The sequence below is a fragment of the Streptomyces sp. NPDC048612 genome (genome assembly GCF_043199295.1).
Taxonomy (GTDB): domain Bacteria; phylum Actinomycetota; class Actinomycetes; order Streptomycetales; family Streptomycetaceae; genus Streptomyces.
The window spans coordinates 1-55781 of record NZ_JBICVV010000011.1; the positions used below are offsets into that span (position 1 = coordinate 1).

A 55781-nucleotide genomic window follows, 5' to 3' on the forward strand; every position below is an offset into this window, starting at 1 on the left:
TCCACAAGCAGCAACAGACACACGACCTCACCATCACAGGCACCCACACGTACCATGCCCTCGCCAGACACACACCAGTACTCGTCCACAACAGCGGCGACTGTATCCTGCCCACGCCACGCGTCTCCGATTCAAAACTTCAGAACTTGGTTAACGATCTCTATAAGGGGACGACTAACCCGGCTCGGACTGGAGACGGTACGACAATGTCGGCGATTCGCGATGAGCTCAGCTCCGGTCAACTCGTGCACGGCCGTAATCACGTAGCCAAGGGGAATCAGTACGCTAGGGCGCTCAATAAGTGGATATCGAAGAATCACAGAGACGGGGGTCCGCGGGATTTGATCGTGGCGAGAAGCCTACTTGCCGACCTTAAGTCGGCCCTCGGGGGGAATTGATGGAGATGAACGAAGAGCAGTTCTTTCATGGGCTCCTACAGAGCCTTCCACAGCTTGAGAGCTTGCATGCCGAGCATGTGGAATTCTACGAAGAGTTCCTCTCCCACGTTTTCCTCGCAGACGTCGCCCGATGGGCGGTAAGCTTGTTCAGCGACGTTGGGCAGGGCATGGCCGAGGAAGCCATCGGGATTCGATTGATTAACTTCATCGAGGGCGCATACGTGCATGGCGATTGCACAGTCAGGGAATTGATCAGGGTTTCGTTTGTTGAAAACCTGCCTTACTCTGGTCAAGAGGGTTTCGATATCCATAGACACCTGACGGGAAATCTCCGCAGGATCTTCATGGAGCGTTGATCCCTGCGGGCGCTGAGTCGCAAGGCGCGGCTGCGTAGAGCGATTTCATCGCAGCCGATCCAGACAGCTTCAGCAAAGATGAAGCGCCGCCAACGCAACACCGTCGAGCGAGCCATCAACCGCCTCAAGGGCTTCCGGGCCGTCGCCACACGCTACGAGAAACGCGCCTACGTCTACCTCGGAACCGTCACGGTCGCGACCCTCATGATCTGGCTCCGAACATGATCCGAGAACAGTGCCTAGGTGGTTTGACGGTGCGGCGGAAGAACTCACGGAGGCAGCGCGTTGCCCGTCGGTGCCCTGGAGGGGCTGGGGCGGCGGTCTGGGGCTGATGGCGGGAACGGGGCGCGTCGGTTCGGGTGGGGTCTGGAGGAACTCGGCGAGGCGTCGGTGACCTTCACCGCGTGCTCGGCACCCGAGCGCACGGCGCCGCGGGCAGTGCCGCGCATCTCCGCACCGGCCTATCCAGCACCGCGGCCGCGGCCTCCAGCCCCGCGCCGGTCAGGTTCCACAGCTTCTCGGGGACCAGGTTGCCGTTGTCGTTGGTGCGGCCGACCGAGCCGAGCAACTCCACCAGGGCGTCGCGGCCGAGGCTGAGGCAGCCATTGCGGACGGTCTGCGCGCCGACCTTGCCCGGGCACATCAGCTGCCGGATCGCCTCGGCGGTTGCCACCTTCACCACACCCATCGCAACGAAGGCCATCCGCCGCGTCCAGGCCGTCGCCCCGTACGGCCGGCGCTTCGCCCCACCCACTGCCCATCCTCTCCCCCGCACCGGGCACGACCGATGCGTCCTCGGCCACGCGGCCACGGGCCCCTGGCCCGGAACCCGACACCCCGCCCTCAACTCACTGACACCCACCGCTGGCAAGAGAGGGGAAGGAGGGGTGTCGAAGTGGCGGGCAGCCCTTGACCATGGTTACTGAAATGGCTTCAGCCTCTTCCGCCGGAGAGGACCGCGTAGGGGGTTGGCAGGCGGAATGTAGGACGCACAGCAGGAAGCACGCCCGGGCAGGCAGCCCCTGGCGCTCTTCAAGACCAGGGGATTGCCACCGGCCGGAATGAGGGCGCGTGCTCAGAGCGGCACGCGGCGGCCACTCCCGTGTCCCCATGCCCGGGGCTGCACTCCGGGAATCGCCGTCCTGCCGGCGCTGTTGCATCCACCGAGGGACCGGCGTCGCACGGGTGGGGGGACAAAGGCCATCCGCCCGACAGTCAGGCCCTCGGGATCGTGGTACGCCCGCCACGCATCAGACCAGGATGTATTTCCGCAGGAGGACTTGTTCATGACCGACCGGCCCTTGACGTTCATGGCAGTGCACGCCCATCCCGATGACGAGGCCACCGGAACGGGAGGTGTCCTCGCGCGGTACGCGGCGGAAGGCATCCGCACGGTTCTCGTGACGTGTACCGACGGCGGTTGCGGAGACGGACCCGGGGGTGCCAAGCCGGGCGACCCCGAACACGATCCGGCGGCCGTCGCCCTGATGCGCCGTCAAGAACTGGAGGCCAGCTGTGAGGCCCTGAAGATCAGCGATCTGGAAACGCTGGACTATGCCGACTCCGGGATGATGGGCTGGCCGAGCAACGACGCCCCTGGCTCCTTCTGGCAGACCCCCGTGGCGGAAGGCGCCGCCCGACTCGCACAACTCATGCGGCACTACCGGCCCGATGTGGTCGTCACCTATGACGAGAACGGCTTCTACGGCCACCCCGACCACATCCAGGCCCACCGCATCACGATGGCGGCGCTGGAGATGACCGCGCTGACACCGAAGGTGTACTGGACGACGATGCCCCGCTCGATGATGCAGCGGTTCGGGGAGATCGTGCGCGAGTTCCATGAGGACATGCCGGAGCCTGATCCCGCCGAGGCCGCCGCGATGGCCGAAATCGGCCTCCCCGACGATGAGATCACCACGTGGGTGGACACCACCGCATTCAGCGGCCAGAAGTTCGACGCACTGGCCGCACACGCCAGTCAGGGCGAGAACATCTTCTTCCTCAAGATGGGCAAGGAGAGGTTCGGCGAGTTGATGGGCATGGAGACCTTCGTACGTGTCCAGGACACCACCGGCGCGACCGTACCCGAGAACGACCTCTTCGCCGGACTGCGCTGATCCAACCATCCGACCGGCCCTGGGAAAGTCATTAGCCGCACAGCACGACCGAACGCGTCACACCCCCGGAGGCAGGCCGCGCGGGTTCGCTCCGGCAGCCCGCGACCACCTGACACCGCGCGTGGCCCCGCCCAGGCCGACCTGCATCGGCGATCGGCGACCTGTATCGGCGATCGGCGCGATCCTGACGCTGAGCAGCTGCACGAGGTCGCGCTTTGCACGGATTTGGCCCTCACCGATCAGGCCAGTTCCCTCCGTCACCCGGACCTGGGGCCGGGGTGCTGCACCGCGACCGGGCGGACAGCCAAAGGAGTGAAGGTCGGGCAACCCGCCATCGGGCAGGCACCCGCCTGCCCGCAGGGACCTTCGCCTTCAGACTCACGCATAGAATCCTTCTTGCCGGGGGTTTCACACGTGACGCAACTCGGTGGGCAACTGAAGGTGCAGTTGCCCACCGAGGGACGTGGAGTGCCTCTGAGCCTGTTTCAGGAGCGATGTCTACCTCGTCGTTACCTTCCACTGCGTCCGTGGACACGCGGAAGCGGGCGGCCCCTCGCTACAGAGGAGGGGCCGCCGACTTGTTGTCGCGGTGAGGACCACCTCGGCAACGGGTCAGCGAAGGCGGTGAGCCTGCACTCGCATTCCAGCACGAGTTCCGGACGCTCATAGGCTCGTTTACCGCAGAGGTCAGGGCCCGTCACTTTGGTGCGCTTGCTGTCATCGCACACGGCCGCTCCAGTACGCGCTTTCACCAGGCCCTGTCCACAAACTCCTTCTGTCTGCTGCCAGGGCCACACTCGCCTCTACCGACATCCTCTTCGACGCGCTCGGAGGAAGGGCGAACCCCTGCGTCATTTCCTTCTCCATCCCTGGTAGCAGCAGCGTTTCACCCACCCCGCTGGAATGGTCCTCGCCTTCGAAGATGGGATCGACTGCCCGCCCGTGAGCATCCTTGGCGCCGAGGCTGAGGAACTCATGCAGATTGACGATGTTGGTCGATCCGTTGCGGATCGTGACTTGCACGGCTACGGGTCGATTACCTTGCGTATACCCGCCGTCTCTCACCTCGCGAGGCGTGTATGGCTCCGGCGCCGAGACTGTCGCCTGCACGCCGTTCCTGAAGCACCAGGTGGTGCGGAACTTCACCGCTGGGCTCCCGGACTTGGCCTGCGAAGACGGCTTCGTAGTCGACTGCTCAGCCTGGCATGGGACTTGCTGGAACGGGTCAGTGGCGGCCACGGCACCGTTGACGCACCACACAGTGGCCAGCCCGCCAAGGACCGCGCCAGTCAAGCACCTGCCCCGCTTGTCGGCGTAACCCCGCTTGAACCGTCGAGCCCCGAGAATCCCCAGCGCCAGAGCTGTGATCTCAATGATGGCCGCCACCCAGAAGAGGAGCCGCGCAGGGCCGGCCGCCGTGCCGACGACGCCGAGGAACGCAAGGATCACGAAGCCGATGACGGCGAGGATGACGGTTGCAGTGCCAAGGCCCTTACGCTGCGGCTCGGGCCGGGGAACAGCTCCCTCCGGGGAGTCCGGCACGGCCGGGCCCCCACCAGAACCGGCCGCGGTATGAGATGACGGGGAGATCCCATCGCGGAGCGGTTCCCTCTGCGGCTTCTGAGAGTCGACCATCGCTACTCCGTTCTTGGAACGTCGGGCTTTCCTCCCCAGACGGGCACAGCCACCCGGCGGTTGCGACCTTTCAGCGTATGAAGGACCGACCCAGACTGCGGCTATCCACATCACCAGCTATGGCGATACTGAGGCGCAGACAGACGTCCGATAGCTACTGAATTCGCTCCCCGTAGCACTAGCCTTACTCTGAGCCAGATATGAACGCGCAGGGAAGCCACCCCACAAGGCCCGTACGGCAATACAGGGGGTTTCCCGAAGTTGCCGGAGAGTCCGAGGAAACCGTATCGAGCGACAGCTCCATGCCTTGGCCGCCGCGCTGGACCAGCGCGGGGACAAGCTGGCCCCGTGCTGGTCCAACGGCCCGCCGCGCCCTGGCGCGACGCGGCGCAACAGTGGCCCTCCGAACCAGCCTGCCGCACAGCACCGTCCCGGGCGTCGGGCGTCGCTCTCCACCAGTGGGCTCGCCGCCGTCGTGTGAGATCTGGCGCTGCACGAACCTTCACGCCTGGGTTGCCGGTGTTCTGGTCTGGGCGGTACCGCGGGAAAGAGGTCCAGTCGATGTCGGCCGCGGTGTCGACCTGCGCACCGTGGAAGGTGACCGGGCCGCCGGTGTGCTCTGCGCTGTTGAGGGTGACGGTGCCGCTGGCGAACTCCGCGTGGTCGAACTCGACCTTGCCACCGGTGAACTTCGTTTCTCGGAAGGAGAGTGTGCCGCCGGTGAACGCGTTCGGCGGAGGCAGACCTGGCCGGTGGTGAACAGCGGCTTATCGAGGAAGGTCGGCACTCTGCTGAACCGGGTCCGGATGAAGAGGACCGCGCCGCCGGTGACGTGCGCGTTCGAGAAGGAGAGGTGACGGGTGAAGTGCGCGCTGTGGAAATCTGCACCGTCGAAGGTGGTCCCGATGAAGGTGGCCCCGGTGAAGTCCAGATCACGCCCGCACCACGTCGCCGGTGTCTTTGGATTCGGCGGCGGTCACGGATGATCTGAGCGATGAACCGTCGGACTTCCCACTCGCCTGTCTTGAAGCCGGTTGCAGCGGTGACGGTCTCACAGGGCATGCGCAGGTATGCGCACAGCACATCGATAGACACCTGGCGCTGCTCGGGCCAGTCGTCGGCTGCCAGCTGGTGCCGGTACGTGAACGAGGATGCGAAGCAGGCCTTTGGGCCGGTCAAGTCAGGCATGCAGCGCGGACGCACCCACTCAGTGTCGAAGGAAGCGCTTCTCAGTCAAGGAAGCGCTTCTCAGTCGTCAGGCAGGAAGCCCAGCACCTTCTGGAGGTCAGCAGGTTCGTGGTAATGCACGCCGGTCATTCCGAGCGTGGTGGCGGCCTCGACGTTCTCCAGCTGGTCGTCCACGAACAGGCACTGGTGGGCAGCGACCCCTGCCCGATCGGCTGCGATCTCGTAGATCGCCGGATCGGGCTTGGCCACCCCCACCCGAGCGCTGCTCACGATGTGGGTCGCGAGATCCGACAGCCCCATCGACTCAAGGTCACGCTCCAGTTCCAGGGTCGCGTTGGTGACCAGGACCAGGGGCATGTGGCCCCGAACCCGGCGCAGCAGGGTCACCACCCTGCCGTCGGCCCGGAACGGAGCTTCGGCAAGCGCCGACCCCAGCTCACGGGCGTGCGTCTGCGGTACCCGGTCGGAGAGCGCCGACGCGATGGAGTCCACCCACTCTCTCTTGGTGATCTCGCCGAGGAGGTAAGGCAGGTCTATTCCGGGGTCGTAGGCCACCGTTGCGGTGGTGCCCTCGGCTACCCCCGCAGCACGTTCCAGCTCCGCCAGTGGAGCCATGTCGTAGAAGCGGATTACGTTGTCGAGGTCGCACAGCACGGCGTCAAAGGGCCTGCTCATTAACTCGGAGGGCGTCATCTCCCTTGCATAGCACGGGGTTTGACCCCAGCAAGATCACAACCAGGAACTAGCCCTAGATGTCATCTCACGTCGCGTGTTCGGCGGCCTGGCGGAGTGGAAATCGTTGAGCGGCCGGCGTGCCGACCGATGTCGCTACGAACACGATCGCAGCGAGGACTTCGTGTTCACCGGGCCCACGCCGTCCACCACCTTGCGGACAGCTCGGCGCCTCCGGAACACCCGCTTAAACAGCTGCCGGGCCAAACGCCGGAACAGGGTGGACGCCGGCGTGACCACCGCGAGGTGATCGATGCGATCGCCTTCAAGTTCCAGACCGGGACGCATTGAGTCCGCCCACGGTTCGTAGTCAACTCGCCGGGTCCGCCTCCGCACCCGGCTCCGGCGACGCCCCTGCGGAGTCCGTGTGACGCATCGCGGTCTTCTCATCCGGTCCTGAACCGGTCATGGAGCTCACTGCCGTTCTTGCCGCGGCCACGAAAGCGGCGATCGCCGGATGGGTACCGCCGCTCGCGCGGAAGGCGACCTTTGATCGGCGGAACAACGGCAACTTGGTCAACACCACGCCTGCCGGGCTGTGCGCAGTGGCCATCTCCGGTACGAATCCGGCCCCTTGTCCGGTGGCGGCCAGGGCCAGCACTGTGCGGAAATCGTTGACCTGGTGGCGGATTCTCGGCTGGAACCCGGCCGCCTGGCAGGCGCGTGCGGCCATTGCGTGACCGGTCGTGCCGTCCCGGGCGGTGATCCACGGAGCCTCTGCATAGGGACCGAGCAGCTCGGCCAGGGTGTCGCTGCGGCTGGTGTTCTTGGTCGCGGCGTTGGTGACGAGGTACATGGGCTCTTCCAGCAGGGGCACCTCGTCCATGGTGGTGTCCGGCGACGCGGGTACGAAGTCGTAGTCGTGGACAAGGGCGACGTCGAGTTCGCCGGCTCGCAGGCCGTCGGAGACGCGGGCGGAGTCGATTTCCTGCACCATCGGTTCCAGCGCGGGATGCCGTTGGGCCAGCTCGGCCAGCGTGGCGGGCACGATGGTGTGACCGCCGGAGGGGAAGGTCCCGATACGCAGTGGCCCTCCGATGCCGTCCCGGGCACTGGCCAGCTCTGCGACCGCCAGTTCAAGGCGTTGCAGCACGGCGTCGGCGTGTGCGACGAGGGACCGGCCTGCGGGCGTGAGGACCACGCGCCTGCCGCTGCGTTCCAGCAAGGCCACGCCGGCCTCGCGTTCCAGCACACCCAGCTGCTGGGAGACGGCGGATGCGGTGAAGGTCAGCGCCTCGGCCACGGCGGCGATCGTGCCCCGCCGGTCCAGTTCGCGGAGCAGGTACAGACGACGAACATCAAGCATAAGTTCAGCTTAGGCATGGAGGTAGAAATCAGAAATGGATCTACCGGGTTGGTGTGAGCCAGGCTGGGACCATGAACCTCGATCCGATCTTCAACGGGCTGTACGTCCCCTTGGTGACTCCGTTCACCACCGACCTGCGCTTGGCTCCCGATGCGCTGGCCCGCCTCGCCGAAGAGGCACTGTCGAGCGGCGCCTCCGGGCTGGTCGCCCTCGGCACCACCGCGGAATCGGCCACGTTGACCGCGGAGGAGAAGCAGACGGTGGTGCGCATCTGCTCGGCCGCCTGCCGAGCACACAGCGCCCAGCTGATCGTCGGGGTCGGCACCAACGACACCGCCACCGCCATCACGTCGCTGCGCGAGCTGGAGGCCGCCGGGGACGTGGCTGCGGCGCTGGTTCCCGCGCCGCCCTATATCCGGCCCGGTGAAGCGGGGACACTGGCGCATTTCACCGCGCTGGCCGAACACGGCGGCATGCCGCTGATCGTGTACGACATCCCCTACCGCACGGGGCAGACTCTCAGCGCCGGCACGATCGCAGGGCTCAGCCGCCTGCCGGGCGTCGTCGGGATCAAGCACGCGACCGGCGTGATCGACGCGACCACGGTGGAGTTGCTCGGCGCCCCTCAGCCCGGCTTCGCCGTGCTCGGCGGCGACGACGTCGTCATCTCGCCACTCGTCGCGGCGGGCGCCCACGGCGGAATCGTCGCCTCGGCCAATGTGCGCACCGCCGACTACGCCGAGCTGATCTCGCTGTGGCACCGCGGCTTTGCTGCACCCGCCCGCAGACTCGGCGCCGAGTTGGCCCGGCTGTCCACCGCCCTCTTCGCCGAACCGAACCCGACCGTGATCAAGGGAGTACTGCACGCTCAAGAACGCATTCCCAGCCCGGCCGTCCGGCTGCCGTTGCTCGCCGCCTCCACCAGTACAGTCCACCGAGCAGCGCTCCTGGCCGGCAGCCGTGCACGCCACGCGTCCCCGGTCTGATCTCTCCCGAACCACAGCCGATGCCTCGCATGTGCAGGCCAAGCAGCGACGAAGCCGCCCAGAAGCAGGCCCGAGTCAGGCTGGCCGCGCACGGCCGGAAAGCGCGTGCCCCGGCCACCTTGCAACGCCACAGCAGGATCAACGTCCTGGGGCACGACTGGGCAGCCCGACGACCCGCCGCCCGGGTAGCCACTGGCAGCGACAACCACTGACAACGATGACGTCGACGGCTGGGAGTCCTGGCAGCTGACCCTCGCCCGCACTGAGCAATCACTCACCTACCGGCATCAGCCACTACCCGGTACAGAACGCCGAGGCGGCCTGGAGGTGCATCTGGCCGCAGCAAAGTGATCCCACACCCCTGCTCACTTAATCAAGAGCGGCTTGCTGCTCCAGCAGTTGGCGGGTGCCCGCTCCCGTAGGCGATCACTGGCCTCCCGTCGCTCGCGAGCCGCCACCACCCTCTTTCCTCATGGGAAAGAACCAGGTACTTTCCTTTCAGGAAACCACCTGGATGGCCGGATGATCGGGGACGCTCATGACCTCTTACGATGCCCAGACCGCGCTCGACGCCATACACCAGCGCCAAGGACAGACCCGCGACGAGTACGTGCGCCACATCTCCTCCGGCGCCCAAGGGCTCATCGCGGCACTGGCCGTGTTCGCCATGGGAGCGTCCATCGACCTACCGACCCCCTGGAGCCTCGCCGCCAAGTTGATCGCGGGCGGCCTGATCGCGGGCGGGCTGCTTGTGCAGTACCGCCAGGCCCGCGTACGCAGGAAGCAATCCCGCGCCGAGGTGCTGTTCACCGTGTGGCTGGCGGCAGTCGTTGTCGCGGTCTTCATCGCAGCGTTAATCGTCGCCCGCCTGATCGGTCTGCCAACTCCGTCCGTACCCGCCGCGGCCGTCGCGGCCCTGGCGACACTCGTGGCCACGTATGCGACCCGTCCGATCGTCAAAAGGATCACCAAGAAGGACGACCAGGGCTGATGGACCCGGACTTCGATGAATTCCTGCACGTTCAGGCGCGACTGTCGGTCGTCGCACTGCTGGCTCCAGCCGACTGGGTGGAGTTCGGCTTCGTGCGCGACACCGTGGGCACCAGTGACTCTGCACTGTCCAAACAGGTCGCCGCCCTAACGGACGCCGGCTACGTAGAGGTACGCAAAACACGGAACCGCACGGGCCGACACACCCACCTCAGGCTCACCGCACACGGGCGGCAGAGGTTTCAGCGTCACGCCTCGGCTCTGGAAAGGATCGTGGCGGCAGCACGCGGGCCACACGGCACATAACCGTCGCCAGCAAGGACGACGCGACGTCCGATACCGCGCTCCTCCCAGGCGCCGAAAGGCACCTGCGTGCACGGACGGGCCCGCACTCGTCCAGGTACTCAACCAACTCGCCCTGAAGAAGGAGGCACTGCGTCAGCAGTCACACTTCCGACGCAGAACCCCACCCCTCCCGACCTGCCCCTGAGGACACCCGCCGCCGGACAGCCCTACCGAACGCCGCAGACCCCACCGTGTTCGCCGACCCGGATACCGCAGCGCTCGTCTTTCCGGACGGCACGGTCGGATCGACGGCGCGGTGCGTGGTGGGCGGGCGCTGTCGGTGGGGGGCAGGCCACGGTCGCCGCGCCCTCGGCGCCGGTGGATGTCGCGTTCACGTCGACGGTAAGTGGGTGACAGAACGGTGGCCGCGGTCGATCTCGGTGCGGGCCGCAGCCTGGTCCTGGTCGACGGGGAACCGGAAGGGACGGCGCTGCCCGCCGGGGCGGGGGCGCTGACGGAGGGTTGGGCGCTGCGGTTGAGCAGGCGCATGCCCGCTCCGCCGACCGGCCCGGAACGCCTGGACGGTCTGGGCCACGCCCTACCGACGGTGCGGAGCCGTGCGCCAGGAGCGCCGTGGCGTCGGCACATCCGGCTGCAGGGTCACCGGTCCGGCCGCGACAGGCGTCGAAGCGACCGCGTACGCCGTTGCAGAGCCTCCGTAGGCGACCGCGTAGGCAGTCTCACCCGGTCCGTGGACGGCGGGCCGCCCACGGGCAGCTGGAGGGTGGGCGGTGCGAACTGCCCCGGTACGGGTGCGGGAGCCGGTGCGGGCGCCTGATGGCCTGTCGGGGTCGTTGTCATCGTCGGGTCTCTCTCCGTCGGGGTGCGCTGGGCACGTGGTGTCGCGCCCCTTTGGCGCGATCGGGTGCCACCGTCGAGCGTCGGCTCCCCCCGGTTCCAGTCTTTGCGAATCCGCCAAACCCGCACGTCAGGGCGTGGGTTAGGGAGAATTCGCGAGCAGTGGGCCGCAGGGCGCAGCGGTGCTACGTGCGGTGGCGAGCAGCACCATGCAGGGGCCGCGGGTTAGCGGCACAAGTGCGGTGGTGGTGCCGGGAGAGCCAGCGACAGACAGATGTCGCCTCGTCGCCGACGCCAGATGCGGTGCCGACGGTGCCTATCGGCGCCCGACCGCAAGAGCACCAGGCCGCGTACTTCCCGCGAGACGCCGGCGGGGCCCGTAATGGGGCGATGGATGGAGATGAACGTCGGCGCCGACCCGCGATTGGTGGCTGTTCACCACGGCCAGTGCACCGTCGGGCAGCCCGCATCCGACCGGTCATCCGACGTGCAGCCGCAAGGCGTTGACCGCCGGTGTGGTGGCGTGCGCGTGGGCCGTCCAGGCCGCGAGCCGCAGCGGCGAGAGCGCTCAGGTTTCGCTGTGGGAATTCACCTTGTCGGCGGGGCCAGGGTGCGGTGGCGGGTGACCGCCCACAGGGCGAGTCCGAGGCAGCTGAAGGCGGCGCCCAGGGCGCATATGGTGCCCCAGCCAGCCACCATGTAGAGGGTGGTCGCGGCGAGGGCGCCGGTGGCGCTGCCGATCGAGGATTCCGACGACCACGCCGCTGGTGACCAGGCCTACGACCCGTCCGCGCCCGGTGGGAGAAGCCAGTGAGGCCGCGAAGGCCACCAGTGTCTGCGTGACGACCGCGAGAAGCCCCGTCGCGGCCATGCCCGCGAGCACGATCGCCGCCGTGTGGGCGGTGGCTACCACGGTCAGTGCCGCCACCAGGAGCAGTAACTGGGCCACGATGAGCCGTCGGCGGTCGGTCACGTCGCCCAGGGGCACGAGGAAGAAGAGTCCCAGTCCGTATCCGACGTGCGTGAGGGTGACGACGCTGCCGACGAGGGCGGGGCTCATGGCGAGGTCGTGGCCCATGGTCACCAGGAGTGGCTGGGCGAAGTAGACGTTGGCCACCGCGGCTCCGCAGGCGACGGCGAACACCGTGAGGACGCCACGGGACAGGATGAACGCAGAGCCTTCCCCGCTTCGGGTTTCGGTCCGTCGTGTTACAGCCTCGCCATTGCCGTTCATCAGGACTCCTTCGCGCATCTGGTTTCATCTTGCCACCAGTGGCGACGGTACGTTCACTGGTAGCATGTTGCAACCAGCGTGCGAGTGAAGGGATGCAGACGCCATGGTGACCAGGACGCGCTTCGACGACAGCGAATGCCCCGTCGCCCGGTCGGTGGACGCGATCGGCGACTGGTGGTCCCTGCTGATCGTGCGGGACGCCTTCGACGGAAGCCGGCGCTTCGGGGAGTTCCAGCGCAGCCTCGGCGTCGCGAAGAACATCCTCACCGCGCGTCTGCGCACCCTGGTCGCCGGCGGCGTCCTCGAATCCGTCCCGGCCTCGGACGGCAGCGCCTACCGCGAGTACGCACTGACGCCGAAGGGCAAGGCACTCTTCCCCGTCATCGTGGCACTGCGGCAGTGGGGCGAACAGAACTTCTTCGCCCCCGGCGAAGAACACTCACAACTGGTCGACCGCCAACAGGGACAGCGCCTCCGCGCACTGGACGTGCTGTCAGCGGACGGGCGACGGCTGAACCCTGACGACACCACCGTTCACAAGGTCTCCGCCCAGTGAACCGAGCTGCGGCCCCGATCGCCTGAGGCAGGACAGCAGCACTCGGTGACCTCCGCCGGAGACGCGGGATGGATTCCTCGATTCAGCGGTGGCGACGCGCCGTTGCACTTGATGCGGGGGCTGCGCTGCGCCGGTGCTGAGCTGTGCTGGCCCCTGGCGGCGCGCTCACGTAAGGGTCCGGGCCGAGCCCCCGAGGGCCCGCTGTGTACGCAGTGCCGTGCCACGGCCGAAGCCGGGCGGGCGGAGCAAGGCGTCGGCCACCATGTAGCCGTCTGCCGCCGCTTGCTACTCCCCCCGCCACAGCCCGGGGGCATCCTGGTCTCCGAGCCCAGTAGGCGGGCGGCGATGACGGTGCGGCCGGGCTCAGCGGCACGCGCGGGATGTCCCAATCCCCCGGCTCCAGGGGCAGGAAGGGCGCAGCCGGGGCGGCGGTGGGCTTGTGGTCACGGCCGGGCAGGTGGCCGGCGACAGGGAGGGACAGCGGGTCCCCTGCGGGTGGTGTGAAGGCGGTAGCCGGGTCCTGGCCGCGTGTGGTGCTGGGCATCGGTGATGTCGGTTACGCAGACCACGCCGCACCGCTTTGACCTGCGAGAAAGGAGCGGTCAGCGGGGCCTCCCGCGAGGCGAGAGCAGGGGCCGAAGCGCTCAGCGCTGCCGCATCCGCCACGTCGTCCTGGACGCCTTCCTCTCCAACATGCACACCGGGGCCTTCCGCCCGCCTCGACAGGCGCGTCAAAGGCCGGCGCGTCGCCCCCGGCGGCTGCGAACGCGCCTGGGCACAGTACGGCCGCGTGACATGGAGATACGGGCAATATGGCCAGGAGGAGACGTACGGCACCCGCCACATCGGCGGACGCAGATCTGCACCCACAGCATCATCACCACCCCCTGAACAAGGCGGTCTTGTGGGTCACGGGTGGCACCGCGACCAGCTGGAGCGGTCTGCGGTCTGTCCCGCGGAGCCGCGTTCCGCGGCACGGAGAGCACTGAGTTCCAAAGGCGAGCGGACGGCCGCACGCTGATGTCAGGCGCAGTCGGCGGCCTGCAGACGCGGTGGCCCGCAGCCGCGAGATGAGCCGAGCCGCGAGAGGGGCCGGGGACCGCGTTCTGATGAGTCCCGCGGACGGGATCGACGGCCGCGGCCTGCGCCCCCTTCCAGCGGAGTCACCCAGGGCATCTGCGAGACGGGGGCACCGGTTGTGCTGCCGGGCCCAGATGACTTCCCATCCAGGCCCAGCCGTCATACGGGTCAGCGCGCGACGAGGACCGTCAGTCCGTCGTGCGGGGGTTCCGGCGGTTGATGCCGAACCAGGTCGCAGCCGCTGCCACTGTGGTGACCACGGCAAAGGTGGTGAGGTTGCCACCGGAGAGCGCCTGCTCGTCGTACAAGATGGCCCGGACGGGCACGGAGACGGCGAACGAGAGCACTCCCCAGCCCAGGCCTGCTGAGGCCGCTTTCGTCGCGATGGCTGATCGTCCGTTCATGTCGGTTCCTTCCTCACGGTGCCGGCTCGGGAGTCGCGGCGCTCCATGGTGCAGCGTGAGCGTCACTGTCGCATCACCTACAGCCCGCGGCGACCGCGCGCAGGGCCTTTGGCCCGGTGCCGTCGGCGGTCGGCTTCCAGTGGAGCTGTGCGGCGCGCCGCACGCGCGGCCTGGCAGCAATGGCAAGGCAGGACACAGACGCAGTCGAAGACGGCGGGACCGACACCGTCAACGGCCAGGTCGACGCTTGCCCGGCCGAGTTCGTCCGCCCAGTCACCGCCGCTGCTCAGTGCCTGATCGGCACCCATACGCAGGGAGCGCGCACGTTTCGCCGCACTGCGCGAGGTCACGTGACGCGCGCCCCTGCTGCTTTGCCCAGCAGCAGTGCCCACCCGGCGACGCCGCCCCCGATGCCGGGGACCAGCAGGTGCTCCCCCGGGCTGAGTTCGCCCCGGGTGAACACCGCCCGGTAGGCGGTCAGCGCCGCCAGCGGCAACGCGGCGGCCCCCGGCCACGACAGGTGCGCCGGCTTGGGCAGGGCATTGACAGCCGGGACGACGACGGCCTCGGCGAGCGTGCCGTTCGTCGGCCCGCCCAGGATGTCCGGCACGGTCGGCGTATGCGTGCTGCGTTCCCAGCCCATTGACGGGTTGATCACCACCTCGTCGCCGACCCGCACTCCTGACACACCGTCACCGACTGCGGTCACCACGCCGGCACCGTCAGATCCCGGAATGAACGCCGGCTCATCGCCGCGACGGCCGTCCATCAGGAACAGGTCACGATGGTTCAGGCCTGCCGCCCGCAGCCCTACCCGGACCTCACCGGAGCCCGGCACCGGCTCGGCGGTTTCGGTGAGCCGCAGCCCACCCGCCCCTTCGCCCCCTCATGCACGACCGCCCGCATGACGCTCCTTTCCTGTTTCCTATGGCTTTCCGCAGCTGATGCGCCCCGTGCCGGACACGGGTGCCAGCCGGCACAGGAGCGAGGCAAGCGTGATGCCGTAATCCCCTGCGCCATGTGCAAGCCTTGGCAGTGAACACGCGGCTCGCATATAAGATTCCGGCATTCGCTGGGCTCTCATCCGGCCGGTGGCGGACGGGCAGGCAGGCATGCGGCGCGCAGGCGCATCCGCTCGGCGGATCTCCCTTCCCTGGGCCAAGCCGCGTACTGCTGGTCTCACCACGTCCCAGCCCGACTCCTGCTGCTCCTACGGCGGCACTGCAGGGCGTCGGCCGGCCCGGCGGCCGTCATGAACTGCCGGGCGGCGGTCAAGCGCCGTGACGCGGCGCTGGCCCGGCGGCGGCATGAGACGCAAACCTGGCTAGTGACGCACCCGGGTCATACACAGTGTGGTATTGCCGTTCCGGCCGCCGCGCTCGGTGTACTCGTCGAATTCCTGCGGGCATTTGCCCTGAGCGGTGGCGCTGAACATGACTTTGTAGTTGGCTTTGGTGTCGCTGCAGGCGATGGTGAAAAGGACTGGGTTCGCGTGTGTGCCGCGGTTATCCAGGCAGTCCCCGGCGTCCGCGTAGCGGGCGACTTCCGCCGGGGGCTTTCCGTCGTCCGTGGCCATGGTCAATGCCCAAAATCCTGCCATGACGGCGCTCACGGCGCCGATCCCGATGAGCGGCCGGAGCCAGGGACGTCGTGCAGGGCCCGTCGGCGTGAACATCGGTACGCCTGAGGGCTGGACCGGGTAAGGCCCATGGACAGGCTGCTGAGCGTGCAGGAGCGAGCCGGTGGCAGGCGGCCCATAAGAGGCTGGGGCACCGTGTCCTGCGGGCTGCCCGTACGGGGCCGGTCCGGGCTGCTGCTGGCCCCAGGGAGCGGGCCCTTGTGGTGGTGGTGAGTACGCGGACATGCAGATCCCCCTGTTGTGATGCGGTCAGCCCGGCGCGCCAGGCGAGTTCGGTCCCAGGCTATGAGGCCCTGTGCGGTCCCCATCCTGCGGGTGTCCGCAGATAACGGTGTCGGGGTGGGCTGACCGCACCCCAGGGGACTCGTCTCCGGCGACCAGGCGGCGGAGCGTGCGGCCGAAGCGGCCGGTGGCTCGGCCGGCTGGATACGGCATCCCGCGCAGCGCACTCCGTCGGCCGGGGGCGCTGTCTCGTCCCGCGGGTCGCCCTCGAAGGGCTGCTCTCCAGAGGCCCGTGGCGTTCCTGGCGCCCGGGCCCACGGCATGAGCACTCGGCCGTACCGTGCGGTCGCCCAGCCGACGGCCGACTCGACCACCAGCGCCCGGGGCAGGAGGGGCGGGCCGGTCCGTACAGCCCCGTTCACCAGGACGGTTCGCCCAGCACCTGGACGGAAGAACTGACCTGGGGCTCCGTTCCCGTCGGCCAGTCTTCCATTGAAGCTGCTCCCCTTACGGAACACCCCGGCAGGCCGAACCTCGGCGCCGGCACGGCCCCCGAGGCGCAGAGCACGCCCTCGGCCAACCTCGCCCGTCACGATCCGTCCGGCCGCGCCGGATGCCGACCGCATGCGAACCAAGCACAGTATTGGACCTGTTCGGCTATCTACGTCTGGCCGAAGGAGGCGCTCACCTCGGCGAAGGAGGCAGGGGCAGCGAGGGTCTGCTGGCAAGGCCCGCACGGGCCCCGCCCTGACCTTCCGTGCCGATCCGCTCGCGCGTCCTTCGGCGCGGCCGCCGGGGCCGGCCGGTCTCCCGGCCAGCCCCGGCGGCACGGCCCGCCCGGTGGCGCCGTCAAAGGGTGAGCGGCTTGGTCTTGTCTCCGGGGTCGGCCGCCGGCTTGTCCGGGTGGACCGCGACAAGCCTGGCGCCCTGGGCGAACCTGCTCTCGCGGCCGTGGAACTGGTAGCCGGCGCGCAGGAGTTGCAGCAGTTCGTGGCCCAGCATCGCCTGCGGGCCTCCCTCGTCGGCGGACTTCGCGCTGTCCCAGAGCGCGCTGTGTCCCAGGGCCTCGACCTCCTGCCAGAAGTTGGTCGCGTTGAGGGCCCCGCTGACCAGCATGCTCTGGATCTTCGACTCCAGCGGGGTGAGGATCTTGAAGACCGCACGCTCCTCGATGCCGCCGTCCATGAAGGCGTAGTTCACGGGGACAGACCACTTCCCCGTGTTCAGCCTCCGGCCCAGCCGGTCGTCCAGCGCGAGCCTGTCCCCGCCCTCCGGCTTCCCCTTCTGGTGCTCGGCCCAGTTCCCGGTATCGCCGGTGCGGCCGAGAACGAGCTTGTTCTTCGCCCTCGTGGCCGCCTGCCGGGTATCCGCCATCGTCTGCGACGACGTGGCAGTCAGATCACCGTGGATGGCGGCCTTGAGGTCCGCGCCGAGCTGGGCCTCGTCACGCGAGCCGGGATCACCCAGGTAGTCGGCAAGGGCCTCGATGGTGTCGTTGAGGTCCGGGTTCTTCATGATCCACTTGACGTCGCCCTGCGCCCATTTCGCGTAGTGCGCCCGGTAGTCCGCCAGGCTGCCCCCGAGCTGGTCGAAGAGCCTTTGGACCTCGTCGTCGATCCTGTCCGGGTGCTCGACGCGCTGGACATCACCCGGCCGCGCCGACCCCTGCGCCGCCTGGGCCGAGTGCTCCGCGGCGGGCGCGGGGCCCGCCGGCGCGGGCCCGCTCAGCACACGCCGGGCGTTCGCCTCCGCCTCACGCTCGAACCGGTCCGACGGGTCACTGACACGCAGGCCGTCGCCTCGGTCGGTCCCCGCCACCGGCCCCGTGCGCTGCTGGATCACATGCGTCAACTCGTGGGCCAGGGTGTGCCTGTCGAGGCCCCCGGCACCGGCGACGATGTGACTGCCGGAGGTGTAGGCGACCGCACCCACCTCGGCCGCGGAATCCTTGGCCGCGGAATCGGAGTGAATACGCACGTCGGAAAAGTCCGCACCGAAGCGCTGCTCCATGTCCGCACGTCTTGACTCATCCAGCGGCTGACCACTGCTGCGCAGCACCTCGTGCACGGCGGAGCGCTGCACCTGCTGCGCGCCATGGCCGCAGCCGGCGCCGTGCCGGTGCTCATCCCGCTCCCCGGAGTGCCCGGACTGACGCAGCAACTGCGCCACGGCAGCGTTGCCGGCCGTGCGCTGCAGAGCCAGCAGAGCATGGGGCGGCGGCCCGGACGCCCGCACCGCTGGCGTGCGGACTGTGGCGGCGTCAGCCTGGTTCGAGGCTCGGTCAGTCGCGTGGGCCTGCACAGAGTTCCCTTCGGTACACAGGTCGAACCCTCCACGTATACCCACAGCGCCCCGAAGGCCGCCAGGTACCGCCGGGCACACTCCCTGCCCAAACGGGCACGTTCGCATACCGCCCGCCAGCCTCTCCACCTCGGCGGAAGCCGTCACGCACCTCATGGCCCTGTGCGACGCGTGGGTCTGATCGGGGCGACTGCGAAGTGAGCGGGTGATCGTGGTCAGGGCGCACCCCGGATGTGGAGCGGTCAACATGTCTCACAGTCGCTGAGCCTGCTTGGGTGAGGCAGAACAGCTGTGGGTTGGAACATGGAGGCTGCAGTGCCTGTGCCTTCAACGGGACGTGTTCTCGGAGCAGTTGCTGCGCGACGCTGTTTCTGAACCCTGCTGGATGCGGGACGGTCTGATCCCTTGGAGTCAGCGATGCCGCAGCACACCAAAGCTCCACCGCGGGGGCGGGTGGGGCGGGCTGGGCCGCGCCCGTCGGCAGAACCAGGCCGCCCGCGCCCGGGCGCGACACCTCCAACGGCGGCGGTACCGGCCTCGGGCAGCAACGACTGACAAACGACGGTGACCAAAGCAATGACTCACCAGCCCATCGCGAAACGGCTGGGCCAGGAGGAGTTCCTGGCCCAGCCGCTGCACCGCGACCACCGCTACGTCCCCGGCACCGTGGCCGACCCTGACGCTCTCGTCTCCGTCTCCTGCGACACGCTCAACGACCTGATCACCACTCACCGCTCGGAAATGCCGCGGCTGCGACTGTCCGCCGGCGGCGAGATACCGGCCCAGCGTCGCCATGCCCTGCCCCGGCGCCCACCGCCGGCACACCGTCTGGCAGCGCACACCCACCCGGCCGCGATGCACCAGCGCCTTCCTCCGCCGCAGGGCTCCATCCCGACGACCATGCCCTGACCGGACCGGAGTGGGCTGACGTCGGCCACCGCCTCCCCCACGCCCCGGCGACGAGCACGGCTACCACTGGGACGCCGCCCAGGCCCGGCCTCTACCGGACCTCAGCCCGCCATGCGTTCCTGGCTCCCCATGGGTTCCAGCCCCGCCACGGGCCTGCGGAACAGGCCTGCCAGTAGTCCACTACAGACGCGGGCTACGCGCCTCGATCCGGTGGTCGAACGCGACACCGCCGACACCGACCGTGGTCACCCCGCCGTCGACGGTGAGAACGGCCCCGTTGACGTAGGACGCGGCGGGCGACAGCAGCCAGTCGATCGCCCCGGCGACCTCCTCCGGATCACCCGGCCGCCCGGCGGGAGTCAGCCGGCTCGCCTCCTCGTACCCCGCCTCGGCACCACCCGCCAGCCCCGCCTCCGCCGCAAACCGCGCCATCCGCTGGTCAGCCATCTCCGTACGTACCCAACCCGGGCACACCGCATTGGCCCGCAACCCCTGGGGCCCGTAATCAACAGCAAGAGAACGGCAGAGGTGCAGCAACCCCGCCTTCGACGTCGCATAAGCGGCGTTACCCACACTGTTACGGAGCGCGGCGACCGAAGCCACCGCAACCACCGCACCACGGGCCGCCAGCAGATGCGGCAACGCCGCACGCAGCAACAGGAACGGACCAGTGAGGTTGGTCCGCATCAGCTCCTCCCACTCCTCCACCTCGGTGTCACCGACCGCGCCACCCCGCCCGATGCCGGCATTGAGCACCACACCATCGAGCCTCCCGTAAGCCGCCACCGCCGTCTCCACAAGCTCACGCACAGCCTCCGGGTCAGCAGCGTCGGAAGGATGGGCCAGCGCCCCGGTCTCCTCCGCCACCCGGCGCAGCGGCCCAGGCCGCCGCCCCGAAACCACCACCCGGTGCCCACCCGCGCACAACAGCCGCGCGGTAGCCGCCCCGATTCCCGTCCCCCCACCCGTCACCAGGACAACACGCTGTTCCGACATAGTCGTTCCCCTCCGAAGTGATCAGCATCCAGTCCCCCGCACCACGAGCATACGAAGCACCGACACCACCAAACCGACCCAAGCAGCCTCACCGATACACACAACGCTGCACGCCCACCCCAAACAAGCCAGGTGGATCGTGGACGGCACGTTGATCCCGATGCGCGACCGGGAGCGTCAGCCACTTCCTCCCACGGCTACCGGTTCCCGGCGAACGTGCAGGTCATCATTGACACGGGCACAAGGCTGGTGATCGCCACCGCCCGGTCTGTTCCAGGCAACGGGCCGACGCCCGTGTGTAGCGGGAGTCCGGCCGCCTGACCGAATACGCCGCCGGGCATGACTGCCCTCGGCCACGGCGCGTACACCAACACCAGCCTCGTCCTCCCGCACCGCAAACGCCCTGACCGGGCCACTGCGACGCGGCGAGGAAGAGGAAACGGACAACGCCAGAGACCCGCGAGTGAGAGCCCACGCGAAGCACACGTTCGCCCGTATGAAGCACTGCCAAATCCTCCGCGACTGCCGGCAACACGGCAACGGACTCCATCACACGGTCGAGGCCGTCACCCACTTGCACAACCTCGCCCTGGCCGTCTGACGCACATTCGTCAATACCTGCCACTGACCTGCCTGATCACAGCCGCGCTTTAGCTCGGCAGCCTCACGCGAACCGCTGGTGGGATTCGAGCCCCCGGCATCCGGTCCTATTCTGCTGCGTTCTCCGTAGCGGCGATCGTCCGGCGCAGAAGGCCGCGCGTGGTCTCCAGGTCGGCGGCGCGCTGGTCGAGGACATTCAGCTGGTCACGGAGGCTGGTGAGAACGCCCGGACAGGGGCGCAGCGTCGCCTCGTCAGAGGTGCAGGGCAGGACCTGGCGGATGATGCGGGTGGGCAGGCCGGCGGCCAGCAGGGTGCGGATGCGCCGCACCGTCTCCACCGTCCGGTCGTCGTACTCGCGATAGCCGTTGGCACGGCGTTCTGAGTGAATCAGCTCCACACGCTCGTAGTAGCGCAGCAGGCGCTCGCTGACTCCGACACGTCGCGATAGCTCCCCGATCAGCACCGGCCACCCCCTCCATCTTGACCTTCCCACAGTGTCAGGGAGCAACAGTGCACAGGTCGGTCCCATTCCGGGCCGATGGCTAAGGACGGTGAACCATTGATCATCGATGCACACAGCCATGTCCACGACCCCGTCGACGCTCATGTGGGGCTGTTGGATGAGGCGGGGGTGGACCGGGCCGTGCTCTTCGCCACCCGTCCGCACCCGGAACGGGCCGGTGACCTTGCCTCGTTGCGCCGGGAAATGGCGGTCCTGGACGAGGCCATCGGGGGCCGGGCCGGCACGGTCGAGGGGCATCGCCGTGCGTGGGCGGAGTTGGACGCCGCACTCGCCGCGCGGCCGGAGCGGTTCATCGGCTTCCTGTCCGTGCCGCTGGACCTGGAGCCGGAGCAGATCGCCGCGACCGTGGAACGCGAGGTCGTCGGGCGCGGGCTGCACGGGATCGGTGAACTGACGCCGCCGCCGGGACGGGCAGGGATAGTCGAACCAGTGCTCCAGGCCGCGTCCGATCACGGTCGGCTACCCGTGGTTGTGCACGGATTCGCCCCGACCACGGCGGACGATCTCAAGACGCTGTCGGCTCTCGCCGGCCGCTATCCGACGGTTCCGCTGGTGATCAGCCAGCTCGGAGGACTGAACTGGATGGAGGCTGTCGAGCTGGTGCGGGACACTCCGAACATGTACCTGGAGCTGTCCACGGCCAACATCATCTTCGCGGTCCGGCTCGCCATCAAGGAGATCCCGGACCGGACCCTGTTCGGCTCGGACGCCCCGTACGGCGACCCGGTCCTCACCCGCGCGATGGTGGAGCGCGTCACCAGCCCGGGCGAGGTACGCGACCGGGTACTCGGCGGGACGATCGCCGAATTGGCCGGGCTCAGGTGAGGCACACCCGACGTCACCAGGTGCGACCCGACAGATGGAGCGCTCCGGGCGGCGAACCGTAGGGTCGCCGCCGGCTACCCGTCACACCTCGCCGTCCGGGCCGGGCGCCCACCCCACCCGACACCACAGCACACCCCGGCGACACCGAACGGATGGGAGTCAGGTGGGCTTCTGAGGCCCGTCGCTCCGTGTCTACGTCAAATCCCCTCTCAGAACACGATCGAGCGCCGCCTGGCCTGCGGGTCCCCATGCCGGCTTGCCGCCAGGAAGGCCCCGATCCCCGTTCTGGCCCATCAGCATGAGGAACAGGCTTTTCAGCGCAGCCAGCCCGCGGGCGCGCCGGATCGTCGCCTCGTCCGCATGCGCGTACCTGTCGAAGAATCGAGAGGCGGCGCCTGCGGGAAGGACCACCCATGCGGCCGCGAGGTCCCACGCCGGATCGCCGGCGAACATGTCACCGAAGTCGATCACGCCCGACAGCGTGCCGTCCGAGACGACGACATTCGCGGGATGAAGGTCACCGTGCACCCATACCGGCGGGCCCTCCCACTCGGGGGCCGCGACGGCATCACCCCAGACGGCCCGGACCGCGTCGGCAATGCCGTCGGGGGCAACGGCTTGAAAGAAGTGGTCGAAGCCGTCCGTGTACTTCTTGGGGTGAGCGCCACGGTCGGAACTGGTCGGCGCCTCGGTGGGCGCCTCCACATGGAGTGCCCTGAGGAAGCCCGCCAACGTGTCGGCCGCGTGGTCGCCGCGGCTGATCGAGGTGTGGTCCAGCGGCTCACCGGGAACCCACGTCATGATGCTCCAGGGCCTCGGGAAGCGTGCGGACGCTTCACCGATCCGCACAGGGCTCGGGACCGGGAGCGGCAGGCGCGGGGCCAGGACGGGCAGCCATCGGCGCTCTTTGCGTTGGAGTTCCGGGGCACGTTCTGAACGCGGCATGCGCACGGCCAACTCGTCGCCAAGGCGCCACTGTTGGTTGTCCCATCCACCCGCTACCTCACGGATGGCCAGCCCTGCAAGGTCCGGATGCTGCTCCTGCAGCAGGTCGTGGACCAGGTCTGCGGTGATCTCGATCTCGGAGTCGGTCATACCAGGCCACAGTACTGGGGCAGGTGAAGCGGCTCTCGCTCTCCGGAGGGCGGTCTCCCTCGGACGCCGTTAGGAGTCGGCGGCGCCGATGCACACCGGGCACGTTGAGTTGTGGACGATGCAGCGGACTCGCCCACCGGGCGGTGCGACTGTGCCGCACTCACCTCTGGTGGCGTCGGCGCAGGCGAGTGGAACGTCATGGCGGGCCGCCGGTACTTCCGTGAACGGCGCCGGAGCGGTGGCGGCTTGGGCGACGGGTACAGCGCCGCTCCGAGGAGATGTGGGAGCCATCAGGAAATGGGCTCAGTTCCCCGGCCGGGGTCTCGTGCCAGGAGCGCGGCCTGCGCGTGGTTCTCGCAGTCCAGCTTTGCCAGGATCGATCCGGCCCACATACGCCTTCATCGTGGCCTCGCCATATGATCCCGCTGCCCGGCGTGCGCCTTGGACAGGTCCTAGTCCGCCCTGCCCGTCGCTGCCACGGTCACGCCCAGGCCGATCATCGCGAAGCCGCCCGCCCCGCCGACCATGGAGAGGCGACGGTCCGAGCGTGCGAACCAGGAACGGGCTGCCGAGGCGCCCAGGCCCCAGAGGGTGTCAGTGATCATGCCGATGCCTACCGGGACCAGGCCCAACACCATCATCTGGGTGGGCACGTGGCCCGCAGCGTGGTTCACGAACTGGGGCAGTACCGCCGCGAAGAAGACGAGGCCCTTGGGGTTGGTGACACCCACGAAAATGCCGTCCAGGACTGTACGCAGATCGCTGCGCTGCTCGCCCGTGGGCGCCTCGATGTCCGCCGCGCGCATCTCCTTGCGGTGCCGGAAGGCCTGCACACCGAGGTAGATGAGATAGGCCGCGCCGGCCAGCTTCACGCCCATGAATACCGCCGCTGAGGTCTCCACCAGCGCGCCGAGGCCCCATGCCACGGCGCTCACCAGGACGTACGAGCCGATCAGGTTGCCCAGGACCGTCGCGAGCGCGGTACGGCGGCCGTGCGCGAGAGCCCTGCCGATCACGAACAGCACGCTCGGCCCCGGAATCACAATCACCAGTAGCGACATCGCCGCGAACGCGAGGACGCTCTCCGTGGACACCATGTGTCCGTCACCTCCTGGAATGGCTGCTGAGGGCTCATTCAAACAGAGGATGGATTCCCGGCTCCAGGCTCACCCACATGCTGATATGGCTGATATGCAAGGCCGCGAGCCTGCGGGCCGAGGCGCAGGGCGAGTGCTGCCGACGGTGATGAGGCACCTGGAGGTCAAGGCGATTGACGAGGCTCTGGATCTCTTCCGGTACTGATGGCGACGACGCGAAGACGCTGGCCGACCTGGTCAGCGAAAATTGAGTCCGAGCAGATCTCTTCCAGAATCTGCTGGATCTTGCCTGCCCGCAGCAGCATCATCTGTCTTTGCTGCCTCCATAGCCCTCTGAAGGGGCCGCTAATCTTCACGGATGGTTGACGAACCCATGATGGCAAGCGTGCAGATTGACGATGCGGGCCTCCTCCTGGTGAAGGACCCTCATGGGGGTGAGTCTTACCATTTCCCGCACCATGGCCAGGAGGCAGATATCGCGCACTGCTCTCTTTCCCTGGCCGAGGCGCTGCACGCGCGAATCCGGCCCGTCGGAACTGCTGAAAGGGTGCTTCGGAACTGGGCGACGGGCGGTCCGGTGGAGGCAGCTGCAATCTGGGACGATCCGACCGCAGCTGATCCGGTGCGAGTCAGGGCCGGCGCCGTCGTCATTCGCGACGGGCAGATGTTACTCATCGGCTTCGATGAGGACGGACAACCGTTTTACGAGATCCCCGGCGGCGGAGTCGAGACCGGGGAGACGCTGCACTCAGCGGCGGTCAGAGAGCTGCGAGAGGAGTCTGGCCTGACTGGAAGCGTGATCAAGGAGGTAGCCCGCGTCTGGAAGGACAATCGCCGAGAGCACTACTTCCTCCTGCACGCCGAAGGCGAGATCGGCGCCCGCGAAGAACTCGACAACCATGGCGGCACGCCAGCATGGGTTCCGATTGACCGGCTGCCTGCTACCCCGGTTTGGCCGCGGCGACTGGCTTGGCGCATCGCTCACTGGCACACGACAGGCTGGCCGACCGCGCCGGCCGAACTCGCCGACAGCATCCTCGACCTGCACGCCGATTGCACCTGGTAAAGGGCTCTGGAGCCCCGCGGCAGTGCCAGACCCACACCTCGTTAGCTCCTTCTGAAGCGACCCGTAAGCCGAGGCTGCCAGGGGCGGCCAGCCACGCGCCTTTGACCGCGCCAACCGCGATGACCTGGCAGGATAAATGTCATCCCCAGGACATGACTCAAGGGCCTGCCGGGTCGGCTGCCGATCCTCGTAGGCTCCATGGCATGTTCACATCGCGCAAAATCGAACGAGATGATCACTGGGAAGGCATCGTCATCCATAAATCCCGGGGAATGCTCGACGGCTCGAACATGTACCACTTCGTCGAAGTGCGCCTTGACGATGGTGAATCCATGAAGGTCCGGATCAGTCGCCGACTCTGGAAGTCGATCGAGGTCGACGATCGAATCGTCAAGCGGCCGGGCGCCGAACCGGCCAAGCAATAGCCCCTATAGCCCTTCAGGAGCCTGGACCACGGGCCTGGAGGTGTGGGAAGTCGCTACCCGCCGGTCCGGTGCCGCAAGGCCCTGGCCGGCTGAGCTCCGTCGGCGTGCGAGCACTGCATGGCGTAGGGGGCATGGGGCATCGGGGCATAGCCGCCGCCCGCCTGCACATCACGTTCGGCCTGGCTTTGCCCTGGTGTCGGTGCACGCAGCCAAGACATGGAGTTCCTGTGGGAAGCCGGTCCAGCGGAGTTCGGCGGGGAGGTGGCCGGTGTCGTTGAAGAGGAGGAGCGTCGGGGGGCGGTCGGGTGCGTAGCGGATGACGGTGAGGGCCGCGTTGGCGTGGTTGATGCCCAGCCACCTCCACTTCGGTGCGTCGAGGGCGGCTCGGATGAGCCAGCCGACGAGGAAGTTGTGGGTGATGACAAGCTCATGGCGTGGCTTGTCGCCGACGACGGGTCCGGTGAAATCCGCGAGCGCGGCCGCCGCGAGCGTGGGTCCCTGATCGCGTTCTTCGGCTGTGAACTGGCTCAGGAACTTGAGCCAGGCGTCGGCCGCCTCCGGTGGCAGTTCCTCGCGTGTCGGCAGGTAGGGAAGGTAGTCGCCGGCTGCTTCGGAGCGTCGGCGAGGGACACCGTCGAGCTGTTCACCGACCAGTTGGGCGGTCTGTTCGGCACGGGCGAGAGGTCCGTGGTGAATCGCCGCCAGTGGGACCCCGTGGAGCCGCTTCCCGAGCAGGGTGGCCTGCTGGCGGCCTGCATCCGTCAGTTCGCTTTCGTCCGAGGATGCCTCGCCGTGACGGGTGAGATAGAGGTAGCGGGCGGCCGTACCGGGCATGGGCGCGTCCTTCAGTGAAGTAGATTTTGCGGATTCGTGGAGGGACGCCGCTCCAGGCGAGCTGGTTCCACGAAGGGCTGGGGCTGCCCGATGCCCGCGGCCTGGTGCGTTTACGGAGTTGGAGTGGCCGGCGGCAAGACTCTGGGGGCCTGGCCCTGCCCGTGCCTATGGGGAGGCGGTTCTCACGCCTGGTGTCTCCACACCGAAGTGGGAACCGGTCCGCAGCACACGGCCGCGCCGGGCTGCCGTCACGCAGGGCCGGCCTCGACCTCCAGGAAGCGGCGGCCGCCGGGCCCAAGGACCTCCAGCGCCTCGAAGCCCCAGGTGCGCAGCACTGTCTGGCACCGCAGGAGGTGCTCGTGTTCTTGGAAGCGGACGCCGCTCCCCCGCGGCCCGACCCAGCGCACCAACACCTGTCCGAGGCGGTCACCTTCGCTGGTGCGATAGCCGACCCGCACCGGCTCGCCGTCCTCACTGGCGGCTGAGGGGGGAATGCCTTCGGCCTCCAGCAACAGGCTCACCGTGCGCAGCAGTCGACGCCGCTCCCACTCAGCGGGGCGTGCAGTCGCGTCGGGGCCGCGATTGGTGAGGCGACGGATCGTGCCGATGCTGTCGAGCGCGGCCCGAAGCTCAGCTGACCGGGCGCCGGTGTCGTTGCTTCCCGACATGTTGGGAAGTTCGCTGCCGGTGTGTACCCGCAGGTGGTCTCCCTGAGTGTCCGGTTCTCTCATCTCACACCAGCCTCGTCGATTCGGTGTCTTGAGTCCCTTCGGGCACCGGTCAAGGGTGCAGGTCAGCACGCCTCTTCAGGTGTTCAGAGGCGAAGGGGCTCATCAACCGGAGCGAACCCTGCACCTCGCCCCAGGTCACGCTGGCCCCCAGGGCGCAGTGTACGAGCGGAGCGCCAGCCACGCCGCCGTCATCCTTGGGAATGGGGTGGCGGCGACCAGCGGTCGGTTGGACATGTAGTCGTTGGCACCCGCGGCTGCACCGAGCTCAGCGCCGCCGCCTGCGGCGGTGCAGACCCGCTGTTCCAGACCGGAGGCCGTTCAGCCCGCTCGAAGGCAGCTGATGAGCGGCCGTAGTGGCGTCGGACTGAGAAGTGTTGCCCGCATGCGGTACTCACCCCGCTATGAGTCATCACGCCCATGCGGCATCGGGTGTGGGCCACTTAGCTTCAGGTCATGAACTCCGATGAGTGCCCCGAGGAAGCCCCGGCCGGGCGTGCGGAAACGGGCATGGTTTCGCTGGTGATGGGCTCGGCCGCCATTGCGCTGTACGGGAGTCCCTTTCTCCACTTCCTGCCGCCGTGGCTCCGGTACTTCCCCGTGTACCTCACCGTGCCCCTCGGGATCTGCGCGATTGTTTTCGGATTCACCGTTCTGTACCGCATGCGGGGCGATGAGGGAGCCAACCGTGGCCGGGCCCGGGCTGGAGTGGCGCTGGGCACGGTAGCCCTCGCGGTCCCTGTCACCTTGGTGGTGTGGCTGTCGTGGACGCTACAGCGGTGAGGGGCCAGGGAGTCAGTCCTGGAGTCGGTCCTGGAGTCAGTCCTGCATATGTGGCGCCGGTGGGCGGCTTCGGTGCGCGATGCGGGCGAGACGACCTCGCCGGCCCGGCTCGTCCTCAGCTGCCGTCACAGGCTCAGCAGCAGGTCCCGTACTGCGATGGGCCGGGACAGGAAGGGGTGGTGGCCCGTGTCGAGTTCGACGACGCTGCCGGCTCGGCGGGCGAACTCGCGCTGTAGGCGGGGTGGGGTGCCCCGGTCCTGGGTGCAGATGAGATACGTCGAGGGCACCTGCTGCCATGCGGCCGCCCCGACTGGCTGACCGGTCACCTGCACGCTCTGCCGGGCGAGATGGTGGGCTGCCTGTGCTTGGACCTCGGGGTCACAGTCCTGCAGGAAGGTGTTCACGAGGAACTCGGGGCGAACCCCGAAGGTGCCGGTGTCGGGGTCGACGTCGAGGAACGGGGCGGGGTCGGCGTCCCCGAAATCCGACAGGCTCTGGCCGACTTCGGGAAGGTAGCTGGAGACCATCACCAGGTGGCGTATCGTGCCGACGCCCGCGGCGGCTTCTGCGGTGACGATGCCGCCGTAGCTGTGGGCGACCACAACGGTTGGCTCGTCACTGTCCAGCAGCGCCTGCCGCACCGCCGCGATGTCCTCGGGCAGCCCCGGGCCGGCGGCGCCTGCGGGCAGCTCCGCCTCGCCGCAGCTCGGCAACGCCGGGGCCACGCTCAGCACCCCCCGCTCCTCCAGCAGCTCGGCTGTGCGGTGCCACCACCACGCCCCGTCCCGCACACAAGCCCCATGCACGAACACGACCCTCATCGCCACATCATCCTTAGCGGTGCGTCCTTTCGCTGGAAGCTACCAGCAGCCCTGTAGCGCAAGACGGAACACTGGTGCTCGCTGCGTGCCGGTGGGAGGCATTGCACGATGCGGTGCAGGCCGGTGTTGGTGTGCCGGTCGCCGGGCCGCGTTCTGAGCAGCGAGCGGGTCCGACTTGCCGCGCTGACGGCGGCCGGGCCGGTCCCGGGCCGGTTCGCAAGGCCAGCACGACACCGCCCAGGTTCGCGAAGTGCCAGCCGGCCGCGCGGCCCCGCCGTTTCGAAGGAACGGCGGGCACCGCGTCGGCCCTGGGCGAGAGTGGCGGTTACCTGGAGACGATCTTGCCCCAGCTCTGGGCGATGTCGTCCTTGGCGTGGCCCAGCTGCGACTCGCTCGGGATTCTCGGCGTGCCGGAGACCTTCGGCAGCTTGGCGGCCGCGGTCTTGTCGAGCGTGCCGTTCTTCTCCATGGCGGCCATCAGGGCCGGGCGGGCGTAGCCCTTGAGCCAGAGGTTCTGGCCCTCGGCGCTGTAGAGGTACTCCTGCCACAGTCGGGCGGCCGCCGGGTGCGGGGCCTCCTTGTTGATGGCCTGCGAGTAGTACTGCGAGAACTTGCCGTCCTTCGGGACCGTGACCTGCCAGTCGAGTCCCTTCCTCTTGAACTCGTCGGTGTACCTGGCGTTGAGGTAGTCCCAGTCGAGGACGATCGGCGTCTTGCCCTTCGTGATGGTGGCCGAGGTGGCCTGGACGGGCGTGTAGTTGCCGTCCTTCTTGAGCTTGGCGAAGAAGTCGATGCCGGGCTGGATGTAGTCGAAGGAGCCACCGTTGGCGAGGGCGGCCGCGTACACACTGGCGAAGGCCGAACCCGACTTGGTGGGGTCGCCGTTGAGCGCGATCAGCCCCTTGTACTCCGGCTTGAGGAGATCCTTGATGGTGGTGGGACAGTTCTCCACGCGCTTGGCATCGCAGCCGATGGAGACATAGCCGCCGTAGCCGTGGTACCAGCGGCTCATCGTGTCCTTCTGGCCATCGGGGATGTCGATGAAATCGGTGACCATGTACTGCGCGAGCAGATCGTCCTGGGCCGCGCTGTACGCGAAGGAGCTGCCGAGGTCGAGGACGTCGGGCGCCCGGTCCTTGCCCTTGCGGGAGGTGACGGCGTTGATCTCGTCCTGGCTGGCGCCGTTCGGGTTCTCCACCTCGACCTTGATGCCGTACTTCTTCTCGAAGCCGTCGATCAGCGCGCCGTAATTGGCCCAGTCGCGGGGGAGCGCGATGGCGTGCAGTGTGCCTTCCGCTTTCGCTGCCTTGATGAGCGCGTCCATGCCCCCGAAGTCCTTGGCCGTGATCGCGGTGGCCGCGCTCTCTCCGTCGGCGTTGGTCGACGCGTCGGGGCCCGCGCCACAGGCGCTGAGGACGAGTGTGGCGGCGACGAGGCCGCCGGTAAGGGCAGCGGCTCTCGGCAGGGTCTCGGTCACGGTCTCTCCAGAGGGGTACACAAGGGGGCACAGGGGACACAAGGGGATTCGCGTGGGGGGGTGAGAACTTGTGCGAATAACTCGTCTGAACAAGTTCGCCATAGTAGGCACGCTGTCACTGTCCGGTGCGTAACATCTTCAAAACTCTTGACGACCATTCCTGCACATCTGTGACACACGAGGACGTGTCACGCCGTCTCATCCACGCCGGCCGCGCCCCCGCACACAGCACGCCCCTCGGCTTGAGAGAGCTGTCGAGGGGCTGATCGGACCACGGCAGGGCGTGCGCCGGTTCAACGGTCCAGCGACTTTGTGGAAGGGCCCTGCACCTGGTCCGTCGTGGCCAGGCCGGACTGCCATGCCCAGGCGGCGATGCCCACACGGTTGCGGACCTGCAGCTTGCGCTGGAGGTTGGCCAGGTGGGACTTGACGGTGGCGAGGGAGATGAACAGTTCCTGGCCTATCTCCGTATTCGACAGCCCCCCGGCGACCAGCCCCGCGACCTCCTCCTCGCGCGGGGTCAGCGCCTCGGCGGACGGGCGCCCCGTCCGGGCGGCCGGCGGGGCGAGACGGTGCAGCATGCGCGCGGTGATCTGCGGGCTGATGAGCGCGTCGCCGGACATCGCCGCGCGCACGGCCTCGACCAGCAACGTCGGTCCGGACCGCTTCAGCAGGAAGCCCGAGGCGCCGTCACGGAGTGCGCTGTGCACGTAGGCGTCAAGGTCGAAGGTGGTGACCACGATGACCCGGGCCTGCGGATCATCCGCGTCGGGCCCGGCTAGCCGCCGGGTCAGTTCCAGGCCGTCGAGGTGCGGCATCCGGATGTCCGCGAGCACCACATCGGGACGGAGGCGCCGGGCGGCGTCGAGCGCGGCGACACCGTCGGCCGCCTCGGCGATGACGGCCATGTCGGGTTGGGCGTCCAGGACGAGGCGGAAGCCGCTGCGGATGCTCGCCTGGTCGTCCGCCAGGAGGATTCGAATGATGCCGGGAGCGGTCACGCGACGGTCTCCTCGTGTGCGGTGTGCCGGGCGAGGCTCGTCCGGCCGTGCCGAACCGCCGTCGGCAGCGCGCCGCAGGGTAACGGCAGGGTGGCCGCCACCTGCCATCCGGCGGTCCCGTGCGGCCCGGCGGCCAGGGAGCCGCCGAGGGCTTCGGCCCGGTCGGCGAGACCGGCCAGTCCTCCGCCGCTCCACGCGCGGTCCGGAAGCGGTGAGGTACGGGCGGCGGTCCCGGCACCGTCCGAGTCGGTGACGGTGAGACGCAGCGCGACGCCGTCCCGGTACGGCACCCGTCGGGCGGCGACGTCGACGGCGGCTGCCATGGGGGCATGGCGGCGCACGTTGGTGAGGGATTCCACCACGATCCGGTAGCCGGTGGCGCTGATCTGTGCAGGCAGCTCGTCCAGCGCACCGGCGGTCACGTCGAGACGGGCCAGGACCGTTCCGGTGCGGGTGAACCGTGCGACAAGCTCCGGAAGTTCGGAAAGATCGCGCCGCCCTCCGCCCCCGTCGCCGTCTCCGTCTCGTCCCCGGCTTCCAGCCTCCCCGTCTCGCTCCCCGCTTCCGACCTCTCCGTCACCTTCGCCGTCACCTTCGCCGCCTCCCTCCCCGTTGAGTGTCCACACCGTGCGGTCCATCGCAGCCAGTGCCTGCATGCCCGCTTCTTCGATCCTCGGCAGCAACTCCACTGCCCGCACAGGGTCTTCCTGTGCCAGGAACCGCGCCGCCTGTGCCAGGACCACCACCCCCATGACGTCGTGTGACGCGAAGTCATGCAGGTCACGCGCGACTTCGAGGCGCTGTGCGCGACGCTGTGCCGCGAGGGCCCGGCGCCGCGTGGAGTCCAGGCCGCGCAGATAGCAGCCGGACGCGGCGGCACCCGCCGCCAGCAGGGACCAGATCAGGCACAGCACCCCGGTCTCCGCCGTATCAGCGGGCGGGTCCAGATACGGGCCGATCCGCATCGGCAGCGCCGCGATCGCGGTCACCTGCACGGAGGCGAGGACGATCGCCCGGCCCCTCCCCTTCGTCCGGCGCACCGTCGGCACCAGGAGGGTGAGCAGTGCGAGCGTCTCCAGGACCCACCACCAGCCCGTGACGTTGGATACCGGTCCCCGAAAGCAGGCCGTCACCGTCACCGAGGCCGTGCCAGCGACGAGGCCCGTGCACCGACGGGCCGACAGCCGTTGTGGCAGCCGGGCCACTGTCGCCAGTGCCGCAGCGGCCACCAGCAGGCCCACGGCGACGATCACCCCGCCCGCGGCAGGCCCGGTCACCCAGGCAGCGCCGGCCATGCCGAGGAACAATAAGCCGCTGAGGACGCGTATGCCGGACATGTAGGGGTCGCTCATGAGTGCCGACCTTATGAGACACGGCAGTTGGGCCCGGCGGCGGCCTGCATCCGGGCTCAGTCCCGCTCAGTCCCGCTCGTTCCACCACGGGCGGGTGCCGGCGTGGCTTCGCAGTGCGTTGGTCGCGCAGTGCACTTCGCCGCCGACGGTGCCGAGGTGGTGCGCGTAGTCCCAGTCCTCCACCCACTCGATCCGGGTGCCGGTCCGTCGCAGGACCTGCTCGGCGGCCCGCTCGAAGACGTCCCGGCCGCCCGCTGCCGGGGCGTGCTGGCGCGGCGCCAGGTAGACCCCGGTTCCGGTGCTGACTCCATTGGACGCGCCAGGCAGGTAGTTGGCGACCACGTCGTGCCGCGGGTACCCGGCAGGCAGATCGATCACGTGGAACAGGGCAGGGACGCGCACGATGTCCTGCTCCGTCAGCCCGGCCCGGACGCGCAGGGTGCGCAGGGCGGCGTCGATGCCGCGCCGGGCGACCTCGGTGCCCCGGGTGAGGGACGGCGTGCGCAGGGCGGCGACGACGGTCAGTCCGGGGTCCGCGGTGTCTTTGGGGGCGATGCCACGGACCAGCGGTCGGCCGCCCTGACCGTGCTGGACGAGATCGCTCAGCAGCTTCCGGCCGAGGTCGGGGTCCGAGACGACGGCAACCCAGCCCCGGGTGTTCCGTGCCGGGACGAAGGACAGGAACTCGTCGATGTGGCCGACCCCCAGCCAACTGGTGTCCAGTGCGATCGGCCGCTGGTAACCCTGGGCGGAGAGCATCCGGAGGAAGGAGGTGTCCGGGGACTCCTTGCCACCGTTCCCGCCATAGATGATCCGCCCGACCGGATAGCGGTGGCCACGCCAGGTGTAGGGCGGGAGGGTGCCGAAATTCCCGGTCGAGCTGAAGGAGCCGTAGTACTGGCTGTCCTTGCTGCCGACGCGTCGGGGATTGTACTGCTGGAGCACTCCCGTGCCAGGGCCACGGAGCAGCGGGAACGCACTGCGCGAGGCGTCCCGCAGCGGGAACGCGCGCGTCGCCGTGCCCGGCATGACATCCGCGGAACGGAGGAGCACGGTGACGCGGTGCTCCCGGCCGCCGGGAGCGGGTATGGAGGCATAGGCGGTCTTGAACAGGTCCTGCATCCAGACGTCGTCGCCCGTGGGGTAGTTGTACAGGGGGGCGGTCAGTCCTGCCCGGTCGAGGCCACGCCGCAGGTCGTGGCGGAACACGGCTTCTCCGGGCCGTACGGGCCGTGGCTGCGCGGAGGTGTCGTAGCGCCTGCCGCGCTCCACCTCGGCGGGCTCGGTGGTGTGATCGGCCGTCATCATGCGTCGCATCGGCATCAGATCGTGCTCGAACACCAGGGGCGCGACGCGGAGCCGCACCCGGTCCTCGGCGGTGTGGCCGCGACGGTCGACCCTCAGCACGAGGTCGGCGAAGCCGTTCCACTTCTTCGGATCGCGCACGAAGTCCCGCGCCTCGATCCCCAGACGGACACCATGGCGCAGCTCACGGGTGGTCAGCGGGTCGTCGGGCCCCAGCCGGACCATACGGCCGTGACGCTCGGCGAAGATCCCGACGTGGTCCCGGGAAGCGGGGTCCGCGGTGACGGTGGCGGTGGTTCCCGCCGCGGCCCGCGGGTCGGCGGCGATCTGCGCGGGGGCGAGGTCGGCGAGGTCGGCCGGTCCGTTGACGACGGTGTCCGCGGCATCGTGGCAGGCGGCGAGGCGGTCGTCGTGCAGCCGCGCGCCCGCGGGGCCGGCGGTAGGGCAGCGCCGCTGGTCATCGTCCACATTGGGCAGCATCAGCGCGCCACGGCCGCGGGTCCACGTGCCCTTGCCGAGGTCGTCGGCCGGGGTGATCTCGCCGTCCCGGTTCGTGTCCACCCGGAGTGCCGGCCCGGGCGGCGCCGCGTGCGCGGTACAGCCCAGGAGTGTCCCCGCCGCGACCGTGAGCAGGGCCGCTCCGAGCGCGCCCGCTCTCAGGCGACCGCAACGGCGCCCCCAGCGGGGAATCGTTCCCGGCCAAGGTGCGGAGCGGGTGGCGGAGGTGGGCACGGAGGTGTCGTCGTCCATGGCCTCACCCTCCGTGACGGGCGGGCCGCCGGACATCCACCGGACGGTGGGCCCCTTCCTGTGAGACGGCGGCCGTCTCATCCTTTCGGTGGTCCCCGCGCGAAGGAGCGGCCCACCGCCCCGACGCAGGTGCTCGTCACCTCCTCGGCTCCCGACCTGCCTCGCGCACGTACGATGCCGCCGGGCCCGGCCGGACATCGCACCTCCAGCGCCTGTCCCGGCCGCGTCAGCAAGGCAGCACGGCAGCAGCCACCGCCGAAGTGGATCACCAGGTGACCGCCCTCACACGCATGGGTTGTTTGAAGCGGGGTAGGCGGCCAATGCGCTTGAGCGTCTCTGGCGCACAGGGAGGGCATGATGACCACCGTCGTGAACGACACCGCCGGCACCGCGCGCACCGCCGAGGTGGGCATGGCCCTGCCGGAGGTGGAGTGCCCGAGTGCGGTCGCCCCCAGGGACGCCCGAGACCTGTCGAGGCGGTTCTTCGACCGGCTGCGGGAGCTGGACGAGGGCACACACGAGTACCAGTACGCGCGCAACACCCTCATCGAGATGAACATCTCGATGGTGCGCTACGTCGCCCGCCGCTACCGCAACCGCGGCGACGACATGGAGGACATCATCCAGGTCGGCACGATCGGTCTGATCAAGGCCATCGACCGGTTCGACCTCTCGCGTGAGGTGGAGTTCTCCACCTTCGCCGTCCCCTACATCCTCGGTGAGATCAAGCGGTTCTTCCGCGACACCGGCTGGGCCGTCCATGTGCCCCGACGTCTTCAGGAGCTGCGCAGCGACCTGGCCAAGGCCAAGGAAGCGCTGCACATCGAGCTCGACCGCGAACCCACCGTCCGCGAACTCGCCACCCACCTCGACCTGTCCGAGGAAGAGGTCATCGAGGGGGTCGTCGCGTCCAACGGCTACACCGCCGGCTCCCTCGACACCCCCGCCGACCCTGCCCCGTCCGAGGGGGCTCGTGCCCTGGCCGACGTCCTGGGCGAGGAGGACCCCGGCATGGAGACGGTCGAGGACCTCCACACGCTCGCGCCCCTGCTGCACCAGCTCGACGAGCGCGAACGCCTCCTGATCGAGATGCGCTTCGGGCAGGAGCTGACCCAGTCCCAGATCGGCGCCGAACTCGGTGTCTCGCAGATGCATGTGTCCCGCCTGCTCACCCGCACCCTGGCCAAGCTCCGCAAGGGCATGCTCACCGACCGCTGACCGACACGGCTCAGTTCCAGCAGGCAGGAACACCCATGCTGTCCCGTGGCTGGGCTCGCCCACGTCGGCAGACTCGTTCAGGAGGGGCGGGCCTCCGGCCACGCCGGGACAGTGTGATGGGGCCGCAGCCCGGACGGGAATCCGCGCTGCGGCCCTGCGCGGCCGGAGGGCTCAGTGTCCAGTGGTGTGGAGCTGGGTCTTGAGGAAGGAGACGACGGTCTGCCAGGACGGGTGGGCGGGAGCGGGCCGTGTGGTGTGGCCGTGGCGGGTGGTTTCCTGGGAGGCGCCGCGCTGGGCGTCGGGGTCGCTGAGCATCTCCAGGAACGTGCCGTGTCCGGTGTTCGGGAAGGAGAAGAAGCGGGCGTCCTTGTGTGCGGCGGCCAGCTTGTCGAAGAGCAGCCGGCTCTGGTGGTAGGGCACGAGCTTGTCCTGCTTGCCGTGGAACATCAGGAAGGGCGGGATCTTCCGGTCGCTGATGTAGGTGAGCGGGCTGGCTGCGGCGGCCTTGTCGGTGCAGTCGTTGATGGCGCAGCCGAGCAGTCGTGATTCCGGTGAGTTGGGGTTGGCGTGGCAGTCGCCGGGCACGGAGCCGTCCTTGCCCGGCTTGCAGTCGATGGGCATGTGCTCGTCCATCTGCAGGAAGTCGACGGGCGGGTAGAACGGTATGGCCGCCTGGACGGCGCTGGAGGGGCCGTTGACGCCGACGGTGCCCTCCAGCTTGGGCAGGTCTCCGGTGACGGCCGCCATGGTGGTGGCCCAGCCGCCGGAGGACTCACCCATGATCGCGAAGCGTCGCGGGTCCAGGTGGTACTTCGCGGCGTTGGCACGCAGCCACCGGATGGCGCCCTTGATGTCGTGCAGCTGTGCCGGGAACTGGGCCTGTGAGCTGGAACGTACGGCCACGCCGGCCACGGCGAAACCGTGTGGGTTGAGCTGTGCGGCGACCTTGTCGGCGTCCATGCGGCCGTTGTCGGCCATCCAGCCCGAGCCATGGGTGAAGATCACCAGAGGGGCCGGGCGGCGGGACTTCGGGACGTACAGGTCCAGCTTGTGGCCCTGTGTGCCGGTGGGCTGGGCGGCGGCGTAGGAGAGATCTTTGGTGACGTCGACGTCCGGTGACGAGGCTGCGGGGACGTCTCTGGCCCCGAGGGTGGTGGCCGCGACGGCCACCAGTGCCGCCAGCAGGACGAGGAGGGGAACGCTGCGGATCGGTGTTCGCAGGAGGCTGCGAAGCATGGCTTTCACTCCATTTCGACTGAGTTGAGGGATGGCAGGTGGGGGCTGTGAGGGGTGGTCGGAGGGGCGGTCCGAGGCGGGTACTCGGCGCCGGGCCTGGGGGCGCGCCTACGTTGGTGTGGGGGGCGGCGTTCGGCCGGTGGGACACCGGTATGGCCGTGACCGCGGCGCTCCCCCATCGGCGGAGGAAGACCGCGTCGGCCTGGCCCGCCGGCGAGTCACCGGCGATGACCGTGTCAGTGGCAGTGGCGCAGGTCAGGCGTCGTCGCTGATGGTGCGGTTCGCGACGGCGAAGGCGGTGTTGGCGGCGGGGACGCCGCAGTAGACGGCGGTCTGGAGCAGAACCTCCTGGATCTCGTCCGGTGTCAGCCCGTTGCGCAGCGCTGCCCGTATGTGCAGGGCGAGTTCTTCCTGATGGCCGCCCGCGACGAGGGCGGTGAGGGTGATGCAGCTGCGGCTGCGGTGGTCCAGCCCGGGGCGGGTCCAGATGTCGCCCCAGGCGTAGTGGGTGATGAAGTCCTGGAAGGGGGCGGTGAATGCGGTGGTGCGTGCGGTGGCCCGGTCGACGTGGTCGTCGCCCAGGACCGCGCGTCGCACGGTCGTGCCTGCCGCGCGGCGGAGCTCGTCGGGATGAGATGCGGCCGCGAAGTGAGCCTGGAGCGCGGTGAGTACGGCGTGCGGTTGCTCGACGAGGGCGAGGTGCGACGCGGCGGCCAGCTCCAGCAGGGTGGAGCCGGTGATGCCGTCGGCCAGCTCGCGGGCGTGGGCGGGCGGAGTGGCCGGGTCGTCGCGCCCCGCGATCACCAGGGTCGGTGCGGTGATCCGGGGCAGCTCGGAGCGCAGGTCGTAGCCGGCGAGTGCGTCGCAACACGCCGCGTAGCCGGCCGGGTCGGTGTCGCGGAGGCCGGCGACCAGCGAGGCGGCGGCGGCCGAGTGGGCGAACCCTGGGGTGAACCAGCGCTCGGGCGCCTTCTCGGCGAGGACTTCGGTGCCGCTCGCGCGCACGAGGGCGGCTCGCTGCTGCCAGTCGGTGGGTTCGCCGAAGCGGGCCGAGGAGCAGACCAGTCCCAGGGCGGCGACCCGTTCGGGGTGGTGGACGGCGAGGTGGGTGCCGACCGCTCCGCCGAGCGAGACACCGGCGTAGGCGAATCGTTCCACGCCGAGGTGGTCGGCGAGGGCGAGCACCAGGCCGGCCAGAGCGGAGACGGTGGCACCGTGGTGGAGGAGTTCGGCGGGAGAGTTCCCGTGGCCCGGCAGGTCCCAGCGGATCACCCGGAAGTGCCGTGCCAGGGCGCCTAGTTGTGCGTCCCAGACGGCGAGCGAGGTGCCGAGGGAGGGCCCGAGGATCAACACCGGGCTGCCCGGGTCACCGTCGAGGCGGTGGTGCAGGAGATGCTTCATGCGTGGTTCCTGTGTTCGGAGCCGGTCTTGCGTGCCAGGGCGCGGTCGACCAGGGCGGCCGCTGCCCCCAGGTAGGTCGCGGGTTCGGTCAGCGGGCGAAGGTGATCGAGGTGCTCTGCCAGAGCGGGTTCCTCCTCCAGGACGGCGGCCAGGCTTTGCCTCTGTGCGGCGGCCCGGTGGGCGGCACGGGTGAGGAGTTCCCTGGCCGGTTGGTGGCCGAGCAGGGCGCCGAGTTCAACGGCGAGGCGCTCGCTGACGATCAGCCCTCCGGTGAGATGGAGATTGTCGAGCATCCGGTCGCCGAAGACCCTGAGGCCGTCGACGAGTGCGGCGGCATCACGGGATGCCCCTCCGGCCAGCCGGAGCAGTTCGCGCAGCGCCTGCCACTCGGCGTGCCAGGCACCGGCGGGCCGTTCGTCCTCAGCGGTCAGCGAGGCAGACAACGCGGAGGCGAGGGCGGGTACTTGGCGTGCGGCGGCGGTGATCAGCGTGGCCCGTACGGGGTTGGCCTTGTGCGGCATGGCGGAGGAATCCCCTCCGCTGCCCTCGGCCAGTTCGCCGATCTCCGTACGGGAGAGCACCAGGACGTCGGCCGCGAGCTTCCCGACCGCACCGGAGACGAGGCCGAGCGCGCCGCTGAGGTCGACGACCGGGGTGCGCAGGGTGTGCCAGGGCAGGACGGGCTCGGCGAGGCCGAGTTCCCGGGCGTAGGCGGCCAGCAGTGCGGGCCCGCTGCCGGGTGTCCCGGCCAGTGTTTCCGTTGCCGCCAACGTGCCTGCCGCTCCGCCGAGTTGGGCGGGAAATGTCAGGGAGGTGAGCCGGTCCAAGGCGTCCAGGACGAGGTGGCGCCAGCCGGCTGCCTTGAGTCCGAAGGTGGTCGGGACGGCGTGCTGGGTGAGGGTGCGTCCCGGCATGGGGGTGGTCCGGTGCTCGTCGGCGAGCCGCCCGAGGGTGTCGGCCGTTCGCCGCAGATCCGCTGCCATCAGCGGTAGCGTGCGGGCCGCCACCAGCATGGTGGCGGTGTCCATGATGTCCTGGCTCGTCGCGCCACGGTGCACGTAGGGGGCGGCATCGGCGGGAAGGGCGGCGGTCAGGTCCGCGACCAGCGGGATGACCGGGTTGCCGCCCTTGCGGGCCCGTACGGCGATGCCCCGTACGTCGAACCGGTCGGCCTGCGCGGCGGCCGTCACGGCGTCCGCGGCCGCCGCGGGTGCGTCACCGAGCGTGGCCTGGGCCCGGGTCAGGGCGGCCTCGGCGTCCAGCATGGCTTGCAGGAAGGCGCGGTCGCCGGTGGCCGCTTCGACGTCCGAGGCGACCCGGACCGGAGAGAGCAGGCCGACGTCCGCGACGGCGTCCGGGTACCCGTCGGCCGGCCAGGTGGGCGCGTCAGTGGAAGTCAAGGAAGACCGTCTCCTCAGGGCCCTGCAGCCGGATGTCGAAGCGGTGGGTACGCGGGTCCTCCCGGTCGGCGAGGAGCGTCGCACGCCGGTCGGGGGTGAGGGCGGTGAGCAGCGGGTCGGTGGCGGCCGGGTCGAGATAGGCGCGGGTGTAGAGGTGGTGGAGCAGGCCGCGGGCGAACACGCAGACGGTCAGGTACGGCACGTCGCCGGGCGGGAGCGTACGGATCGCCCAGTGTCCGTCGGCGGCGGTGGCGACGCGGCCGAAGCCGGTGAAGGTGACCCCGTCGCGGCCGGCGAAGCCACCGGTGACCGGATCGCGGCGCATCGAGCCGGGCTGGCCGGCCCGCCCGTGCCCCGGCTGCCAGAACTCCAGCAGCGCATCGGGGATCGGCGTGCCCGCGCCGTCGTACACATAGCCGTGCACGGTGAGCGCGTCGGGGTGGGAGGCCGGGGCCATCTCACCGCCGCCGGGGAAGGGCAGGGCATAGCCGTAGAACGGTCCTACGGTCTGGGAGGGGGTGGGGAGCATCAGCGGCCCTCCTCGGTCCAGGTGGCGGTGGGGCCGTCGAGGACGATGTCCCAGTGGTAGCCGAGCGACCACTCGGGAACGGAGAGGTCGTGGTCGTAGGCGGCGACCAGGCGGGCGCGTGCGGCGGGGTCGGTGACGGACTGCAGGATCGGGTCGTAGGGGAAGAGCGGGTCGCCGGGGAAGTACATCTGGGTGACCAGCCGTTGGGTGAAGGCGGTGCCGAAGAGTGAGAAGTGGATGTGGGCCGGCCGCCAGGCGTTGTGGTGGTTGCGCCAGGGGTAGGCGCCGGGCTTGATGGTGGTGAAGGCGTGCCGCCCCTGGTCGTCGGTGAGGCAGCGTCCGACGCCGGTGAAGTGGGGGTCGAGTGGGGCCGCGTGCTGGTCACGCTGGTGGGCGTACCGACCGGCTGCGTTGGCCTGCCAGATCTCGACGAGCTGTCCCCGTACGGGCCGTCCGGCGCGGTCGAGGACGCGGCCGGTGACGGTGATCCGCTCGCCGAGCGGTTCGCCGGTGTGCCGGCGGGTCAGGTCGGCGTCCAGCTCGGTGACGTCGGTGACGCCGAAGGCGGGGCCGCACAGCTCCGCCGCTTCCGGGTCCCGGACAGCGACGAGCGGCCGGCCGGGGTGGCGCAGCCGACTGCTGCGGTAGGGGGCGTAGCCGCGGGCCGGATGGTGGGCTGCCTCGCCGGTGGCGGCGTGGGCCATGGCCTGCTGGTCGATCTCCTGCGAGATGTCGTGCTGGGTGAGGGGCATCGGAGCTACCTTTCGAGAACGATCGCGAGGCCCTGTCCGACGCCGATGCACAGGGCGGCGAGGGCGGTGCCGGAGCCCGCCACGGCGAGTTGGTGGGCGGCGGCGCCGGTGATCCGGGCGCCGGATGCGCCGAGGGGGTGCCCGAGGGCGAGCGCACCGCCGCGCGGGTTGACCACCTCCGGGTCGAGGCCCGGCCAGGCGCGCAGGCAGGCCAGGGCCTGGGCGGCGAAGGCCTCGTTCAGCTCGAAGGCGGTGAGGGTGTCCATGTCCCGGCCCGCCTTCGCGAGGGCTCGTCGGACGGCCTCGACGGGGCCGGTGCCGAAGTACTGCGGTTCGACCGCGCTGACGGCGCAGGCGCTGATCCGGGCGAGCGGTTCGCGTGCGGTGGCCTTGAGCCCGGCGGCGTCGGTGAGCAGCAGCGCGGCCGCCCCGTCGCTGAGCGGTGAGGAGTTGCCGGCCGTGACGGAACCCGCCTGCCGGAAGGCGGTCGGGAGCGCGCCGAGCGCTTGGAGGGACGCGGCTTCACGGATGGATTCGTCGCGGGCCAGGTCCACCCCCTCGACCGGGACGACCTCCCTGTCGAACAGGCCGTCCTGCCAGGCCCCGGCGGCCTTGCGGTGGCTGGACAGGGCGAAGGTGTCCTGGTCATCGCGGGTGACGCCATGGCGGTCGGCGACCAGTTCCGCCCCCTCCCCCAGCGCGACCGTCCATCTGTCCGGCATCCTCGGGTTGACCATCCGCCAGCCCAGGGTGGTGGAGGAGAGCTGCTGAGGGCCGGCGGGGAAGGCACGTTCGGGCTTGGGCAGCACCCAGGGGGCGCGGCTCATCGACTCCACGCCGCCGGCGACCGCGACCGAGGCGTCCCCCACGGCGATCGCTCGGTAGGCCTGGATCACGGCCTCCATCCCGGAGCCGCAGAGCCGGTTGACCGTCACGCCGGGTACGGAGACGGGCAGTTGGGCCAGCAGCGCCGCCATCCGGGCCACATTGCGGTTCTCCTCGCCCGCGCCGTTGGCGTTGCCGAGGAACACGTCGTCGATCCGGGCCGGGTCGAGCTTCGGCGTACGGGCGAGCAGCGCACGCAGCACACCGGCGCCGAGGTCGTCGGGGCGGACGGTGGAGAGTGCTCCGCCGTATTTGCCGACGGGTGTGCGCACGGCGTCGACGACATAGACGTCGTTGAGGCGCTCGGTCATGGAAGCTCCTGTGGCTGTACGGGCTCGTCGGGGCGCGTGAGCCCGCGATCTGTCGGTGGTTCAGCTGCTCAGCGGCCGGTGGGCAGGGCCACTCGGACGGGCGCGGCCGTCTTCGCCAGCACCTCATCGGGACTGACGCCGGGGGCGGTTTCGATCAGGGCGAGGCCCTCCGGTGTGATGTCGAGAACGCCGAGGTCGGTGATGACCCGGTGGACGCAGGCCTTGCCGGTGAGCGGCAGGCTGCACTCGGCCACGAGCTTCGGCGAGCCGTCCCGGCTGGTGTGCTCCATGACGACGATGACCCTGCGGACCCCGTGGACGAGGTCCATCGCGCCGCCCATCCCCTTGACCAGCCTGCCGGGAATCATCCAGTTGGCCAGGTCTCCTCGGGCGGAGACCTGCATGGCGCCGAGGATCGCCGTGTCGATGTGGCCCCCGCGGATCATGGCGAAGGAGAGCGCGGAGTCGAAGCACGACGCCCCGGGCACGACCGTCACGGTCTCCTTGCCGGCGTTGATGAGGTCGGGGTCGACCTCGTCCTCGTACGGGTACCGGCCCACGCCCAGCAGCCCGTTCTCCGACTGGAGCACCACGTCCACGTCGTCGGGCAGGAAACCCGGCACCAGCGTGGGCAGTCCGATTCCGAGGTTGACGTAGGAGCCGTCGGTGAGTTCGGCGGCCGCGCGGGCAGCCATGTCGGTGCGCGTCCAGGCCATCAGGCTCGCGCCTCCTCTCGTGCTGCGGGGACGGAGACCGTCCGCTTCTCGACGTGTTTGTCGGCCGCCTGAGCGGGGGATAGCGGGAGGACCCGCTGCACGAATACGCCGGGCAGATGGATCTCGTCGGGCCCCAGGACGCCGGGCTCGACCAGCTCTTCCACCTCGGCGACGGTGACCCGGCCGGCCATCGCGGCCAGCGGGTTGAAGTTGCGCGCGGCCTTGTTGAAGACGAGGTTGCCGTGCCGGTCGCCCCTCGCCGCGCGGACCAGGGCGAAGTCGGTGGTGAGGCCGCGCTCCAGGACATGGCTGCGCCCGTCGAACTCGCGGACCTCCTTCGCCGGGGAGGCGACCGCCACTCCGCCGCCCGGGTCATGGCGCCAGGGAAGGCCGCCGTCGGCGACCGGAGTGCCGACGCCCGCGGGAACGAAGAACGCCGGAATGCCCGCGCCGCCCGCGCGCAGCCGCTCGGCGAGGGTGCCCTGCGGCGTCAGCTCGACCTCCAGCTCGCCGCTCAGGTACTGCCGGGCGAACTCCCGGTTCTCACCGATGTACGAGCCGGTGACCCGGGCGATCCGCCCGGCGGCCAGCAGGATGCCGAGCCCGCTGCCGTCGACTCCGCAGTTGTTCGACACCACGCTCAGACGGCCCGATCCGCGCTCGTGCAGCGCCTGGATCAGCACGTTCGGCACGCCGCTGAGACCGAATCCGCCCACGGCCAGCGATGACCCGTCGGCGATGTCGGCAACGGCCTCGGCAGCGGTCTGCCGGACTTTGTCCATGGAGAACCCTCAGCTTGTTCGCACAGTGAATCTTCGTTCATAATTCGAAGCGCCGAGAGTGTGCGCCCGGTTGCGGTGTTTGTCAACGCCGGCCGCGCCCGCCCGCCAGTACGGTTGCCCGAAGCCCGCTACGGAGAGCAGAGCACCATGCCGACCACCGACCTTCCCGCCCCCGCCGAAGCCGTGGGACCGCTGATCCGCGGCATCGGCGTGCTGCGTGAACTCACCGAGGCGGACGGCCGCCAGAGCCTCGGCGGTCTCTCCCGCGGCACCGGGCTCGCCCGCTCCACGGTGGACCGCATCGCCGCCACCCTGACTCGCATGGGATACGTCCGGCAGATAGGCCGCGACGTCGCGCTTACTCCCCGCCTGATGGAACTGGGCAACGCCTACCTCGGCGCCACCGGGCTGCCCGACCTGCTCGGTCCGCACGCGGACCGGCTCGCCGACACCCTCGACGAGTCGGTGTCCCTCGCCGTGCCGGACCGGGACGGCATCCGGTTCATCCACCAGGCCACCCGCCGCCGCGCCCTGTCCCTCACCTTCCGCATCGGCGACCTGCTGCCCGCCGAACGGACCGCCCACGGGCAGGTGTTCGCCGCGGACTGGACCGAGGAGGAATGGGCGCAGTGGCGCGAGCGGTGGGAGGCGGACCCCCAGAACCTGCGCTTCCCGGCCATCCCGCCGTTGCGCCGGCCCGCCGACTTCCTCGCCGAGGCCTCCACCGCCGCCCGTAAGCGGGGCTGGGCGGTGGACGACCAGTTGATCGAGCCGGGCCTGATCGCGCTCGTCGTGCCGGTCCGCGACTCCCAGGGGCGGCAGCTCTGCGGGGTCAGCGTGGTCAGCCACACCAGCCGGCACAGCGCCCGGTCGCTGCGTGAGGCTGTACTGCCCACCCTGCGCGAGACGGTGGCCGCCATGGAGCACGACCTGCGCCACGCTCCACCGGCCGAGCCGGCCCGGCGGCCCGCGGACACCGCCGGTTCGGCGGCGTGGACGGAGGCGTCGAAGCAGGAACTCGGCAGGGAGTTCGTGGAGGCGCTCGCGCGGGGGCTGACCGTACTGACCGCGTTCGGCCCCGGGCGCGCCGAGTTGTCGCTCACCGCCGTCGCCGAGGCCACGGGCCTGGTGCGGGCCACCGCCCGGCGGGCCCTGATCACGCTGGAGCACCTGGGTTATGTCACCGCACACGGACGGGAGTTCAGCCTCACCCCCCGCGTGCTCGACCTCGGCTTCGCGCCGCTGGCGGACCAGCCGCTGTCACGGATCGCGGAGCCCCACCTGGCCGACCTGGCCGTCGCAGCGCAGGACTCCGCCTCTCTTGCCGTGCTCACGGGCGACGACATCCAGTACACCGCCCGCATCGCCGTCCGCCGCGTCATGAGCGTCAACATCACCGTCGGCACCCGGTTCCCGGCCTTCGTCACCTCGCTGGGACGCGTCCTGCTCGCCGGCCTTCCGCCCGCCGAACGCGCCGCCGGGCTGCAACGGGCCGACCGCCGCCCCCTGACCAGCCACACCGTCACCGACCCGGCGCGGCTGGCCCAGCTGCTCGAAGCGGTCGCGCGGGACGGATACGCCCTCGTCGACGAGGAGGTGGAGGAGGGGCTGCGCTCGATCGCCGTCCCGGTCCGCGACCACACCGGACGGGTGGTCGCCGCCGTCAACGTCGCCACGCACGCCGGCCACCGCAGCGTCGCGCAGTGCCGGGAGGAGCTGCTCCCCGCCCTGCGCACCGCCGCCGCCCGGATCGAGAAGGACCTGCACACGTCCGGACGGTTCGTGCGGATCGCCACCGCCTCCTGACCCCGCCCCGCGCAGCCGCCGGCAGCGGACAAGGCTCAGTCCCGGCCGGCTGGTCAGGCCCGCGCCCCCGCGACCGCCACAGTGCCCTTCCGGGCGACCAGCGGGATCAGCGCGATGGCCATGGCACCGAGCAGGCCGGCCATGGCGAAGGTGGTGAAGCCCCACCCCTGGCGGCCGCTCGCCGCGAGGACACCCCCCAGCCAGGGGCCGACGACCGCGCCGGTACGGCCGACACCGGTGACCCAGCCGAGCCCTGCGGCCCGCTCACTCTCGCGATAGACGGTGTTGGCGGTGGCGTACACCATGACCTGCGCGCTGAACAGCCACACGCCCGTGACCGCCACCACCATGTACGTCAGCCCGAGCGACAGGTGCGACTTGAGCAGCAGCGCGCCGACGGCGGTCAGCACGAACCAGATCGCCGAAACCCGCACCGGCCCGAAACGGTCGGCCACCCGGCCCGCGAGCAGCAGGCCGACGATCCCGCCCGCGTTGATCACCAGCAGGAAGCTGATGGAGGAGGTGAGACCGTAGCCGGAGGCCCGCATCAGCTGCGGCAGCCAGGTGCTCACCCCGTACACCAGCAGCAGCCCGCAGAAGCTGGCCAGCCACAGCAGCGGCGTCGCCCACCGCGCCTCGTGCGCGAACAGCGCCCGCACCACCGACAGCCGCCCCTTCGCGCCCGCCGCCGGAGCCGCGCCCGCCGTCGGCCGGGGCAGTCCGTACCGCGCGGCGACGGCGAGCGCCCGGTCAGGCGCACCCCGCGCGATCAGCACACCGGGCGACTCGGGCAGCAGCTTCCACAGCAGGGGTACGGCAACAACGGCCGGCAGCACACCCGCCCAGAACGCCGCGCGCCAGCCCGCCGCCGGAGCGACCGTCAGACCGAGCACCGTCGCGGCCATGCCGCCGGCGTGGTACGAGGTCATCAACAGCCCCGTGGCCAGGGCCGCCCGGCCGCGGGGCGCGAACTCCATCACCATGGCGAGCCCCAGCGGCATCAGTCCCCCCAGACCGAGACCTCCGATGAACCGCCCGGTACCGAGCATCACCGGCCCGCTCGCCATCGCGCAGACCGCCGAGCCGAGCGAGAACACCGTCACACTGCCGGCCAGCAGCGGCCTGCGCCCCAGCCAGTCGGTCAGATTGCCTGCTCCCAGCGCGCCGATGAGCATGCCGAAGGTGGTCCAACTGCCGATGGTTCCGGCACCGGCCGAAGTCAGCCCGAACCCGGGCTCATCGAGTATGTGCGGCATGACGGCGCCGTAGATATTGACGTCCATGCCGTCGAAGAACACGGCCAGCCAGCACAGGGCCAGCACGGGGAAAACCGTGCGGAAGGAGCGGGGAGGTGCGCCGGAGGAAGTCATATCTGTCCCGGGGAGCGAAGGAGGAAGGGAAGGCGGGAGGCGTTCGCCTGGTGAACTGATATTCACCGCGCGAGTCGCATGAGTGTCCGGCCGAGGCGTACGGGTGTCAATGGGCGGGCACCATCCACCGCGCCACCAGCCGCTGGCCTTGCCCGCCATGGAATGTCGCACGGCACGGAGTTCCCCCTGACCCATAGGGGGATCTGCATAAGACAGTGGCTGTCGCATGCCGCAGACTCAAAGGAAAGTTTCTGTCACGCGTCCTTGCGAGGCCGGTATGCATGAGGTGCCACTGTGGCTGTGGCTGGCGTTCGCCGCCACCGTGGTGGTGTCGCTTGCGGTCGACCTGCTGGCCCACCGGCAGGCCCACGTCATCGGCTTCAAGGAGGCCGCCGTCTGGAGTGCGGTGTGGGTGGGCCTGGCAATCGCCTTCGGCGCCCTGGTCTTCCTGGTCGTCGGCACCGACGCCGGCGTCGAATACACCACCGCCTGGCTGCTGGAGAAGAGCCTGTCCGTCGACAACCTCTTCGTCTTCGCGCTGATCTTCGGATACTTCCGAGTGCCGCGCGCCTATCAACACCGGGTGCTCTTCCTCGGGGTGCTGGGGGCACTGGTCTTCCGCGGAGTCTTCCTCGCCGCCGGCGTCGCCGTGGTCAGCCGCTTCACCGCCGTGCTCTTCGTCTTCGCCGCGATCCTCTTCTACAGCACGTACAAGATCCTGCGCGAGGAGGAGGACAGCTTCGACCCGGGCAAGAGCTTCGCCGTACGCCTGCTCCGCAAGATCATGCCGGTCCGGGACGAGTACGCCGGACCGCACTTCTTCGTCAAAGAGGCCGGCAGACGCGTGGCCACTCCCCTGCTCGCCGTCGTGGCCGCGATCGAGGCGGCAGACCTGGTCTTCGCCGTCGACAGCGTCCCGGCGGTCCTCGCCGTCAGCAATGACGCCTTCATCGTCTACACCAGCAACGCCTTCGCCATCCTCGGCCTGCGCGCCCTGTACTTCATGCTCGCCGGACTGCTGGACCGCTTCCACTACCTGAGCAAGGGCCTGGCCTTCATCCTCACCTTCATCGGCATCAAGCTGGTCCTGCAGGCGTCCCACAAGACCATCAGCCCGGCCATCCCCGAGATCCCCTCCCTGGTCAGCCTCGCAGTCATCGTGGTCGTCCTGGCCACCTCCGTCGCGCTGAGCATCTGGAAGCCGCCACACACGGAGAAGCCCTCTGCCCAGCCCCCGCCCGCAGCCTGACGACCACACCGCCGATACAGCGGGCCGACACGAAGCACAGCCAGGCCCACCACAGGCAGCGAACCAAAGCCCATCCCAAGCATTGGTCAAATTGAGGTAAAATTGCCCGTATGTCCAGAGATGGGGCCTCCGCAGACCGTCTGGGCGATCATGTCTGCCCAGCGTGCAAAATGCCCGTGTCCGATGTGATCCAACGCCGCAAGTCGCTAGGCGTCGTCTATCCCGCTTGGATAGCAGGCCCCTGCCACAACCCCGAGTGCCCCGACTACGTGCCGAAACAAGTACCCATCACCTCCGCACGCGCCAGGTCCGGGTCCGGGACCTGGCGAACCTCCACCGCCCTTAGCCGGCATCTGAAACGTGCTCGACGATGACGAGCGTGCCCTTGCTGCCAGGGCGCACGGCATGCTCCACTCCCGCCTCGACGATGTACATCTCACCCGCGCCCACCTCGACCTCAATGCCGTCGGCCACCAGGCACAGCATCCCGTCCACGACCAGCAATGCCTCCGCCGTGTCATGGGATTCCGATTCCAGGGGGCGTCCATCCATCCGCAGCACCTTCACCCCGGCGTGCCCGACCCGCCCAAGCAGGAGGGATCTCCAGGCGTCGGGCAGTTCCGTGGCCGTGCTCGGTATGTCGACGACGCTCATGACATGCCTCCTGTGCCGAGCTTGACGCCTTCGCTTGCTGGCGGGCCGTGGGCCGCGAGCCGCGACGGACCGACGCAGACGCATTCGTGCCGCGGCGGGTCAGGATCGCCGCGGCACGAGAGGTCAGCGGCGCCTGAGGTAGTAATGGGTGAGGCGTGAACGGGCGTCCTTTGCGGTTAAGCCGAGTGCTGTTCCGATCGCGTCCCATGACTCCGCATCCGCCTCAGCGGCGCAGGCTGCCTCACGGCCGGCGCGGCCGGTGGTGCGTTCCAGTGCCGCTACGGCTTTCAGTGCGGCCAGCGGCGCCTGGTCGGCCAGAGTGTTCAGCTGCTCCTCCAACTTGTCGAGCAGGTCGGCCAGTTCAAGGGGAAGCGGCACCGAGCGGGACTCGACCTCGTCGAGGTGCGCCGTCCAGTCCTCGTACGGCCCCGGGGGTTCGATGTCGTAGGAGCGGAATTCGCTCATCTGCTCCCAGTCGATCGGGTAATGGCGCGCACCGCGCCAACCGCATGAGCACGCACCCCGCATGAGGTCCGCCCGCTGCCTGCCCGGCCTTCCGTCGTAGGCCCACCACTGGCTGGTCTGGTACACGTTGCTGCCGCTGCCGGCGTCCAGATACACCGGCCTGGGCTCGCTGCCATCAGCGAGAACCGCCCCCGCCATGCCTTCATGGGAAGACCCGAACTCCTCGCTCTGCCACTCCATGACATCTCCTTCGCAAACCATGGCGGCATATGCCAAACAGAGGATGCCCGAGCCGTGGAGCCAACAACCCGCACGTCCCCAAATGGGACACGCTCGTGTGGACTTCCGCCATTGTCGAGCGGGGCGGATGTGGCTCCGCCAGGCCGCTGGGGCCCGCGGCTGGACCTGCGGGAAGCGGGCGAGGGCGCGATGGGGGCAGGTAAGCGGGACGCGTGGCGCTACGGTCGCGGAAGCCTGTATGATCATGACGTAACTCCGCAGCAGCACACGGAGTCACGCGTCTGTGGTCCAAGGAAAGACGCCCACCAGCCGGTGGGAAATGCAGGTGCAAGGCCTGCCGGGCGCTCCAGCAGCAAGGGTCCCTGTCTCGGGTGAGACAGGGACCCTTCGGCGTTCAGGGCAGACCCTCCTCGCGAGTGGGGGCGGGTCCATACAGCCGCGGTGCTCCTGCCCTCAACAAAGCCGCAAAAGACCAGGAGGAGCCACTCAGCAGCCCGCAGCCACCCCTAGAGAACGTGGGGCCGGGCGAGAAGGTCCTTCTGGGGGAACGGCCGGTGGAGTACGAGGAGGGCCTGATCGTCCTGGGGGGCGCCGCCGCTGTGGCGGCTGACGTCGCGGGCCAGGAGGTCGAGGACGGTCGAAGGGTCCGGGAGGTGGCCCGTCTGGCGCCGGTAGGACTGCACCATGTGCGGGACCCGGTCCGCGGGGTTGTAGAAGACCCCGCCAGGGTCGCGCGCCTCGGTGACGCCGTCGGTGAAGCACAGCAGCATCGCCCCGGGCAGGAAGGGGTACGTCTCGACCGGTGACGTCCACTCCCCCAGGCCGGAGATGCCCAGCGGCGGCGCCTCCTGCTTCGGCTCCAGCACGCGGGCCCGGCCGTCCGCATGCAGCAGCACAGGGGCGGGGTGGCCTCGGTTGACGATGTGCACCTGGCTCAGATCGTCGGCGAACTGCACGATCAGGGCAGTGGTGAACCCCTCCGTCGCGTCCAGGCCTTCCCGGCGCTGACTTTCCCGCAGCAGTGCCTCTTCCATGCAGCCCACCAGGGCCGGAAGGTCATGCTCATGATCGGCGGCGTAGCGGAAGACACCGATGTCGACGCTGACCGCTGTCACGGCGGACAGCCCCTTCCCCCGCACATCGCCGACCATGGCGCGTACCCCGAAGGGAGTCTCCTGGATCACGTAGAGATCGCCGCCGATCAGCGCCATGTCTTCGGCCGGCACGTATCGCGCGGCGATCCGCAGGTCACCCAGCCGGCTCGGGGGGCTGGGCAGCACGGCACGCTGGGCCACCTCCGCGGCGTAGCGTGCCCGGCTCGCGCTCGCGTGTTGCATGCGCAGGGAACGGTTCAGGCCCACCGCCAGCACGGTGACGGACGCCAGCGTGATCTGCACGGCCGCGTCGCCCTGCCAGCTGTAGGACCCGCCGGCGAACGCCAAGCCCGCCTGCACCGCCATCGCCGCAAGGCCGATTCCGATGACCCCCACCTGGCTGAGCAGCGAAACCGCCGTCACTGGCGCCACGGCCAGCAGGGGCGCGGACGACACCGAGGTAGGCGTCAGCAGATCCACCAACGCCGCTAGAGCGATCACCAGGGCCGGAACCCCACGGCGCACCCGTGACCACACCGGCATCACCCTCATCAGACCATGATGCCTCCCGGCGCGCCACGACGACGGATCTGGTCGCGACGACACCTCCGCCGCAGCCAAACAGCCGACAGCGTGGTGGGGGCTCGCACCGGTGGTTGTCCCAGGTCGGGGCGCCGTCCTGGCGCAGTGGGCAGGGCGACGACCTCCGGAAACGAGCTAGCGAGCACAACCACCGGCCTCGATTCCGGTCGCTTCACCGGCTCCCTCGGCCGCAAGGTCGTCGTCGACGACATCGCCATCCACGTCAGCGACGGCATCACCGACCAGCCCCGCCAGCACTCGCCCCATAGTCCGCTCGAACAGCACCTGCGGCCCCTCCGGAGAAGCCGACCCCGCCTGGTCCGCCATAGCGGCCGCGACGTGTGGATGATGGCCTTGGGCGGCCGTCCGGCCCAGGTAGGCGGCCTGTGCCGTGTGGCGGTCGGTGGCTGCGTGGCTGCCCTGGATTTCCGTCCGGGCGAACTGTGCGACCAGGGCATTCATCATGGCGACGATTTCCAGCTTGGCCCGGCCCGGCAGACGGGTGGGGGCCATCGCCCGTAGCGCGTACTCCAGGTAGTCCACGCCTCGCGGGCCCAGCCGCAGAGGCTCCGGCGGGACGTCGGGGAGCCAGGGGTGCCGCAGATGGACGGCCTTCGTACGCGCCGCGAGGGCGAGCAAGTCCTGAACGGGGTCGCCGTGGAGCGGGAGGTCGAGGTCGATCTCCCCCGTCACCGCGTCCGTCATCAGGTCGAGGAGGTCCTCACGACTGGAGACGTAGCGGTAGAGGGATGCCTGGCCGGTGCCCAGGCTCTTGGCCACCTGGCGCATGGACACCGCCGACAGGCCGCCCCGGTCCGCCAGCTCGACGGCGACGGCGGCCAGCTCCGCGTGACTGTGCACACCTACGGGGCCGCGGGCACCGCGTTCGGCCCGCGACCAGACCGTCACTGGTTCCTGAGCCACTCGTCCACCTGCCTCCTCCGCCTCCTTGACGTATGCCCTACTCTAAACTGCGAACAGTGGTCGCAGTTTAGGGAGGCTCTTGTGGACGCAACCTCGGAGCATCTGTGGAGCCCCGTGCGCTGGGCGGGAAACGGTGCTGTACGGCTGGCCTTCGACTCGCTGGCCGAAGGGGCCGGCGGCGAGCCGCTTCTGCTGGCCACGGGGCTGGGCGTCAACCGGTTCTGGGTGCCGGACGGGCTGTGCCGGATGCTGGCGGCGCAGGGCTTCGCCGTGGCCCGGTACGACCAGCGCGACAGCGGGGAGTCGACCCACCTGCCGCCCACGCCCACCAGCAATCCCCTCTCGTCCCTCTTCGGCAAGCGCGAAGAGGCCTACACGGCCGAGGACATGGCTGATGACGCCGTCGCCGTCATGGACGCCCTCGGCTGGCGGTCGGCACATCTGCTGGGCGTCTCCCTCGGTGGCGCCGTCGCACAACGCGTGGCACTACGGCACCCCGGACGCGTCCGGTCCCTCACCTCCATGGCTGCCGTCCCCGGCGACACGTCGGGGCTGCGGACCATGCGGTACATACGGATGAGGACCCTGGCGAAGTTCGCCCGGCTACGGTTTCCCGACGGGGCCGTCGAGGCCGGGATCGCCGTCTCCCGCCTTCTCGCCTCGCCCCGCCGCCCCTTCGACGAGCCGGCCGCGCGCGACGCCGCCGTGCGCAATGCCGACCGCGGCGTACACGACCAGCAGGCGCAGAGCCGCCAGATCGGCGCCCAATGGCACGGCCCGCCGATCAGCGCCATCACCCGGCCCACGCTCGTCCTCCACGGGGCGGACGACCCCCTCATCAAGCCGGGCGCGGGAAAGGCGATCGCCTCACGAATCCCCGATGCGCGCCTGGTCCTCCTGCCGCGGGTCGGCCATGAATTCCCCGAGTGCGCATGGCACCGCGTCGCCACCGAGATCCGCGGCCTGGCCGACAGCTCCCGCCATCTGCCGCTGCCGCCGGACAACTGAGTGCCTCAGGCCGCCTCCCCGCGGCCGTGCGAACAGAAGTGGGGCTTCCAGCACGCCGATGGATGAAATTGCGTTGTCGGTCTGACGTGACTCCGTCAGGCTCTCGACCATGGAACAGCCCGCTGAAATCCTCCGCTCCGATCAGGTCGAACTGCGCCGCTGGCGTGTGCAGGACACCGAAACCCTGCACCGGCTGATCACCGAGTCACGTGATCACTTGCTCCCCTGGATGCCCTTCGCCGCCGACCATGACCGGAAGCAGGGCGCGGCGTTTCTGGCCCTGTGTGCGGAGCAGTGGGCCTCGGAGCAGGGGTACTACTACGCCATCACCACAGGCGGTGTGGCGGTGGGCAGTTGCAGTCTGATGCGGCGCATCGGTCAGGGCGGGCTGGACATCGGCTACTGGCTCCACCCCGCGTGGGCCGGGAAGGGGCTGGCCACCATGGCTGCGGCCGCCCTGGTGCGGGTGGGGCGCCGAATGCCTGGTGTCGATCGCATCGAGATCCATCACGACGAGGCCAACGCCGCCAGCGGAGCCGTCGCCCGGCGCCTGGGGTTCACCGAAGTGGAGCGCGTACGGGTGCCGGGCGGTCCAGTGGCGCCGGGTGAGACGGGCATCGACGTGATCTGGCGTCTGGAGGTCAGTTGCTCGCCAGGCTGCTGATGGAGACGGAATACGCCGCCTGTACGACCCCCATGGCTGGGGTCACGCGGCGGGCTGCGCGGGCGAGGCGCGTTCCTCCCTCAAGGCACTGGCGGGCGGTCCGCGCAGTGTCAGCCGACCGGCACGACGTTGGTGGCGTCCACCGCGGGGCGCAGGGCGCGGGCGAGTCTGACGGCGTCGCCGACGGCCCAGAAGTGGACGAAGAACAGGCGGGGTTCGTCGGTCAGGCCATGGTTGTGCAGTTCGACGAGTTCGGCTCCGGCACACCGCAGGGCCGCCAGGACTTCTTGGACCTCGCCGGCGATCATGGCGCAGTCGCCGCTGATCGCGGCTCGTCCGTCGCCCAGCGGCTGGAAGTTGAACGCGCTGGTCGATCCCAGGCCCGCGGGCAGTACGAGGTGACCGTCGGCGATGGTCTCGCGGCGGACGAAGACGGACTTGTAGATGCCGTCGTCGACGGAGCCCTTGGCGCCCATCACGGCATCGATGCCGGCGGTGTCCAGGTCGACGGGTTTCCGCCGGGAGGGCGGCAGCGGGGGCGGGGTGCCGGTGCGGTTGAACGCGGCACGCAGGCCACGGGCCAGGGACACCGGGTGGTGACCGTGCGCATGGACGTGAATCCACCAGATGTCGGGAGTCTGGGAGAGCAGGTGCTTGTGGATCGCGGTCAGCCCGATCTCGTGCTGGTGCAGCACGTCGATGAAGGGCTGCATCTCCTGCTCGGTGACCACCACGTCACCCATCAACAGCGTGCTCTTGTCGGCGTATCGGACGAAGGAGACATGCGAGCCGAGAGCGAGCGCCGGTTTGACGAGGACGCGGTGCGAGCGCACCCGCAGGTCACGGCGGGGGAACGCGGTGTGATACATCAGCTGCCGCTTCATATCACCCTTCCGCCCGAGCACGTTGGCCACCTCCTCCCAGTCCGACAGGGCAGTGGTTACCGGCTTGACCAGCTGTCGGCTCCTCGTCCCGCGCGTGCCGGTGGACAGCGCACGCGCAGGGGTTGCGGCGCCGGCGAACATCGGGGTCAGGGCAGCCGCGGCCAGTACCCGCCGCCGCGGCGCACCCATGTGCGGATGGCTGTCGTGCTGTGTGTCTGCGGCCCTCACGTAAGCACCTCCATGCCGAGATGGAACACGACGAACGGGCCGCAACGCGGTCTCCGCCACCCCCGTGGGGGCCAGGTGGGCTAAGCAATCAGCCCGGCCCGTCAGAAAGGTGAGCATGTTGAAGATCGTGGTGGATGACCTCTCCGGCCCTGAGATCGCCGGATTCCTCCAGGAGCACGTTGAGCAGATGCGGTCCCGCACGCCGTTGGAGAGCAAACACGTCCTGTCCGGTTGGTGTCACCTGAGTTGACGGCACAGAGTCGCACATCAATTAAGGGTAGGCTTACCTAATATTTTGGCAGCCACCCGTAGATGGAGACCGATGAGCGTCAGCTTGGATTCCGTCAGCACTAGGACCGGGGCGGGGCGCCTCGTGGTCGTTCTTGGCGGACTCACCGCGGTATCGCCGTTCGCCACCGACATGTACGCACCCGCCTTCCCGCAGCTGGTCACGTCGCTCAGCACCACGGGAGCCGCCGTCCAACTCTCCCTGACGGCCTGCCTC

Annotated in this window: 52 protein-coding genes and 6 pseudogenes (1 of these 58 running past the window's edge); 22 read left to right on the forward strand and 36 right to left on the reverse strand. The window is 69.4% G+C overall.

The genetic code is table 11. The features are described 5' to 3' along the window. Positions 1-403 precede the first annotated feature (403 nt). Both ACGFN2_RS18320 and ACGFN2_RS18325 read left to right on the forward strand, forming a co-directional pair. Positions 404-754 carry a hypothetical protein gene (locus tag ACGFN2_RS18320; protein WP_393361494.1) on the forward strand — a complete coding sequence of 117 codons (351 nt, stop codon included), beginning with the start codon at positions 404-406 and terminating at the stop codon, positions 752-754. Positions 755-832: 78 nt separating this feature from the next. Further along, entirely contained in the window at positions 833-979 is a 147-nt protein-coding gene (locus tag ACGFN2_RS18325) for a hypothetical protein (protein ID WP_393361497.1), read from the forward strand. Positions 980-1151: 172 nt separating this feature from the next. Here ACGFN2_RS18325 and ACGFN2_RS18330 read toward each other — a convergent pair whose 3' ends face one another. Then, the gene (locus ACGFN2_RS18330) at positions 1152-1508 is read right to left on the reverse strand and encodes a hypothetical protein (RefSeq protein ID WP_362614460.1); all 357 of its coding nucleotides are present in this window, start codon (positions 1506-1508) and stop codon (positions 1152-1154) included. Positions 1509-2040: 532 nt separating this feature from the next. Between ACGFN2_RS18330 and ACGFN2_RS18335 the strand changes: the two genes are divergently transcribed. After that, positions 2041-2874 carry a PIG-L family deacetylase gene (locus ACGFN2_RS18335; RefSeq protein WP_393361500.1) on the forward strand — a complete coding sequence of 278 codons (834 nt, stop codon included), beginning with the start codon at positions 2041-2043 and terminating at the stop codon, positions 2872-2874. A gap of 717 nt (positions 2875-3591) precedes the next feature. Here the strand turns inward: ACGFN2_RS18335 and ACGFN2_RS18340 are convergent. Then, positions 3592-4416 carry a hypothetical protein gene (locus ACGFN2_RS18340; RefSeq protein WP_393361503.1) on the reverse strand — a complete coding sequence of 275 codons (825 nt, stop codon included), beginning with the start codon at positions 4414-4416 and terminating at the stop codon, positions 3592-3594. 752 nt (positions 4417-5168) lie between these two features. Between ACGFN2_RS18340 and ACGFN2_RS18345 the strand changes: the two genes are divergently transcribed. Beyond that, on the forward strand, positions 5169-5366 hold the full coding sequence (locus ACGFN2_RS18345; protein WP_393361506.1) for a hypothetical protein: 198 nt from the start codon (positions 5169-5171) through the stop codon (positions 5364-5366). A gap of 8 nt (positions 5367-5374) precedes the next feature. Here ACGFN2_RS18345 and ACGFN2_RS18350 read toward each other — a convergent pair. The 4 genes and pseudogenes from ACGFN2_RS18350 to ACGFN2_RS18365 all read right to left on the reverse strand — a co-directional run. Continuing rightward, a pseudogene (locus tag ACGFN2_RS18350) lies at positions 5375-5440 on the reverse strand (pentapeptide repeat-containing protein); the annotation flags it as partial. A gap of 317 nt (positions 5441-5757) precedes the next feature. Beyond that, positions 5758-6390: an HAD family hydrolase gene (locus tag ACGFN2_RS18355; RefSeq protein ID WP_393361509.1), complete on the reverse strand. Its 633-nt coding sequence runs from the start codon at positions 6388-6390 to the stop codon at positions 5758-5760. Between the two features lie 127 nt (positions 6391-6517). After that, a pseudogene (locus tag ACGFN2_RS18360) lies at positions 6518-6610 on the reverse strand (IS5/IS1182 family transposase); the annotation flags it as partial. 129 nt (positions 6611-6739) lie between these two features. Then, on the reverse strand, positions 6740-7672 hold the full coding sequence (locus ACGFN2_RS18365; RefSeq protein ID WP_393361512.1) for a LysR substrate-binding domain-containing protein: 933 nt from the start codon (positions 7670-7672) through the stop codon (positions 6740-6742). A gap of 134 nt (positions 7673-7806) precedes the next feature. Here ACGFN2_RS18365 and ACGFN2_RS18370 point away from each other — a divergent pair, with 134 nt between their 5' ends. The 3 genes from ACGFN2_RS18370 (at position 7807) to ACGFN2_RS18380 (ending at position 10017) form a co-directional block, all read left to right on the forward strand. After that, positions 7807-8721: a 4-hydroxy-tetrahydrodipicolinate synthase family protein gene (locus tag ACGFN2_RS18370; protein ID WP_393361515.1), complete on the forward strand. Its 915-nt coding sequence runs from the start codon at positions 7807-7809 to the stop codon at positions 8719-8721. 538 nt (positions 8722-9259) lie between these two features. Next, positions 9260-9712: a hypothetical protein gene (locus ACGFN2_RS18375; protein WP_362614555.1), complete on the forward strand. Its 453-nt coding sequence runs from the start codon at positions 9260-9262 to the stop codon at positions 9710-9712. Further along, entirely contained in the window at positions 9712-10017 is a 306-nt protein-coding gene (locus ACGFN2_RS18380; RefSeq protein WP_362614557.1) for a transcriptional regulator, read from the forward strand. Before ACGFN2_RS18375 ends, ACGFN2_RS18380 begins: the two co-directional genes overlap by 1 nt. A gap of 1577 nt (positions 10018-11594) precedes the next feature. Here the strand turns inward: ACGFN2_RS18380 and ACGFN2_RS18385 are convergent. Beyond that, positions 11595-12022: pseudogene (locus tag ACGFN2_RS18385) on the reverse strand (MFS transporter); the annotation flags it as partial. A gap of 169 nt (positions 12023-12191) precedes the next feature. Here ACGFN2_RS18385 and ACGFN2_RS18390 point away from each other — a divergent pair. Next, on the forward strand, positions 12192-12644 hold the full coding sequence (locus ACGFN2_RS18390) for a helix-turn-helix domain-containing protein (RefSeq protein WP_362614560.1): 453 nt from the start codon (positions 12192-12194) through the stop codon (positions 12642-12644). Between the two features lie 1268 nt (positions 12645-13912). Here the strand turns inward: ACGFN2_RS18390 and ACGFN2_RS18395 are convergent. The 4 genes from ACGFN2_RS18395 to ACGFN2_RS18410 all read right to left on the reverse strand — a co-directional run bounded on the left by ACGFN2_RS18395 (position 13913) and on the right by ACGFN2_RS18410 (position 18158). Next, positions 13913-14128 carry a hypothetical protein gene (locus tag ACGFN2_RS18395; protein WP_362614563.1) on the reverse strand — a complete coding sequence of 72 codons (216 nt, stop codon included), beginning with the start codon at positions 14126-14128 and terminating at the stop codon, positions 13913-13915. A gap of 346 nt (positions 14129-14474) precedes the next feature. Continuing rightward, positions 14475-14966, reverse strand: coding sequence for an alcohol dehydrogenase catalytic domain-containing protein (locus tag ACGFN2_RS18400; RefSeq protein WP_393361520.1), 492 nt, complete (start codon positions 14964-14966; stop codon positions 14475-14477). A gap of 486 nt (positions 14967-15452) precedes the next feature. Continuing rightward, positions 15453-15740, reverse strand: a complete 288-nt coding sequence (locus ACGFN2_RS18405) for a hypothetical protein (protein ID WP_393361523.1) — start codon at positions 15738-15740, stop codon at positions 15453-15455. Between the two features lie 1098 nt (positions 15741-16838). Continuing rightward, the gene (locus tag ACGFN2_RS18410; protein ID WP_393361526.1) at positions 16839-18158 is read right to left on the reverse strand and encodes a DUF4157 domain-containing protein; all 1320 of its coding nucleotides are present in this window, start codon (positions 18156-18158) and stop codon (positions 16839-16841) included. 708 nt (positions 18159-18866) lie between these two features. On the opposite strand from ACGFN2_RS18410, the gene ACGFN2_RS18415 reads away from it, so the two are divergent. Continuing rightward, positions 18867-19199, forward strand: a complete 333-nt coding sequence (locus tag ACGFN2_RS18415; RefSeq protein ID WP_393361528.1) for a hypothetical protein — start codon at positions 18867-18869, stop codon at positions 19197-19199. 180 nt (positions 19200-19379) lie between these two features. Here ACGFN2_RS18415 and ACGFN2_RS18420 read toward each other — a convergent pair whose 3' ends face one another. Next, the gene (locus tag ACGFN2_RS18420; RefSeq protein WP_362614763.1) at positions 19380-20195 is read right to left on the reverse strand and encodes an SDR family oxidoreductase; all 816 of its coding nucleotides are present in this window, start codon (positions 20193-20195) and stop codon (positions 19380-19382) included. Between the two features lie 133 nt (positions 20196-20328). Between ACGFN2_RS18420 and ACGFN2_RS18425 the strand changes: the two are divergent. Continuing rightward, positions 20329-20477, forward strand: a pseudogene (locus tag ACGFN2_RS18425) (IS5/IS1182 family transposase); the annotation flags it as partial. A gap of 69 nt (positions 20478-20546) precedes the next feature. Next, a pseudogene (locus tag ACGFN2_RS18430) lies at positions 20547-20796 on the forward strand (IS5/IS1182 family transposase); the annotation flags it as partial. A 106-nt stretch (positions 20797-20902) separates the two neighbouring features. On the opposite strand, the gene ACGFN2_RS18435 reads toward ACGFN2_RS18430, so the two are convergent. After that, entirely contained in the window at positions 20903-21259 is a 357-nt protein-coding gene (locus ACGFN2_RS18435) for a MerR family transcriptional regulator (protein WP_393361530.1), read from the reverse strand. A 96-nt stretch (positions 21260-21355) separates the two neighbouring features. On the opposite strand from ACGFN2_RS18435, the gene ACGFN2_RS18440 reads away from it, so the two are divergent. Further along, complete coding sequence (locus ACGFN2_RS18440) at positions 21356-22144, forward strand: amidohydrolase family protein (protein ID WP_362614759.1); 789 nt, start codon at positions 21356-21358, stop codon at positions 22142-22144. Between the two features lie 192 nt (positions 22145-22336). On the opposite strand, the gene ACGFN2_RS18445 is transcribed toward ACGFN2_RS18440, so the two are convergent. Both ACGFN2_RS18445 and ACGFN2_RS18450 read right to left on the reverse strand, forming a co-directional pair. Beyond that, on the reverse strand, positions 22337-23239 hold the full coding sequence (locus ACGFN2_RS18445; protein ID WP_362614756.1) for an aminoglycoside phosphotransferase family protein: 903 nt from the start codon (positions 23237-23239) through the stop codon (positions 22337-22339). A 452-nt stretch (positions 23240-23691) separates the two neighbouring features. Beyond that, positions 23692-24336, reverse strand: a complete 645-nt coding sequence (locus ACGFN2_RS18450; protein ID WP_362614755.1) for a LysE family translocator — start codon at positions 24334-24336, stop codon at positions 23692-23694. A 358-nt stretch (positions 24337-24694) separates the two neighbouring features. Between ACGFN2_RS18450 and ACGFN2_RS18455 the strand changes: the two genes are divergently transcribed. Next, positions 24695-25402: an NUDIX domain-containing protein gene (locus tag ACGFN2_RS18455; RefSeq protein ID WP_393361535.1), complete on the forward strand. Its 708-nt coding sequence runs from the start codon at positions 24695-24697 to the stop codon at positions 25400-25402. A gap of 203 nt (positions 25403-25605) precedes the next feature. Then, the gene (locus ACGFN2_RS18460) at positions 25606-25827 is read left to right on the forward strand and encodes a hypothetical protein (RefSeq protein WP_362614753.1); all 222 of its coding nucleotides are present in this window, start codon (positions 25606-25608) and stop codon (positions 25825-25827) included. 168 nt (positions 25828-25995) lie between these two features. On the opposite strand, the gene ACGFN2_RS18465 is transcribed toward ACGFN2_RS18460, so the two are convergent. Further along, a complete protein-coding gene (locus ACGFN2_RS18465) occupies positions 25996-26661 on the reverse strand; it encodes a histidine phosphatase family protein (RefSeq protein ID WP_393361538.1) in 666 nt (221 codons plus the stop codon). A 248-nt stretch (positions 26662-26909) separates the two neighbouring features. Next, on the reverse strand, positions 26910-27329 hold the full coding sequence (locus ACGFN2_RS18470; protein ID WP_393361541.1) for a hypothetical protein: 420 nt from the start codon (positions 27327-27329) through the stop codon (positions 26910-26912). Between the two features lie 516 nt (positions 27330-27845). Between ACGFN2_RS18470 and ACGFN2_RS18475 the strand changes: the two genes are divergently transcribed. Beyond that, positions 27846-28172: a DUF4190 domain-containing protein gene (locus ACGFN2_RS18475; RefSeq protein WP_393361544.1), complete on the forward strand. Its 327-nt coding sequence runs from the start codon at positions 27846-27848 to the stop codon at positions 28170-28172. A gap of 125 nt (positions 28173-28297) precedes the next feature. On the opposite strand, the gene ACGFN2_RS18480 is transcribed toward ACGFN2_RS18475, so the two are convergent. The 5 genes from ACGFN2_RS18480 to ACGFN2_RS18500 form a co-directional block, all read right to left on the reverse strand. Further along, entirely contained in the window at positions 28298-28993 is a 696-nt protein-coding gene (locus tag ACGFN2_RS18480; protein WP_393361547.1) for an alpha/beta hydrolase, read from the reverse strand. A 325-nt stretch (positions 28994-29318) separates the two neighbouring features. Further along, positions 29319-30470, reverse strand: a complete 1152-nt coding sequence (locus tag ACGFN2_RS18485) for an ABC transporter substrate-binding protein (RefSeq protein WP_393361550.1) — start codon at positions 30468-30470, stop codon at positions 29319-29321. Between the two features lie 293 nt (positions 30471-30763). Beyond that, the gene (locus ACGFN2_RS18490; protein ID WP_393361553.1) at positions 30764-31471 is read right to left on the reverse strand and encodes a response regulator; all 708 of its coding nucleotides are present in this window, start codon (positions 31469-31471) and stop codon (positions 30764-30766) included. Continuing rightward, positions 31468-32823 carry a sensor histidine kinase gene (locus ACGFN2_RS18495; protein ID WP_393361556.1) on the reverse strand — a complete coding sequence of 452 codons (1356 nt, stop codon included), beginning with the start codon at positions 32821-32823 and terminating at the stop codon, positions 31468-31470. Before ACGFN2_RS18495 ends, ACGFN2_RS18490 begins: the two co-directional genes overlap by 4 nt. 66 nt (positions 32824-32889) lie before the next feature. Continuing rightward, positions 32890-34878: a protein-arginine deiminase family protein gene (locus tag ACGFN2_RS18500; RefSeq protein WP_393361559.1), complete on the reverse strand. Its 1989-nt coding sequence runs from the start codon at positions 34876-34878 to the stop codon at positions 32890-32892. Positions 34879-35235: 357 nt separating this feature from the next. Between ACGFN2_RS18500 and ACGFN2_RS18505 the strand changes: the two genes are divergently transcribed. After that, positions 35236-36096 (forward strand): RNA polymerase sigma factor SigF, encoded by an 861-nt coding sequence (locus ACGFN2_RS18505; protein WP_393361562.1) that lies wholly within the window; start codon positions 35236-35238, stop codon positions 36094-36096. A 171-nt stretch (positions 36097-36267) separates the two neighbouring features. Here the strand turns inward: ACGFN2_RS18505 and ACGFN2_RS18510 are convergent, their stop codons facing one another. From ACGFN2_RS18510 to ACGFN2_RS18545, 8 genes are all read right to left on the reverse strand, one after another. Then, entirely contained in the window at positions 36268-37332 is a 1065-nt protein-coding gene (locus ACGFN2_RS18510) for an alpha/beta fold hydrolase (protein ID WP_393361565.1), read from the reverse strand. Between the two features lie 255 nt (positions 37333-37587). Further along, positions 37588-38733: a 3-oxoadipate enol-lactonase gene (gene pcaD / locus ACGFN2_RS18515; protein WP_393361568.1), complete on the reverse strand. Its 1146-nt coding sequence runs from the start codon at positions 38731-38733 to the stop codon at positions 37588-37590. Continuing rightward, positions 38730-40133, reverse strand: a complete 1404-nt coding sequence (pcaB, locus tag ACGFN2_RS18520; RefSeq protein ID WP_393361571.1) for a 3-carboxy-cis,cis-muconate cycloisomerase — start codon at positions 40131-40133, stop codon at positions 38730-38732. Before pcaB ends, pcaD begins: the two co-directional genes overlap by 4 nt. Beyond that, complete coding sequence (pcaG, locus tag ACGFN2_RS18525; protein ID WP_393361574.1) at positions 40120-40662, reverse strand: protocatechuate 3,4-dioxygenase subunit alpha; 543 nt, start codon at positions 40660-40662, stop codon at positions 40120-40122. Before pcaG ends, pcaB begins: the two co-directional genes overlap by 14 nt. Beyond that, the gene (gene pcaH, locus ACGFN2_RS18530; protein ID WP_393361577.1) at positions 40662-41414 is read right to left on the reverse strand and encodes a protocatechuate 3,4-dioxygenase subunit beta; all 753 of its coding nucleotides are present in this window, start codon (positions 41412-41414) and stop codon (positions 40662-40664) included. Before pcaH ends, pcaG begins: the two co-directional genes overlap by 1 nt. 5 nt (positions 41415-41419) lie before the next feature. Further along, a complete protein-coding gene (locus ACGFN2_RS18535; RefSeq protein WP_393361579.1) occupies positions 41420-42610 on the reverse strand; it encodes a thiolase family protein in 1191 nt (396 codons plus the stop codon). Positions 42611-42678: 68 nt separating this feature from the next. Continuing rightward, entirely contained in the window at positions 42679-43326 is a 648-nt protein-coding gene (locus ACGFN2_RS18540; protein ID WP_393361582.1) for a CoA transferase subunit B, read from the reverse strand. After that, a complete protein-coding gene (locus ACGFN2_RS18545) occupies positions 43326-44108 on the reverse strand; it encodes a CoA transferase subunit A (RefSeq protein WP_393361585.1) in 783 nt (260 codons plus the stop codon). The genes ACGFN2_RS18540 and ACGFN2_RS18545 overlap by 1 nt, the downstream gene beginning before the upstream one ends. Positions 44109-44255: 147 nt before the next feature. Here ACGFN2_RS18545 and ACGFN2_RS18550 point away from each other — a divergent pair, with 147 nt between their 5' ends. Continuing rightward, the gene (locus tag ACGFN2_RS18550; RefSeq protein ID WP_393361588.1) at positions 44256-45914 is read left to right on the forward strand and encodes an IclR family transcriptional regulator C-terminal domain-containing protein; all 1659 of its coding nucleotides are present in this window, start codon (positions 44256-44258) and stop codon (positions 45912-45914) included. A 53-nt stretch (positions 45915-45967) separates the two neighbouring features. Here the strand turns inward: ACGFN2_RS18550 and ACGFN2_RS18555 are convergent, their stop codons facing one another. After that, complete coding sequence (locus tag ACGFN2_RS18555) at positions 45968-47236, reverse strand: MFS transporter (RefSeq protein WP_393361591.1); 1269 nt, start codon at positions 47234-47236, stop codon at positions 45968-45970. A gap of 325 nt (positions 47237-47561) precedes the next feature. On the opposite strand from ACGFN2_RS18555, the gene ACGFN2_RS18560 reads away from it, so the two are divergent. After that, positions 47562-48533: a TerC family protein gene (locus ACGFN2_RS18560; protein ID WP_393361594.1), complete on the forward strand. Its 972-nt coding sequence runs from the start codon at positions 47562-47564 to the stop codon at positions 48531-48533. 342 nt (positions 48534-48875) lie between these two features. Here ACGFN2_RS18560 and ACGFN2_RS18565 read toward each other — a convergent pair whose 3' ends face one another. From ACGFN2_RS18565 to ACGFN2_RS18580, 4 genes are all read right to left on the reverse strand, one after another. Further along, positions 48876-49187, reverse strand: coding sequence for a cupin domain-containing protein (locus tag ACGFN2_RS18565; RefSeq protein ID WP_393361597.1), 312 nt, complete (start codon positions 49185-49187; stop codon positions 48876-48878). A gap of 123 nt (positions 49188-49310) precedes the next feature. Continuing rightward, complete coding sequence (locus ACGFN2_RS18570; protein WP_362614406.1) at positions 49311-49892, reverse strand: hypothetical protein; 582 nt, start codon at positions 49890-49892, stop codon at positions 49311-49313. Between the two features lie 506 nt (positions 49893-50398). Next, complete coding sequence (locus tag ACGFN2_RS18575) at positions 50399-51538, reverse strand: PP2C family protein-serine/threonine phosphatase (RefSeq protein ID WP_393361600.1); 1140 nt, start codon at positions 51536-51538, stop codon at positions 50399-50401. A gap of 165 nt (positions 51539-51703) precedes the next feature. Next, positions 51704-52492: a TetR/AcrR family transcriptional regulator gene (locus tag ACGFN2_RS18580; protein WP_393361603.1), complete on the reverse strand. Its 789-nt coding sequence runs from the start codon at positions 52490-52492 to the stop codon at positions 51704-51706. Positions 52493-52573: 81 nt separating this feature from the next. Here ACGFN2_RS18580 and ACGFN2_RS18585 point away from each other — a divergent pair, with 81 nt between their 5' ends. Further along, complete coding sequence (locus ACGFN2_RS18585; RefSeq protein ID WP_393361606.1) at positions 52574-53500, forward strand: alpha/beta fold hydrolase; 927 nt, start codon at positions 52574-52576, stop codon at positions 53498-53500. A gap of 109 nt (positions 53501-53609) precedes the next feature. After that, a complete protein-coding gene (locus ACGFN2_RS18590) occupies positions 53610-54164 on the forward strand; it encodes a GNAT family N-acetyltransferase (protein ID WP_362614402.1) in 555 nt (184 codons plus the stop codon). 110 nt (positions 54165-54274) lie between these two features. On the opposite strand, the gene ACGFN2_RS18595 is transcribed toward ACGFN2_RS18590, so the two are convergent. Then, a complete protein-coding gene (locus ACGFN2_RS18595; protein WP_393361610.1) occupies positions 54275-55276 on the reverse strand; it encodes a DUF1259 domain-containing protein in 1002 nt (333 codons plus the stop codon). A 118-nt stretch (positions 55277-55394) separates the two neighbouring features. Here ACGFN2_RS18595 and ACGFN2_RS18600 point away from each other — a divergent pair. Both ACGFN2_RS18600 and ACGFN2_RS18605 read left to right on the forward strand, forming a co-directional pair. After that, positions 55395-55502, forward strand: a pseudogene (locus ACGFN2_RS18600) (GNAT family N-acetyltransferase); the annotation flags it as partial. A 96-nt stretch (positions 55503-55598) separates the two neighbouring features. Next, positions 55599-55781, forward strand: the beginning of a protein-coding gene (locus ACGFN2_RS18605; RefSeq protein WP_393361613.1) for a multidrug effflux MFS transporter. The gene runs 1053 nt beyond the window's last position; 183 of the gene's 1236 nt are visible here — the first part of the coding sequence; the start codon lies at positions 55599-55601; the stop codon falls past the right edge of the window.

Excerpts from the sequence above, each read along its gene's own strand:
- ACGFN2_RS18370 (WP_393361515.1), top strand. The coding sequence starts at position 7,807 with ATGAACCTCGATCCGATCTTCAACGGGCTGTACGTCCCCTTGGTGACT.
- ACGFN2_RS18375 (WP_362614555.1), top strand. The coding sequence starts at position 9,260 with ATGACCTCTTACGATGCCCAGACCGCGCTCGACGCCATACACCAGCGC.
- ACGFN2_RS18355 (WP_393361509.1), bottom strand. The coding sequence starts at position 6,390 with ATGACGCCCTCCGAGTTAATGAGCAGGCCCTTTGACGCCGTGCTGTGC.
- ACGFN2_RS18420 (WP_362614763.1), bottom strand. The coding sequence starts at position 20,195 with ATGTCGGAACAGCGTGTTGTCCTGGTGACGGGTGGGGGGACGGGAATC.
- ACGFN2_RS18395 (WP_362614563.1), bottom strand. The coding sequence starts at position 14,128 with ATGAACGGACGATCAGCCATCGCGACGAAAGCGGCCTCAGCAGGCCTG.
- ACGFN2_RS18590 (WP_362614402.1), top strand. The coding sequence starts at position 53,610 with ATGGAACAGCCCGCTGAAATCCTCCGCTCCGATCAGGTCGAACTGCGC.
- ACGFN2_RS18510 (WP_393361565.1), bottom strand. The coding sequence starts at position 37,332 with ATGCTTCGCAGCCTCCTGCGAACACCGATCCGCAGCGTTCCCCTCCTC.
- ACGFN2_RS18445 (WP_362614756.1), bottom strand. The coding sequence starts at position 23,239 with ATGACCGACTCCGAGATCGAGATCACCGCAGACCTGGTCCACGACCTG.
- ACGFN2_RS18320 (WP_393361494.1), top strand. The coding sequence starts at position 404 with ATGAACGAAGAGCAGTTCTTTCATGGGCTCCTACAGAGCCTTCCACAG.
- ACGFN2_RS18415 (WP_393361528.1), top strand. The coding sequence starts at position 18,867 with ATGACTCACCAGCCCATCGCGAAACGGCTGGGCCAGGAGGAGTTCCTG.
- ACGFN2_RS18575 (WP_393361600.1), bottom strand. The coding sequence starts at position 51,538 with ATGAGGGTGATGCCGGTGTGGTCACGGGTGCGCCGTGGGGTTCCGGCC.
- ACGFN2_RS18480 (WP_393361547.1), bottom strand. The coding sequence starts at position 28,993 with ATGAGGGTCGTGTTCGTGCATGGGGCTTGTGTGCGGGACGGGGCGTGG.
- ACGFN2_RS18465 (WP_393361538.1), bottom strand. The coding sequence starts at position 26,661 with ATGCCCGGTACGGCCGCCCGCTACCTCTATCTCACCCGTCACGGCGAG.
- ACGFN2_RS18450 (WP_362614755.1), bottom strand. The coding sequence starts at position 24,336 with ATGGTGTCCACGGAGAGCGTCCTCGCGTTCGCGGCGATGTCGCTACTG.
- ACGFN2_RS18460 (WP_362614753.1), top strand. The coding sequence starts at position 25,606 with ATGTTCACATCGCGCAAAATCGAACGAGATGATCACTGGGAAGGCATC.
- ACGFN2_RS18505 (WP_393361562.1), top strand. The coding sequence starts at position 35,236 with ATGACCACCGTCGTGAACGACACCGCCGGCACCGCGCGCACCGCCGAG.
- ACGFN2_RS18550 (WP_393361588.1), top strand. The coding sequence starts at position 44,256 with ATGCCGACCACCGACCTTCCCGCCCCCGCCGAAGCCGTGGGACCGCTG.
- pcaH (WP_393361577.1), bottom strand. The coding sequence starts at position 41,414 with ATGCCCCTCACCCAGCACGACATCTCGCAGGAGATCGACCAGCAGGCC.
- ACGFN2_RS18335 (WP_393361500.1), top strand. The coding sequence starts at position 2,041 with ATGACCGACCGGCCCTTGACGTTCATGGCAGTGCACGCCCATCCCGAT.
- ACGFN2_RS18570 (WP_362614406.1), bottom strand. The coding sequence starts at position 49,892 with ATGGAGTGGCAGAGCGAGGAGTTCGGGTCTTCCCATGAAGGCATGGCG.
- ACGFN2_RS18500 (WP_393361559.1), bottom strand. The coding sequence starts at position 34,878 with ATGGACGACGACACCTCCGTGCCCACCTCCGCCACCCGCTCCGCACCT.
- ACGFN2_RS18540 (WP_393361582.1), bottom strand. The coding sequence starts at position 43,326 with ATGGCCTGGACGCGCACCGACATGGCTGCCCGCGCGGCCGCCGAACTC.
- ACGFN2_RS18390 (WP_362614560.1), top strand. The coding sequence starts at position 12,192 with ATGGTGACCAGGACGCGCTTCGACGACAGCGAATGCCCCGTCGCCCGG.
- ACGFN2_RS18380 (WP_362614557.1), top strand. The coding sequence starts at position 9,712 with ATGGACCCGGACTTCGATGAATTCCTGCACGTTCAGGCGCGACTGTCG.
- ACGFN2_RS18545 (WP_393361585.1), bottom strand. The coding sequence starts at position 44,108 with ATGGACAAAGTCCGGCAGACCGCTGCCGAGGCCGTTGCCGACATCGCC.
- ACGFN2_RS18560 (WP_393361594.1), top strand. The coding sequence starts at position 47,562 with ATGCATGAGGTGCCACTGTGGCTGTGGCTGGCGTTCGCCGCCACCGTG.
- ACGFN2_RS18475 (WP_393361544.1), top strand. The coding sequence starts at position 27,846 with ATGAACTCCGATGAGTGCCCCGAGGAAGCCCCGGCCGGGCGTGCGGAA.
- ACGFN2_RS18565 (WP_393361597.1), bottom strand. The coding sequence starts at position 49,187 with ATGAGCGTCGTCGACATACCGAGCACGGCCACGGAACTGCCCGACGCC.
- pcaD (WP_393361568.1), bottom strand. The coding sequence starts at position 38,733 with ATGAAGCATCTCCTGCACCACCGCCTCGACGGTGACCCGGGCAGCCCG.
- ACGFN2_RS18470 (WP_393361541.1), bottom strand. The coding sequence starts at position 27,329 with ATGTCGGGAAGCAACGACACCGGCGCCCGGTCAGCTGAGCTTCGGGCC.
- ACGFN2_RS18455 (WP_393361535.1), top strand. The coding sequence starts at position 24,695 with ATGGTTGACGAACCCATGATGGCAAGCGTGCAGATTGACGATGCGGGC.
- ACGFN2_RS18495 (WP_393361556.1), bottom strand. The coding sequence starts at position 32,823 with ATGAGCGACCCCTACATGTCCGGCATACGCGTCCTCAGCGGCTTATTG.
- ACGFN2_RS18325 (WP_393361497.1), top strand. The coding sequence starts at position 833 with ATGAAGCGCCGCCAACGCAACACCGTCGAGCGAGCCATCAACCGCCTC.
- ACGFN2_RS18535 (WP_393361579.1), bottom strand. The coding sequence starts at position 42,610 with ATGACCGAGCGCCTCAACGACGTCTATGTCGTCGACGCCGTGCGCACA.
- pcaG (WP_393361574.1), bottom strand. The coding sequence starts at position 40,662 with ATGCTCCCCACCCCCTCCCAGACCGTAGGACCGTTCTACGGCTATGCC.